Annotated in this window: 46 protein-coding genes (1 of these 46 running past the window's edge); 26 read left to right on the forward strand and 20 right to left on the reverse strand. The window is 63.9% G+C overall.

Features of this window, described 5'->3' with window-relative positions; genetic code table 11:
- The 5 genes from JV551A3_RS02940 to JV551A3_RS02965 all read left to right on the forward strand — a co-directional run.
- Positions 1–1500, forward strand: a 1500-nt coding sequence (locus JV551A3_RS02940; protein ID WP_328592081.1) for a glycine cleavage T C-terminal barrel domain-containing protein, incomplete at its 5' end; no start/stop codon positions are given.
- Positions 1501–1682: 182 nt separating this feature from the next.
- Positions 1683–2315 (forward strand): sarcosine oxidase subunit gamma, encoded by a 633-nt coding sequence (locus JV551A3_RS02945; protein WP_099813778.1) that lies wholly within the window; start codon positions 1683–1685, stop codon positions 2313–2315.
- A gap of 12 nt (positions 2316–2327) precedes the next feature.
- Complete coding sequence (purU, locus tag JV551A3_RS02950; RefSeq protein WP_133969991.1) at positions 2328–3185, forward strand: formyltetrahydrofolate deformylase; 858 nt, start codon at positions 2328–2330, stop codon at positions 3183–3185.
- A gap of 424 nt (positions 3186–3609) precedes the next feature.
- Complete coding sequence (gene fdhA / locus JV551A3_RS02960; RefSeq protein WP_003255673.1) at positions 3610–4809, forward strand: formaldehyde dehydrogenase, glutathione-independent; 1200 nt, start codon at positions 3610–3612, stop codon at positions 4807–4809.
- Positions 4810–4962: 153 nt separating this feature from the next.
- Positions 4963–5538 carry a DUF2780 domain-containing protein gene (locus tag JV551A3_RS02965; RefSeq protein ID WP_133969992.1) on the forward strand — a complete coding sequence of 192 codons (576 nt, stop codon included), beginning with the start codon at positions 4963–4965 and terminating at the stop codon, positions 5536–5538.
- Positions 5539–5737: 199 nt separating this feature from the next.
- Here the strand turns inward: JV551A3_RS02965 and JV551A3_RS02970 are convergent, their stop codons facing one another.
- Positions 5738–7087: an APC family permease gene (locus JV551A3_RS02970; protein WP_133969993.1), complete on the reverse strand. Its 1350-nt coding sequence runs from the start codon at positions 7085–7087 to the stop codon at positions 5738–5740.
- Positions 7088–7332: 245 nt separating this feature from the next.
- Positions 7333–8220, reverse strand: a complete 888-nt coding sequence (locus JV551A3_RS02975; protein ID WP_133969994.1) for an acyltransferase — start codon at positions 8218–8220, stop codon at positions 7333–7335.
- A gap of 182 nt (positions 8221–8402) precedes the next feature.
- Here JV551A3_RS02975 and rloA2 point away from each other — a divergent pair, with 182 nt between their 5' ends.
- The 4 genes from rloA2 to creD all read left to right on the forward strand — a co-directional run bounded on the left by rloA2 (position 8403) and on the right by creD (position 12694).
- Positions 8403–8903: a retropepsin-like aspartic peptidase RloA2 gene (rloA2, locus tag JV551A3_RS02980; protein ID WP_133969995.1), complete on the forward strand. Its 501-nt coding sequence runs from the start codon at positions 8403–8405 to the stop codon at positions 8901–8903.
- A 156-nt stretch (positions 8904–9059) separates the two neighbouring features.
- Positions 9060–9740, forward strand: a complete 681-nt coding sequence (creB, locus tag JV551A3_RS02990) for a two-component system response regulator CreB (RefSeq protein ID WP_133969997.1) — start codon at positions 9060–9062, stop codon at positions 9738–9740.
- The gene (gene creC / locus JV551A3_RS02995) at positions 9740–11176 is read left to right on the forward strand and encodes a two-component system sensor histidine kinase CreC (protein WP_133969998.1); all 1437 of its coding nucleotides are present in this window, start codon (positions 9740–9742) and stop codon (positions 11174–11176) included. Before creB ends, creC begins: the two co-directional genes overlap by 1 nt.
- A gap of 189 nt (positions 11177–11365) precedes the next feature.
- Positions 11366–12694 carry a cell envelope integrity protein CreD gene (gene creD / locus JV551A3_RS03000; RefSeq protein WP_133969999.1) on the forward strand — a complete coding sequence of 443 codons (1329 nt, stop codon included), beginning with the start codon at positions 11366–11368 and terminating at the stop codon, positions 12692–12694.
- Between the two features lie 164 nt (positions 12695–12858).
- Here creD and JV551A3_RS03010 read toward each other — a convergent pair whose 3' ends face one another.
- From JV551A3_RS03010 to aceE, 5 genes are all read right to left on the reverse strand, one after another.
- The gene (locus tag JV551A3_RS03010) at positions 12859–13482 is read right to left on the reverse strand and encodes a glutathione S-transferase (RefSeq protein WP_133970001.1); all 624 of its coding nucleotides are present in this window, start codon (positions 13480–13482) and stop codon (positions 12859–12861) included.
- A 3-nt stretch (positions 13483–13485) separates the two neighbouring features.
- On the reverse strand, positions 13486–14154 hold the full coding sequence (gene msrA, locus JV551A3_RS03015; protein ID WP_056805689.1) for a peptide-methionine (S)-S-oxide reductase MsrA: 669 nt from the start codon (positions 14152–14154) through the stop codon (positions 13486–13488).
- 165 nt (positions 14155–14319) lie between these two features.
- Complete coding sequence (locus JV551A3_RS03020) at positions 14320–17010, reverse strand: putative bifunctional diguanylate cyclase/phosphodiesterase (protein WP_133970002.1); 2691 nt, start codon at positions 17008–17010, stop codon at positions 14320–14322.
- 375 nt (positions 17011–17385) lie between these two features.
- On the reverse strand, positions 17386–19029 hold the full coding sequence (gene aceF / locus JV551A3_RS03025; protein ID WP_133970003.1) for a dihydrolipoyllysine-residue acetyltransferase: 1644 nt from the start codon (positions 19027–19029) through the stop codon (positions 17386–17388).
- A gap of 13 nt (positions 19030–19042) precedes the next feature.
- Complete coding sequence (gene aceE, locus JV551A3_RS03030; protein ID WP_112251448.1) at positions 19043–21688, reverse strand: pyruvate dehydrogenase (acetyl-transferring), homodimeric type; 2646 nt, start codon at positions 21686–21688, stop codon at positions 19043–19045.
- Positions 21689–22071: 383 nt separating this feature from the next.
- Between aceE and glnE the strand changes: the two genes are divergently transcribed.
- The 8 genes from glnE to JV551A3_RS03070 all read left to right on the forward strand — a co-directional run bounded on the left by glnE (position 22072) and on the right by JV551A3_RS03070 (position 32190).
- Complete coding sequence (gene glnE / locus JV551A3_RS03035; RefSeq protein ID WP_133970004.1) at positions 22072–25005, forward strand: bifunctional [glutamate--ammonia ligase]-adenylyl-L-tyrosine phosphorylase/[glutamate--ammonia-ligase] adenylyltransferase; 2934 nt, start codon at positions 22072–22074, stop codon at positions 25003–25005.
- A 224-nt stretch (positions 25006–25229) separates the two neighbouring features.
- Positions 25230–26279, forward strand: coding sequence for a lipopolysaccharide heptosyltransferase II (waaF, locus tag JV551A3_RS03040; RefSeq protein ID WP_133970005.1), 1050 nt, complete (start codon positions 25230–25232; stop codon positions 26277–26279).
- On the forward strand, positions 26280–27338 hold the full coding sequence (gene waaC, locus JV551A3_RS03045) for a lipopolysaccharide heptosyltransferase I (protein ID WP_133970006.1): 1059 nt from the start codon (positions 26280–26282) through the stop codon (positions 27336–27338).
- Positions 27338–28462: a glycosyltransferase family 4 protein gene (locus tag JV551A3_RS03050; protein WP_133970007.1), complete on the forward strand. Its 1125-nt coding sequence runs from the start codon at positions 27338–27340 to the stop codon at positions 28460–28462. The genes waaC and JV551A3_RS03050 overlap by 1 nt, the downstream gene beginning before the upstream one ends.
- Positions 28459–29265: a lipopolysaccharide core heptose(I) kinase RfaP gene (gene rfaP / locus JV551A3_RS03055; protein ID WP_133970008.1), complete on the forward strand. Its 807-nt coding sequence runs from the start codon at positions 28459–28461 to the stop codon at positions 29263–29265. Before JV551A3_RS03050 ends, rfaP begins: the two co-directional genes overlap by 4 nt.
- Positions 29265–29999, forward strand: coding sequence for a lipopolysaccharide kinase InaA family protein (locus JV551A3_RS03060; RefSeq protein WP_112251455.1), 735 nt, complete (start codon positions 29265–29267; stop codon positions 29997–29999). Before rfaP ends, JV551A3_RS03060 begins: the two co-directional genes overlap by 1 nt.
- Positions 29996–30748 (forward strand): lipopolysaccharide kinase InaA family protein, encoded by a 753-nt coding sequence (locus JV551A3_RS03065; protein WP_133970009.1) that lies wholly within the window; start codon positions 29996–29998, stop codon positions 30746–30748. The genes JV551A3_RS03060 and JV551A3_RS03065 overlap by 4 nt, the downstream gene beginning before the upstream one ends.
- Positions 30748–32190 carry a lipopolysaccharide kinase InaA family protein gene (locus tag JV551A3_RS03070; RefSeq protein WP_133970010.1) on the forward strand — a complete coding sequence of 481 codons (1443 nt, stop codon included), beginning with the start codon at positions 30748–30750 and terminating at the stop codon, positions 32188–32190. Before JV551A3_RS03065 ends, JV551A3_RS03070 begins: the two co-directional genes overlap by 1 nt.
- Here the strand turns inward: JV551A3_RS03070 and JV551A3_RS03075 are convergent.
- The 8 genes from JV551A3_RS03075 to JV551A3_RS03115 form a co-directional block, all read right to left on the reverse strand.
- On the reverse strand, positions 32151–34970 hold the full coding sequence (locus JV551A3_RS03075; protein WP_133970011.1) for a dermonecrotic toxin domain-containing protein: 2820 nt from the start codon (positions 34968–34970) through the stop codon (positions 32151–32153). The genes JV551A3_RS03070 and JV551A3_RS03075 overlap by 40 nt on opposite strands.
- Before the next feature lie 67 nt (positions 34971–35037).
- Positions 35038–35223 (reverse strand): hypothetical protein, encoded by a 186-nt coding sequence (locus tag JV551A3_RS03080; RefSeq protein ID WP_133978320.1) that lies wholly within the window; start codon positions 35221–35223, stop codon positions 35038–35040.
- The gene (locus JV551A3_RS03085; RefSeq protein ID WP_133970013.1) at positions 35220–36332 is read right to left on the reverse strand and encodes a PepSY-associated TM helix domain-containing protein; all 1113 of its coding nucleotides are present in this window, start codon (positions 36330–36332) and stop codon (positions 35220–35222) included. Before JV551A3_RS03085 ends, JV551A3_RS03080 begins: the two co-directional genes overlap by 4 nt.
- 129 nt (positions 36333–36461) lie before the next feature.
- Positions 36462–38867, reverse strand: coding sequence for a TonB-dependent siderophore receptor (locus JV551A3_RS03090; protein WP_133970014.1), 2406 nt, complete (start codon positions 38865–38867; stop codon positions 36462–36464).
- A 219-nt stretch (positions 38868–39086) separates the two neighbouring features.
- The gene (locus JV551A3_RS03095; protein WP_133970015.1) at positions 39087–40043 is read right to left on the reverse strand and encodes a FecR domain-containing protein; all 957 of its coding nucleotides are present in this window, start codon (positions 40041–40043) and stop codon (positions 39087–39089) included.
- Entirely contained in the window at positions 40040–40558 is a 519-nt protein-coding gene (locus tag JV551A3_RS03100; RefSeq protein ID WP_133970016.1) for an RNA polymerase sigma factor, read from the reverse strand. The genes JV551A3_RS03095 and JV551A3_RS03100 overlap by 4 nt, the downstream gene beginning before the upstream one ends.
- Positions 40559–40794: 236 nt before the next feature.
- Positions 40795–41505 (reverse strand): 3'-5' exonuclease, encoded by a 711-nt coding sequence (locus tag JV551A3_RS03110; protein ID WP_133970017.1) that lies wholly within the window; start codon positions 41503–41505, stop codon positions 40795–40797.
- Complete coding sequence (locus JV551A3_RS03115) at positions 41502–43439, reverse strand: DUF294 nucleotidyltransferase-like domain-containing protein (protein ID WP_133970018.1); 1938 nt, start codon at positions 43437–43439, stop codon at positions 41502–41504. The genes JV551A3_RS03110 and JV551A3_RS03115 overlap by 4 nt, the downstream gene beginning before the upstream one ends.
- Before the next feature lie 116 nt (positions 43440–43555).
- Here JV551A3_RS03115 and JV551A3_RS03120 point away from each other — a divergent pair, with 116 nt between their 5' ends.
- Complete coding sequence (locus JV551A3_RS03120; RefSeq protein WP_133970019.1) at positions 43556–44095, forward strand: response regulator; 540 nt, start codon at positions 43556–43558, stop codon at positions 44093–44095.
- Between the two features lie 147 nt (positions 44096–44242).
- Here the strand turns inward: JV551A3_RS03120 and JV551A3_RS03125 are convergent, their stop codons facing one another.
- On the reverse strand, positions 44243–46420 hold the full coding sequence (locus JV551A3_RS03125) for a malate synthase G (protein WP_133970020.1): 2178 nt from the start codon (positions 46418–46420) through the stop codon (positions 44243–44245).
- Positions 46421–46870: 450 nt separating this feature from the next.
- Here JV551A3_RS03125 and JV551A3_RS03130 point away from each other — a divergent pair, with 450 nt between their 5' ends.
- On the forward strand, positions 46871–47389 hold the full coding sequence (locus JV551A3_RS03130; protein WP_133970021.1) for a glycine cleavage system transcriptional repressor: 519 nt from the start codon (positions 46871–46873) through the stop codon (positions 47387–47389).
- Positions 47390–47719: 330 nt separating this feature from the next.
- Here the strand turns inward: JV551A3_RS03130 and rarD are convergent, their stop codons facing one another.
- The 4 genes from rarD to JV551A3_RS03150 form a co-directional block, all read right to left on the reverse strand.
- Positions 47720–48607 (reverse strand): EamA family transporter RarD, encoded by an 888-nt coding sequence (gene rarD, locus JV551A3_RS03135; protein WP_133970022.1) that lies wholly within the window; start codon positions 48605–48607, stop codon positions 47720–47722.
- Between the two features lie 64 nt (positions 48608–48671).
- On the reverse strand, positions 48672–49646 hold the full coding sequence (locus JV551A3_RS03140; protein ID WP_133978322.1) for a serine/threonine protein kinase: 975 nt from the start codon (positions 49644–49646) through the stop codon (positions 48672–48674).
- 161 nt (positions 49647–49807) lie between these two features.
- Entirely contained in the window at positions 49808–50572 is a 765-nt protein-coding gene (locus JV551A3_RS03145; RefSeq protein WP_133970027.1) for a TOBE domain-containing protein, read from the reverse strand.
- Between the two features lie 157 nt (positions 50573–50729).
- On the reverse strand, positions 50730–51461 hold the full coding sequence (locus JV551A3_RS03150; RefSeq protein ID WP_133970028.1) for a ComF family protein: 732 nt from the start codon (positions 51459–51461) through the stop codon (positions 50730–50732).
- Between the two features lie 89 nt (positions 51462–51550).
- Here JV551A3_RS03150 and bioB point away from each other — a divergent pair, with 89 nt between their 5' ends.
- From bioB to JV551A3_RS03185, 7 genes are all read left to right on the forward strand, one after another.
- The gene (bioB, locus tag JV551A3_RS03155; protein ID WP_133970029.1) at positions 51551–52609 is read left to right on the forward strand and encodes a biotin synthase BioB; all 1059 of its coding nucleotides are present in this window, start codon (positions 51551–51553) and stop codon (positions 52607–52609) included.
- Between the two features lies 1 nt (position 52610).
- Positions 52611–53783: an 8-amino-7-oxononanoate synthase gene (gene bioF, locus JV551A3_RS03160; protein ID WP_133970030.1), complete on the forward strand. Its 1173-nt coding sequence runs from the start codon at positions 52611–52613 to the stop codon at positions 53781–53783.
- Positions 53776–54507, forward strand: coding sequence for an alpha/beta fold hydrolase (locus tag JV551A3_RS03165; protein WP_133970031.1), 732 nt, complete (start codon positions 53776–53778; stop codon positions 54505–54507). Before bioF ends, JV551A3_RS03165 begins: the two co-directional genes overlap by 8 nt.
- The gene (gene bioC, locus JV551A3_RS03170; RefSeq protein ID WP_133970032.1) at positions 54500–55318 is read left to right on the forward strand and encodes a malonyl-ACP O-methyltransferase BioC; all 819 of its coding nucleotides are present in this window, start codon (positions 54500–54502) and stop codon (positions 55316–55318) included. Before JV551A3_RS03165 ends, bioC begins: the two co-directional genes overlap by 8 nt.
- A gap of 10 nt (positions 55319–55328) precedes the next feature.
- A complete protein-coding gene (bioD, locus tag JV551A3_RS03175) occupies positions 55329–56009 on the forward strand; it encodes a dethiobiotin synthase (protein ID WP_133970033.1) in 681 nt (226 codons plus the stop codon).
- Between the two features lie 230 nt (positions 56010–56239).
- Positions 56240–56536, forward strand: a complete 297-nt coding sequence (locus JV551A3_RS03180) for a pyrroloquinoline quinone biosynthesis protein PqqE (protein ID WP_133970034.1) — start codon at positions 56240–56242, stop codon at positions 56534–56536.
- Positions 56537–56824: 288 nt separating this feature from the next.
- Positions 56825–57671, forward strand: partial view of a phenylacyl-CoA dehydrogenase gene (locus JV551A3_RS03185; RefSeq protein WP_133970035.1) — the beginning only. It continues 959 nt past the right edge of the window; only the first 847 of its 1806 coding nucleotides appear in the window; it begins with the start codon at positions 56825–56827; its stop codon lies beyond the right edge, outside the window.

Raw genomic sequence — 57671 nt, forward strand, 5'->3', positions numbered from 1 at the left:
GTGGCACTGTTCCAGGTGCCGCACGACAAGGGCACTGCCCGCGCACCCAAGCAGTTCGTCGACCAGCAGAACGACGTCACCGCGGCCGCCATCGAACTGGCCACCCGCGAAGGCTTCGAGTCGGTCGAGCACGTAAAACGCTACACCGCGCTGGGCTTCGGTACCGACCAGGGCAAACTGGGTAACATCAACGGCCTGGCCATCGCCGCCCGTTCGATCGGCATCACCATCCCGGAAATGGGCACCACCATGTTCCGCCCCAACTACACGCCGGTAACCTTCGGCGCGGTAGCGGGCCGTCACTGTGGCCACCTGTTCGAGCCCGTACGCTTCACCGCCCTGCATGCCTGGCACGTGAAGAACGGCGCCGAGTTCGAAGACGTCGGCCAGTGGAAGCGCCCCTGGTACTTCCCGAAAGCCGGTGAAGACATCCACGCCGCCGTGACCCGTGAATGCAAGGCCGTGCGCGACAGCGTGGGCCTGCTGGACGCCTCTACCTTGGGCAAGATCGACATCCAGGGCCCGGATGCGCGTGAGTTCCTCAACCGCATCTACACCAACGCCTGGACCAAGCTCGACGTGGGCAAGGCCCGCTATGGCCTGATGTGCAAGGAAGATGGCATGGTCTTCGACGACGGCGTAACCGCCTGCGTCGGCGATAACCACTTCATCATGACCACCACCACCGGCGGCGCCGCCCGCGTACTGCAGTGGATGGAGCTGTACCACCAGACCGAATGGCCAGAGCTGAAGGTGTACTTCACTTCGGTCACCGACCACTGGGCCACCATGACCCTGTCCGGCCCCAACAGCCGCAAGCTGCTGAGCGAGCTGACCGACATCGACATGGACAAGGAAGCCTTCCCGTTCATGACCTGGAAGGAAGGCAACGTCGGCGGCGTACCGGCCCGTGTGTTCCGTATCTCGTTCACCGGCGAGCTGTCGTACGAAGTCAACGTGCAAGCCAACTACGCCATGGGCGTGCTGGAACAGATCATCGAGGCAGGCAAGAAGTACAACCTGACCCCGTACGGCACCGAGACCATGCACGTACTGCGTGCCGAGAAGGGCTTCATCATCGTTGGCCAGGACACCGACGGCTCGATGAACCCGGACGACCTGAACATGAGCTGGTGCGTGGGCCGCAACAAGCCATTCTCGTGGATCGGCCTGCGTGGCATGAACCGCGAAGACTGCCTGCGCGACAACCGCAAGCAGCTGGTAGGCCTGAAGCCGATCGACCCGACCAAATGGCTGCCGGAAGGCGCCCAGCTGGTGTTCGATCCGAAGCAGCCGATCCCGATGGACATGGTTGGCCACGTCACCTCCAGCTACGCCTCCAACTCCCTGGGCTATTCGTTCGCCATGGGTGTGGTCAAGGGCGGCCTCAAGCGCATGGGCGAGCGCGTCTACTCGCCGCAGGCGGATGGCAGCGTGATCGAGGCGGAGATTGTGTCTTCGGTGTTCTTCGATCCGAAGGGCGAGCGGCAGAACGTTTGAGGCTTCACCAGTAGCTCTGATTGGAATGCGGTCCTTGTGGGAGCGGGTTCACCCGCGAATGCGATGGTGGGTCCACCGCCCTCTTCGCGGGTAAACCCGCTCCCACACTGGATCTCCAAAGTCTTTGACTACAGGTTCTACCTCAGGTCTTCGCGATCAACAGAATTCAAGGCAGGTAAGAAATGAGCGCTATCAACGTCTTCCAGCAAAACCCCGGCGCCGAGGCCAAGGCCCAGTCGCCACTGCACCACGCCGACCTGGCCAGCCTGGTTGGCAAAGGCCGCAAGAACGCAGGCGTGACCCTGCGTGAACGCAAGTTCCTCGGCCACCTGACCATTCGTGGCGACGGCCACGACCCGGAATTCGCCGCCGGCGTGCACAAGGCCCTGGGCCTGGAGCTGCCAGTGGCCCTGACCGTGGTCGCCAACAACGAAATGTCGCTGCAATGGGTCGGCCCGGACGAGTGGCTGCTGATCGTGCCCGGCGGCCAGGAACTGGCGGTCGAGCAGAAACTGCGCGCAGCCCTCGAAGGCCAGCACATCCAGGTGGTCAACGTCAGCGGCGGGCAGAGCCTGCTGGAACTGCGCGGCCCGAACGTGCGCGAAGTGCTGATGAAATCCACCAGCTATGATGTTCACCCGAACAACTTCCCGGTGGGCAAGGCAGTCGGCACCGTGTTCGCCAAGTCGCAACTGGTGATCCGCCGCACCGCCGAAGACACCTGGGAGCTGGTGATTCGCCGCAGCTTCGCCGACTACTGGTGGCTGTGGCTGCAGGACGCTTCGGCCGAGTACGGCCTGAGCATCGAGGCTTAAGGAGAACAGAACATGAGTCGGGCACCGGATACCTGGATTCTCACCGCCGACTGCCCGAGCATGCTCGGCACCGTCGACGTGGTGACGCGTTACCTCTTCGAGCAGCGCTGCTACGTGACGGAGCACCACTCCTTCGATGACCGGCTGTCGGGGCGTTTCTTCATTCGTGTGGAGTTTCGCCAGCCGGACGATTTCGACGAGGCAGGTTTCCGGGCCGGCCTCGCCGAGCGCAGCGATGCGTTCGGCATGACCTTCGAGCTGACCGCACCTAACCACCGCCCCAAGGTGGTGATCATGGTGTCCAAGGCCGACCATTGCCTTAACGACCTGCTGTATCGCCAGCGTATCGGTCAGCTGGCCATGGACGTGGTCGCGGTGGTGTCCAACCACCCGGATCTCGAACCCCTGGCGCACTGGCACAAGATCCCTTACTACCACTTCGCTCTCGACCCCAAGGACAAGCCTGGGCAAGAGCGCAAGGTACTTCAGGTGATCGAGGAAACCGGCGCCGAGTTGGTGATTCTTGCGCGCTACATGCAGGTGCTGTCGCCAGAGCTGTGCCGGCGACTGGATGGTTGGGCGATCAACATTCACCACTCGTTGCTGCCAGGGTTCAAGGGCGCCAAGCCTTATCACCAGGCATACAACAAGGGCGTGAAGATGGTCGGCGCCACGGCGCACTACATCAATAACGACCTGGACGAAGGTCCGATCATCGCCCAGGGTGTGGAAGTGGTCGACCACAGCCATTACCCCGAAGACCTGATTGCCAAAGGGCGCGACATCGAATGCCTGACCTTGGCGCGGGCGGTGGGGTATCACATCGAGCGGCGAGTGTTCCTCAACGCCAACCGGACTGTAGTTCTCTAACAGCCTGTTCTGGCCTCTTCGCGGGCTCGCCCGCTCCCACAGGTGCTGCGTGAACGCGAAGCCAGCGCAGTAATTGTGGGAGCGGGCAAGCCCGCGAAGCAGGCGACGCGGTGCATGGCACCGGCTGCGCCGGTGATCGCCGGCAAGCCAGCTCCCACAAGTATTGCGCTAGCCTCGTACCCTGTATCAAACCCTGTGGGAGCGGCTTTAGCCGCGAAGAGGCCAGCACAGGCCGCCACCTTTGTTTGCCCCCATATCTTCCAACGACAACCCTGCCGCTAAATGGCATCTCCCTGTCGCTCCCAGTCAGTGCATCCCGCCCCATCAGGCCCACAATTCCCCTCATTCCAGAAACACATGCCGCCCACGGAAGGCGGCGCGTTCAACCACCGCTGCATAAATAAAAATCAAGCGAGGTAAGAGCATGTCTGGCAATCGTGGAGTGGTATATCTCGGCGCCGGCAAGGTCGAGGTGCAGAAGATCGACTACCCGAAAATGCAGGACCCACGCGGCAAGAAGATCGAGCACGGCGTGATCCTGAAGGTGGTCTCCACCAACATCTGCGGCTCCGACCAGCACATGGTCCGCGGCCGCACCACTGCCCAGGTCGGCCTGGTCCTGGGCCACGAAATCACCGGTGAGATCGTCGAGAAGGGTCGTGACGTCGAACGCATGCAGATTGGCGACCTGGTCTCGGTGCCATTCAACGTCGCCTGTGGCCGCTGCCGCTCCTGCAAGGAAATGCACACCGGTGTCTGCCTCACCGTCAACCCGGCCCGCGCCGGCGGTGCCTACGGTTACGTCGACATGGGCGACTGGACCGGCGGCCAGGCCGAATATGTGCTGGTGCCGTACGCCGACTTCAACCTGCTGAAACTGCCCGAGCGCGACAAGGCCATGGAGAAGATCCGTGACCTGACCTGCCTGTCCGACATCTTGCCGACCGGCTACCACGGTGCCGTGACTGCTGGGGTCGGCCCAGGCAGCACCGTCTACGTGGCTGGCGCTGGTCCGGTCGGCCTGGCCGCCGCTGCTTCGGCACGCCTGCTGGGCGCTGCCTGCGTCATCGTCGGCGACTTGAACCCGGCCCGCCTGGCTCACGCCAAGTCCCAGGGCTTCGAAGTAGTCGACCTGTCCAAGGACACCCCGCTGCACGAGCAGATCGTCGACATCCTCGGCGAGCCGGAAGTGGACTGCGCCGTCGACGCCGTAGGCTTCGAAGCCCGCGGCCATGGCCACGAAGGTGCCAAGCATGAAGCGCCAGCCACCGTGCTGAACTCGCTGATGCAGGTGACCCGCGTTGCCGGCAATATCGGTATCCCGGGCCTGTACGTGACCGAAGACCCGGGCGCGGTGGATGCCGCTGCCAAGATCGGCGCGCTGAGCATCCGCTTCGGCCTGGGCTGGGCCAAGTCGCACAGCTTCCACACTGGTCAGACCCCGACCATGAAGTACAACCGTCAGCTGATGCAGGCGATCATGTGGGACCGCATCAACATTGCCGAAGTGGTGGGCGTGCAGGTGATCAACCTGGACCAGGCGCCGGAAGGTTATGGCGAGTTCGATGCGGGTGTACCGAAGAAGTTCGTGATCGACCCGCACAAGATGTGGGGTGCGGCGTAATCAGCGTCGAATGAAACGAGCCCCTCGATTCGAGGGGCTTTTTCATGTTGGGCCAGCAGGAAGAAGGGATCGACAACCGGCCCGGAACATTCCCCTTGGCCACGAGTCAAACCCTCGTTTCCCTGGCCATCCCGGCCGACGAGGTCCCTCCCGATGAAAGCATTCACCCTGGCAACCCTGATGACCCTGGCCGCAAGCCCGGTGTTCGCCTTCAACCTAAGCGATGCCGCCAATGCCGTTTCGGCCATGCAAAACCAGCAACAGCAAGGCCAGGTGCAGGCTCCCGAGGCGCAGGCCAATCTGCTCAATACCTTGGGCAGTCAACTGAATATCACCCCGGAGCAAGCCGTGGGCGGGGCAGGGGCGATGCTGGGGCTGGCGCGCAACAACCTGAGCTCCGACGACTATGGCCAGCTGACCAAGGCAGTGCCAGGGCTCGACCTGCTTGCCGGTGCCAATGCGCTGGGAGGCCTGAGTGGCTTGGGTGAATTGCTAGGCAAGAACAGCGAGAGCCAGTCGGCTTTGAGCAATGCGCTGGGCAACAATGTGGAAAACCGCAGTGACCTCGACAATGCGTTCAAGGCACTGGGGATGGATACCGGGATGATCGGGCAGTTTGCACCGTTGCTGTTGCAGTACCTGGGGCAGCAGGGGATTGCCGGGTCGTTGTTGCAGAATCTGGGGAGTCTGTGGACTACGCCTGCTCCTTTGACCCGACCTTCGGTCTGAGCATATTCCAGGTCCAGCGTTGGCATCACAGCCTTGAAGGCTGATGCTGTACCTGTGGGAGCGGCCTTGTGTCGCGAAAGGGGCGCGAAGCGGCCCCAGAGTTTCGGCATAATTGCAGAGATTGCTGGGGCCGCTTTGCGGCCCTTTCGCGACGCAAGGCCGCTCCCATAAAAAAGCAGATTTGCGTTGGGTCAGCAGATCAGGTTGCTTCTGTGAAATCCACCAGGCGCACCGGGCGGCGGAAGCCGGCGGTCAGTACTGCCAGGTACGCAAGACCCAGCGCAAACCAGCACAGACCAATCACCAAGGTAAGCGCCGACAGGCTGGTCCACAGCCACAATGTCAGCCCCAATCCCACCAGCGGCACCAGGCCATAGCTCAACAGCCCTTTGAGGCTGCGCTGCGAGGCATCGTCCATCAGATGTGTCTTCACCACCGCCAGGTTCACCGCAGAAAACGCCACCAGCGCACCAAAGCTGATCAACGATGCGAGGGTAGCCAGGTCGATCACCAACGCCAGCAACGAGAACGCCGAAACCAGCAGAATGGCGAATACCGGTGTGCCAAAGCGCGGTGACAGGTAGCCGAAAGTGCGCTGCGGCAGCACATTGTCACGCCCCATGGTGAACAGGATGCGCGACACCGCGGCCTGCGAGGCCAGCGCCGAGCCCAGGCTGCCGGCCACATACGCGGCAGTGAAGAAGTTGGCCAGGAACTGCCCGCCCGCCTTGAACATCACCTCGTTGGCCGCCGCATCGGCATTGGCAAAGGTGGTGCCCGGCAGTACCAGCTGGCTGACATAGGCCAGCACTGTGAACAGCAAACCGGCGAACAGGGTGGTGAGGATGATTGCCCGTGGCACATCGCGGCGGGCATCGCGGCATTCTTCGGCCAAGGTCGAGACAGCATCGAAGCCGAGGAACGACAGGCAAAGCACCGCCGCACCAGCCATCAGCGCGCCGAAGCCCGGCTGTGAACCGTCGCCCAGCAGTGGCGAAAGCAGGTCCAGCGGCTGGCCTGCCAGGGACTGGCAGGACAAGGCGACGAACACAACGATGAAGACGATCTGTGCGCCGACGATCAAGTTGCTGGTCTTGGCAACAGAGTGAATGCCGGCCACGTTGAGCACTGTGACCAGGGCGATAGAAGCCAGTGCGAACGACCACGCGGGTACGGCCGGGAAGGCTATGTTGAGGAACAGGCCGATCAGCAGGTAGTTGATCATCGGCAGGAACAGGTAGTCGAGCAGCAGCGACCAGCCAGCCAGGAAGCCAACGTTCGGGCCGAAGGCCATGTTGGTGTAGGAGTACGCAGAGCCAGCGACCGGGAAGCGTTTGACCATGAAGCTGTAAGAGGTGGCGGTGAACAGCATGGCCACCAGGGTGACGATATAGGCGCCAGCCGTGCGGCCACCGGTAAGTTCGGTGACGATGCCGTAGGTGGTGAAGATGGTCAGCGGGACCATGTACACCAGGCCGAAGAACACCAGGGCGGGCAGGCCGAGGACACGGCGAAGCTGGACGGGGGTAGAGCTGGGTGGGTTGGCCATCGTTCGATCCAGAGCATTTTTGTAGTTGTGCTTTGGTCGATTTTTATCCACTTAGGTGGGGTGTGACAAAGAAGTAATCCTAATGCTGATTATTAGCCAGGTTTCTAATCGGATTGTTGTAATGCCTGTTCCGGCCTCTTCGCGGGTAAACCCGCTCCCACAAGGGGCTCACAGGTCTTGAGTACTGCGCAGTACCTGTGGGAGCGGGTTTACCCGCGAAGAGGCCTGGGCAGGCAATGAAAACTTCAGCCCATTTCGGCCCGCAGTTGCTCGATCCGCAAGTCCTTCTCCACCCACAACTGGTTCACCCAGGCCTGCACGGTCTGCCTGAACTCAGGATCATTCTCGTAATCCCCCGCCCACAGCATCGGGTCCAGCTCACGCACACGAATGTCGATAATCACCCGGCTGATGCTGCCATTGAGCAAATCCCAAAACCCCGGCGCCTTGTTGCCGGGGTAGACGATGGTCACGTCCAGCAAGGCATCCAGTTGTTCGCCCAATGCCGCCAGCACGAACGCCACGCCACCCGCCTTGGGCTTGAGCAGGTAGCGATACGGCGATTGCTGCTGCTGACGCTTGGCTTCGGTAAACCGTGTGCCTTCCAGGTAGTTCACCACGGTCACCGGCTGGCGCTTGAACAGTTCGCAAGCAGCCTTGGTGATTTCCAGGTCCTTGCCTTTCAGCTCGGGGTGCTTCTCCAGGAAGGCCTTGCTGTAGCGCTTCATGAACGGGTAGTCCAGCCCCCACCAGGCCAGGCCCAGCAGAGGTACCCAGATCAGCTCCTTCTTCAGGAAGAACTTGAAGAACGGTGTACGGCGGTTGAGGCTCTCGATCAGCGCCGGAATATCGACCCAGGTCTGGTGGTTGCTGACGGCCAGATACGAAGTATCCTTGCGCAGGTTCTCGACGCCGCGGATATCCCACTGGGTCGGAATGCACAGGGCAAAGATGGCCTTGTCGATCTCCGACCAGGTTTCGGCCACCCACATCACCGCCCACGAGGCATAGTCACGGCCACGCCCCGGCAGCACCAGTTTGAGCAGCGCGAAGACCAGCAGCGGGCAGATCAACACCAGGGTATTGAGCAGCAGCAGGGTGGTAGTGAGGATGCCGGTCAGCAGGCGACGCATAAAGAGACTCTTGTTGTAGGAGATAAACGGTTGGCAATGATAAGCAGGGCCGTGGCCTACGCCAAATTTCCAGTGCCCTGCGGCGAGGACAAATGTTTCACATTATGTTGGTTAGGCTTGTGACAGCGAACCTATCCTGCCAGTGCAGTCTAAGCACTGACACTCCTCAAGGAAGCCTGCCTGTGAAACCTCTGCTTGCCCTGTTGTCGTTGTTGGCGCTGCCGGTCATGGCCGCCGAGCCCACAATCTATGGCCGTTACGAGAACATAGCCCTGCCCGAACTGGGCGAAACCCTGAAAGCCAAGATGGATACCGGTGCCTTCACCGCGTCGCTGTCGGCCAAGGATATCGAGCTGTTCACTCGTGATGGCGACGAGTGGGTACGCTTCCGCCTGGCTACCAAGGACTCGGACGGCAAGGTGTACGAGCACAAGGTCTCGCGCATCAGCAAGATCAAGGGCCGGGCCGATGAAGAGGACGAAGGCGATGCGCCCGAGATCTCCAAGCGCCCGGTGGTCGACCTGGAGCTGTGCCTGGGGGATGTGAAGCGCACCGTCGAGGTCAACCTGGTCGACCGCAGCAGTTTCAACTACCCGCTGCTGGTAGGCTCCAAGGCGTTGCGCGAGTTCAAGGCGGCGGTCAACCCGGCCAAGAAGTTCACTGCTGGCAAGCCAGGCTGCTGATCGAAAGCCACCTGTACCGGCCTCTTCGCGGGCACGCCCGCTCCCACAGGAATGATGCTGCACTCAAAGGCTGAGCAGTACCTGTGGGAGCGGGCTTGCCCGCGAAGAGGCCTGTAAGTTAAAAGTCCAGTCTGCCCCCACGTCAGGCCGGACGCCATGCCCCACATCCTCATCGTCGAAGACGAAGCCGCCATCGCCGACACCCTGGTCTACGCCCTGCAGGCCGACGGCCATAGCACCGAATGGGTAACCCTGGGCAGTGCCGCCCTCGACCAGCAGCGCCAGCGCCCGGCCGACCTGGTCATCCTCGACATCGGCTTGCCCGATATCAGTGGCTTCGAGACCTGCCGCCAGCTGCGTCGCTTCAGCGAGGTACCGGTGATGTTCCTCAGCGCTCGCGACGGCGAAATCGACCGGGTGGTGGGCCTGGAAATCGGCGCAGACGATTATGTGGTCAAACCCTTCAGCCCGCGCGAAGTGGCGGCGCGGGTACGGGCGATCCTCAAGCGCATGGGCCCCAAGGGCGAGCCCGCTGTCGAGGCCACGCTGTTCCAGCTCGACACCTTGCGCATGCTGATCACCTACCGCGGACAGCCACTCCCCCTTACCCGTCACGAATTCCGCCTGCTGCAATGCCTGCTCGAGCAACCACACCGGGTATTCAGCCGCGAACAACTGCTCGACGCAGTGGGCGTGGCCTCTGACGTAGGGTACGAGCGCACCATCGACAGCCATATCAAGAGCCTGCGCGCCAAACTGCGCCAGGTGGCCAGCGACGCCGAACCGATTCAGACCCACCGTGGCCTCGGTTACAGCTACAGCCCGGACCACGCCTGATGCGCCTGGGCATCCGGATCTTCCTGGTGTACTTCCTGTTCGTCGGGCTGGCTGGCTATTTTTTGCTCAACACGGTGCGTGAACAGATCCGTCCGGTAGTGCGCCAGTCTTCGGAAGAAACGCTGGTAGACACCGCGAACCTGCTGGCCGAGATCCTGCACGAGGACGTCAAGGCCGGCACCCTGAACCAGAGCCGCTTGCCCGAAGTGCTCAAGGCCTACGGCTCGCGCAGCCCGGGTGCGCAGATCTGGGGCCTGGCCAAGAACCAGGTCAGCCACCGCATCTATGTCACCGACGCCAAGGGCACCGTGCTGCTGGATTCCAGCGGCGAAGACCTGGGCAAGGACTACTCGAAGTGGAATGACGTGTACCTGACCCTGCGTGGCCAGTACGGCGCCCGTTCCACCCGCAGCGACCCCGACGATGAAAGCACCTCGGTGATGCACGTGGGCGCGCCGATCATCGACGATGGCAAGATCATCGGTGTGGTCACCGTGGCCAAGCCCAACAGCTCGCTGCAACCGTACATCGACCGCTCCGAACGGCGCTTGCTCACCCTGGGCCTGGGGCTGATCGGCCTGGGCCTGCTGATCGGTGCCGCGTTGTCGTGGTGGCTGGCGCGCTCGCTGCGCCGGCTGGCCCGCTACGCCCAGGCGGTCAGCGAGGGCGAGCGCGCCGCCCTGCCGCACTACAAGGGTGGTGAACTGGCGCACCTGGCCCAGGCGGTCGAGCGCATGCGCACGCAACTGGAGGGCAAGGCCTATGTCGAGCGGTATGTGCATACCCTGACACACGAGCTGAAAAGCCCGTTGGCGGCCATTCGTGGCGCTTCCGAGCTGTTGCAGGGCGATGACATGCCGGCTGACCAGCGGGCGCGCTTTGCCGGCAACATCGAGCGCGAGAGCGAGCGTTTGCAGCAGATGATCGAGCGCCTGCTCAACCTGGCCCGGGTCGAGCAGATGCAGACGCTGGAGGATGAGCAACAGGTGGCGCTGGCGGCGTTGGTGGACGAGTTGCTGCTGGCCCATGCGGCGCGTATCGAAGGTGCCGGTTTGCAGGTGCGCCAGCGGGTGCCGGCTGGTTTGCGCTTGTTGTGTGACCCGTTCCTGATGCGCCAGGCGCTGGCCAACCTGCTCGACAACGCCTTGGACTTCACCCCGAACGGCGGTGCGCTGCTGTTCGACCTGGAGCGCGATGGCGAGCGGGTGGCGTTGAGCCTGTTCAACCAGGGGCAGGCCATACCGGCATATGCGATTGGTCGGGTGAGCGAGCGGTTCTACTCGCTGCCGCGGCCGGGGAGTGGACGCAAGAGCACCGGCTTGGGGCTGAATTTCGTGGCCGAGGTGATGCAGCTGCATGGCGGGGCATTGGCGGTGGATAACGTCGATGGTGGGGTGCGGGTAAGGTTGTGGCTGCCTGCCCGGCGTATCAGCTGACATTGCCGGGGCTGCTTTGCAGCCCATCGCGACACAAGGCCGCTCCTACAAGAGCACGCGTCCCCTGTAGGAGCGGCCTTGTGTCGCGATGGGCCGCAAAGCGGACCCAAAAACACGAAATCTCCACATTATCTCCCCGAAGCCTCCACGCAAGGCGCAGACACTGCGCCCACTGCCACAGGAGGCCCCATGAACAAGACCCTCGGTTTCAAACTCGGCATGATCGCCGTGCTGATGTTGCTGCTACTCATCCCGCTACTGCTGATCAGCGGCCTGATCGGTGAACGTCAGGCCCTGCGCGACAGTGTGCTGCGCGATATCGCCCAGAGCGCCAGCTTCGACCAGCAACTCAGCGGCCCGCTGCTGGTGGTGCCTTACCACAAGTACCAGCGCCGCTGGATCGAAAAGGACGGCGAGCGCACTCAGGAAACCAGCACCATTGCCGGCCACCTGTACTTCCTGCCGGAAACCTTCGACGCTGACCTGGGCGTGGACACCGAGCTGCGCGCCCGTGGCATCTACCAGGCCCGGCTGTTCCACGCCAAGGGCCGAATCAGTGGCCGCTTCAAGCTCCCTGAACGCTGGGGCATCGACAAGGACTTCGACGACTACCGCTTCGACAAGCCGTTCCTGGTGGTGGGCATCAGCGATATCCGCGGCATCGAGAACGGCCTTGAGTTGAGCATTGGCGAGCAGAAAGTGCCGTTCGAAGCCGGTACCCGGCTCGACTGGATGCGCGGTGGCGTACACGCCAGCCTGCCGGGGCTGGACGGCCTGCAGGCGCGTGAATTCAGCTACGGTTTCGATCTCGCACTGCAAGGCACCGGCCAGCTGCATGTAGTGCCGGTGGGCCGCACAAGCGCCGTGGACCTGCGTGCCAACTGGCCGCACCCAAGCTTCGTCGGCAACTACCTGCCCAGTCGTCGCAACATCGACGCCCAGGGCTTCAGTGCCCACTGGCAGACCTCGTTCTTTGCCACCAATCTCGAAGACGCCCTGCGCCAGTGCGCCACCGCCGGGCAGTGCGCAGACTTCAGCGAGCGCAGCTTCGGTGTCAGCTTCGTCGACCCGGTGGACCAGTACCTGAAGAGCGAGCGGGCGATCAAGTACGCCTTGCTGTTCATCGCCCTGACCTTCGCCGGCTTCTTTTTGTTCGAAGTACTGAAGAACCTCAGCGTGCACCCGGTGCAGTACATCCTGGTGGGCGTGGCGCTGGCGTTCTTCTACCTGCTGTTGTTGTCGTTGTCCGAGCACATCGGCTTTGGTTTGGCGTATGGGCTGTCAGCTTTGGCGTGTGTGCTGCTGATCGGCTTCTACCTGAGTCATGTGTTGCGCAGCCTGGGGCGTGGGATAGGGTTCGCGGCGGGGTTGGCGGCGTTGTATGCGCTGCTTTATGGGCTGCTGAGTGCCGAGGACTATGCGCTGCTGATGGGGTCGTTGCTGTGCTTTGGTTTGCTGGGGGTGTTCATGGTGCTGACCCGGCGGCTTGACTGGGCCCGGGTGGGGAGGGCGGCATGAGGGAGGACAGAGAGATCGGGCGGTGGTTGGCCCTCAGGATCGGGCAGCTGTTTCCTGTGATACCGAGGTGAGGCCTTCGCGGGCACGCCCGCTCCCACAGGTATTGCACAGCTCGAAATACTGTGAGGATCCTGTGGGAGCGGGCGTGCCCGCGAAGAGGCCCTTCAGGCCACCGGAGAGGTCGCGACCATCGACGGCCGCTTGGCCACCTCGGCATACCACGCCGCCAGGCCAGGCTGGTGTTCGCGCCAGCCAAACTCGGGCTGGCGCAAATCCAGATACCCCAGCGCACATGCCACGCCAATCGCTGCCAGGTCGAACCCGGACATCAACTCGGGCAAATGCTCCTGCTCCAGATTGGCCAGGCTGCGGCGGATCTTGTCGCCCTGTGCCTGCAGCCAACCATCCCAGCGCTTTTCCTCAGGGCGCAGGAAACTCTCATAGCGGCTCGACACCGCCGCATCCATGATGGCATCGGCCTGCGACACCAGTGTCATGCGCCGCCAGCGCGCCGTGCCTTCGCGCGGCAGCAGCGGCAGGCCGACATGCTGCAGGTCGAGGTACTCGCAGATCACCCGGCTGTCATGCAGCACGGTGCCGTCCTCCAGGCGCAGGGCCGGGATCTTGCCGATCGGGTTGTCCTGGTTCAGGTGCGGGTCGCCGCTGACCGGGCTGATGTTTACCGGCTGCACTTGCACGCGTTCAAGCTGGCCGGTCTCGTGCAACACCACCATGACCTTGCGCACGAAAGGCGACAACGGCGAGTGGAACAGGGTCATCGTGCTCATGCTTCAGTTACCCTGCAGGCTCGGTGGCAAGCACACGCCGGTACCGCCGATACCGCAGTAGCCGTCCGGGTTCTTGGCCAGGTACTGCTGGTGGTAGGCCTCGGCGAAGTACACGGTCGGTGCCTGGTCGATTTCGGTGGTGATCTCGCCGAAGCCGGCCTTGCTCAGTTCGGCCTGGAAGGCGTCGCGGCTGGCCTTGGCCTGTTCCAGCTGTTCTGGGCTGGTGCAGTAGATGGCCGAGCGGTACTGGGTGCCGATATCGTTGCCCTGGCGCATGCCCTGGGTCGGATTGTGCAGTTCCCAGAACATCGCCAGCAGCTCGCGGTAGCTGACCTTGTCCTTGTCGAACACCACCAGCACCACTTCGGTGTGGCCGGTCAGGCCCGAGCACACTTCCTCGTAGGTGGGGTGGGGGGTGAAGCCGCCGGCGTAGCCGACGACGGTGCTGACCACGCCTTCACGCTGCCAGAAGCGGCGTTCGGCGCCCCAGAAGCAACCCAGGCCGAAGATGGCGAAGTCGATGGCGCCTTCGAAGAACGGGCCGAGCAGCGGCGTGTCCTTGAACACGTAATGGAACTCGGGCAGCTTCATTGGCGTTTCGCGGCCAGGCAGGGCCTGCTCCGCCGTTGGCATGACGTTTTTGTTCACCAGGATTTCCGAACGCAGGACCATGGCCGTTCCTCTGAATGTCAGTTGAATAGGTGTTGGGGCATTCGCGGGTAAACCCGCTCCCACAGGTACACCACAATATTCGAAATTTGTGGGGTACCTGTGGGAGCGGGCGTGCCCGCGAAGGGGCCCGTATGGGTTCTATAGTGCCCGAGGTTTATCCGGCTGTCAGGCCAGTGGGCCACGCGGATAGCGCTTCAGCCGTTCAGCCAGCTCGCGCCCCGGAATCGGCCGGTCGAACAGGTAGCCCTGGCCCACGTCGCAGCGGTGCCGACGCAGGAACGCCAGTTGCTCCGGCGTCTCGATACCCTCGGCCACCACCTTCAGTTTCAGGTTATGCGCCATGGCCACCACCGCCGAGGTGATTTCCATGTCGTCCTGGTTGTCCGGGATCTCGTTGATGAAGCTGCGGTCGATCTTGAGGATGTCGATCGGAAACTTCTTCAGGTAGCTCAGCGACGAATAACCGGTGCCGAAGTCGTCCATGGCCAGTGTCAGGCCCAGGGCCTTCAGCTCATCCAGCTGGCGGTGGGTATCTTCGGTGGCTTCCAGCAGCAGGCCTTCGGTCAGCTCCAGCTCCAGCAGGTGCGGGGGCAGGGCTTCTTCCTCGAGGATGGTGCTGATCGACGCCACCAGGTCCGGGTCGGAGAACTGCTTGGGGGACAGGTTGATGGCCACATGCAGGTTGCCCATGCCGGCCTCGCGCAGTTGCTGGCTCATGCGGCACGACTGGCGCACCACCCATTTTCCGATGGGGATGATCAGGCCGGTTTCTTCCGCCACGCTGATGAACTGGTCCGGGCGGATCATGCCGCGCTCGGGGTGGTTCCAGCGTAGCAGTGCTTCCAGCCCCAGCAGGCGGCCGCTGCGCAGGCACAGCTTGGGCTGGTAGAACACCTCCAGCTCGTTCTGGGTCAGGGCGCGCCGCAGGTTGTTCTCGACGAACAGCTTGTAGCTGGCTTCGGCATTGAGCACTTCGGTAAACACCTGCACCTGGTGCTTGCCGTTGGCCTTGGCCTTGTGCAGCGCCAGGCCGGCGTTCTTCATCAGGCTGGCCGGATCGGCGCCGTGCAGTGGCGCGCAGGCCAGGCCCACCGAGGCGGTCACGTTGATCAGTTGGTTGTCGACGAACATCGGTTTGTCGAGGGTGCGCAGCAATTGCTGGGCGACGCCCTGGCCATCTTCCAGGCTGGTATCGTCGAGCAGTACGGCGAACTCGTTACTGGCAAAGCGCGCCAGGATACCGCCGGTGTGCAGGCTGTTGCGCAGGCGCCGTGCCAGGCTGATCAGCAGCTTGTCGCCGGTCTGGTGGCCGAGGCTGTCGTTGATGCGCTTGAAGTTGTCGATGTCCACCAGCAGCAGGCACATCGAGTGCTCGCCATCCCGAGCAAAGCGCTCGTCCAGGCTGCGGATGAACGCCGGGCGGTTGCCCAGGTTGGTCAGGTTGTCGGTGTAGGCCAGGCGCTCGATGCGTTGCTGGGCCAGCTTGGTCTGGGTGACGTCTTCGTAGATGCCGATGTAATGGGTCAGCTCACGGTTGTCGCCGTATACCTTGGAAATCGACAGCTGTCCCCAATAGGGCTCGAGGTTCTTGCGCCGGCTCTTGAACTCGCCCTGCCAGCTGTTGCCCATGGCCAGGCTCGATGGCGAGTCGAACAGCAGCTCGCTCAGGTTCTCCAGCGCCGGCAGCTCGCCCAGGTGGCGGCCTTGCACTTCCTCGGTGCTGTACTGGGTGATCGCGGTAAAGCTGGGGTTGACGTACTCCACCACGCCGTCGCGGTTCACCAGCAGGAAGGCGCTGGCGCTCTGCTCGACCGCACGCTGGAACAGGTGCAGGGCGCTGGCGGCGGTGCGCCGGTTGTGGTTGGTGATGACCTGGGCGAACTGGTCGGCCAGTTCGCCGGCAAAGGCTATTTCGTCCGATTGCCAGGCGCGTGTCTGGCCGGTCTGCTCCAGGCACAGCACGCCAACTACCTGGCCATCGACACGGATACTGGCATCGAGCATGGCCTTGTTTTCCGGACACATGCTTTGCGCCAAGGCGCGGGTACGCGGGTCATGGCCGGCATTGTGGGCGTCGATGGCACGGCTGGCGTGCAGCGCGTCGAGGTAGTCGGGGAAGCGGCTGGCATCGATGGCTTCGGGCTGGCGGTGCTCCTGCGCTTCCCTGTACCAGGCAATGATCGGCTCCAGGCGCTGGTCTTCCAGGTGCCAGATGCTGGCGCTGTCGACCTTGTAGATCTCGCAGGCGCTCTGGGTAATCAGCTGGGCGGCTTCGCGCAGCGAATTCCCGGCGCTGTAGCGCTGGCGGGCCAGGCGCAGGATCAGGTCTTGCTGGCCGCGAACCCGTTCCAGGTGCTCGAGTTGTTCCTGCTGTGTGCGCTGGTTCAGTTGCAGCGCCAATTGCAGGCGGTTGTTGCGCGATTCCAGGTCGCTGGCACCGGCCTCGCCGGTATCTTCGGCATGGTCGTCGAGCACACTCAGGTAGCCGCGCAACAGGTGGCGGTTGTGCTGCTTGTAGGCTTCCCCGGTTTCCAGCAGGCGTAGCGATGCAGTTGGCGTGTGCAAGGTGTAGCGCACGCGAAAGTAGCCGCGCTGGGCCAGTTGCAACTGGATCTCGTCGTGCAGCCGGTAGCGGGCCTCGGGTTCCATCAAGCTGGCGTAGGGTGCGTCCACCAAGGCGCAAAGGTCGCCGGCGTGCAGGCCGAACTGGCGCTCGCAGGCCGGGTCGAGGTAGAGCATGGTCCAGGTGGCTTCGTTGAGCCTTTCGAAACGCAGCATGCCGAGCCGCGAGGGCACGGGTAACTGCGTGACGACCTCGGCCGCCACACGGCTGGCGGCATCGGGTTGGCTTTTCATCGAAGACTCGCTTGAAGAGGAAACGCGGCCTTTGGGGCGGCAGGTCTGGCAAGGTTGCATCATGTCCCGGGGGCTGGCAAGCAGCCGTGCGTGATGCTGTGGACGGGTTATCGGCTGTTTGGTCGGAATCTGTAGTTTGGCTGGAGATCTTGGGGCCGCTTTGCGGCCTGTGGGAGCGGGTTTACCCGCGATGAATCCAACACAGTACATGGCACCGGCTGCGCCGGTGTTCGCGGGTGAACCCGCTCCCACAGAGGGTGCAGCCCACCGGGAAAATCAAGGCAAAAAAAAGCCCCGCCAATCGACGGGGTTGAGGTACGAGCGTGGCAGCTCGAAAAGGGTACTGCCCCTCGCAGGGAGGGGCAGTGCGCTGCCTTACAGCAGCATGGTGCGGATATCGCCCAGCACATCGCCCAAGCGCTTGGTGAAGCGCGCGGCGGCAGCGCCGTTGATCACACGGTGATCGTAGGACAGCGACAGCGGCAGCATCAGCTTCGGCTGGAAGGCCTTGCCATCCCAGACCGGCTGCATGGTCGCCTTGGAGACGCCCAGGATAGCCACTTCCGGCGCGTTGACGATCGGCGTGAAGCCGGTGCCGCCAATGTGGCCGAGGCTGGAGATGGTGAAGCAGGCGCCTTGCATCTCGTCGGCCGACAGCTTCTTGGTGCGGGCTTTTTCGGCCAGCGCAGCCGCTTCGGCAGCCAGTTGCAGCAGGCTCTTCTGGTCGACGTTCTTGATCACAGGGACCAGCAGGCCGTCCGGGGTGTCCACGGCAAAGCCGATGTGCACGTACTTCTTGCGGATGATGGCCTTGCCGCTTGGCGCCAGCGAGCTGTTGAAGTCCGGCAGTTCCTTGAGCAGGAAGGCGCAGGCCTTGAGCAGCAGTGGCAGCACGGTCAGCTTCACGCCAGCCTTCTCGGCCACGGCCTTCTGCGCAACGCGGAAGGCTTCCAGCTCGGTGATGTCGGCGGAGTCGAACTGGGTCACGTGCGGAACGTTCAGCCAGCTGCGGTGCAGGTTGGCAGCACCGACCTGCATCAGGCGGGTCAGGGCCACTTCTTCCACTTCACCGAACTTGCTGAAGTCCACGGCAGGGATCGGCGGGATGCCGGCGCCACCGGTCGCACCGGCGGCTGCCGGAGCTTCCTTGGCCTTCTGCATCATTGCCTTGACGTAGACCTGCACGTCTTCTTTCAGGATGCGGCCGTGCGGACCGGTCGCGGCAACCGCGCCCAGCTCGACGCCGAATTCACGGGCCAGCTGACGAACCGCCGGGCCGGCGTGAACCTTGGCGTTGCTGCCGGCAGCCGGTGCGGTAGCGACCGGTGCAGGAGCAGCAGCCGGAGCGGCAGCGGCAGGTGCGGCGGCCGGAGCAGCCTCAGCCTTGGCCGGGGCAGCAGCGGCGGCCGGAGCCGGAGCGGCAGCAGGCGCCGCGCCAGCAACCTTGAGCTTGAAGATCAGGTCGCCAGTGCCGACTTCGTCCTCCAGTTTGCACAAGACTTCTTCGACCACGCCGGCAGCCGGCGACGGGATTTCCATGGAGGCCTTGTCGGACTCCAGGGTAATCAGCGACTGGTCGGCTTCGACGGTGTCGCCGACCTTGACCAGCACTTCGATGATCTTGGCCTTGCCCGACGAACCGATGTCTGGCACGTGGATGTCCTGCACGCTGGCGGCAGCCGGGGCTGCGGCCGGAGCTGGGGCAGGGGCGGCTTCAGCGGCAGGAGCCGGCGCAGCAGCCTGGGCCGGAGCAGCGGCCGGAGCCTCAGGGGCCGCAGCAGCGGCGCCCTCGGCTTCCAGGACCAGCAGCTCGTCGCCTTCTTTCAGGCGGTCGCCCAGCTTGACCTTCAGTTCCTTGATGACGCCGGCCTTTGGAGCCGGGATCTCCATGGAGGCCTTGTCGGACTCCAGGGTCAGCAGGCTCTGGTCAGCCTCGATACGATCACCGACCTTGACGAACAGCTCGATGATTTCACCTTCACCGCTGCCGATGTCAGGTACGCGAATGAGTTCGCTCACTTAAAAATACTCCTCAGCAGTCCAGTGGGTTGCGCTTGTCCGGGTCGATACCGAACTTGACGATAGCGTCTGCAACAACCTTTGGTTCGATCTCGCCACGGTCAGCCAGGGCTTCCAGGGCAGCCAGCACCACGAAGTGGCGGTCGACTTCGAAGAAGTGGCGCAGCTTCTTGCGGCTGTCGCTGCGACCGTAACCGTCGGTACCCAGGACCTTGAACTCTTTGCTCGGTACCCACTGGCGAATCTGCTCGGCGAACAGCTTCATGTAGTCGGTGGAGGCGATGACCGGGCCCTTGCGACCGTTCAGGCACTGCTCGACGTAGGTCTGCTGTGGCTTCTGGCCAGGCTTCAGGCGGTTGGCGCGTTCCACGGCCAGGCCGTCGCGACGCAGTTCGTTGAAGCTGGTGACGCTCCACACGTCGGCACCGACGTTGAACTCTTCACGCAGGATCTTCGCGGCTTCGCGGACTTCGCGCAGGATGGTGCCGGAGCCCATCAGCTGTACGTGGTGCGCGGCATCGCGGGTGTCTTCTTCCAGCAGGTACATGCCCTTGATGATGCCTTCCTCGACACCGGCCGGCATGGCTGGCTGCTGGTAGGATTCGTTCATCACGGTGATGTAGTAGAAGATGTCCTGTTGCTCTTCGGTCATCTTCTTCATGCCGTCCTGGATGATCACCGCCAGCTCGTAGCCGTAGGTCGGATCGTAGGTGCGGCAGTTCGGGATGGTGCCCGCCATCATGTGGCTGTGACCGTCTTCGTGCTGCAGGCCTTCACCGTTCAGGGTGGTACGGCCGGCGGTACCGCCGATCAGGAAGCCACGGGTGCGGCTGTCGCCAGCGGCCCAGGCCAGGTCGCCAATACGCTGGAAGCCGAACATCGAGTAGAAGATGTAGAACGGCAGCATCGGCTGGTTGTGGCAGCTGTACGAGGTACCGGCAGCGATGAACGACGACATGGCGCCGGCTTCGTTGATGCCTTCCTCGAGGATCTGGCCCTTCTTGTCTTCGCGGTAGAACATCACCTGGTCTTTATCGACTGGCTCGTAGAGCTGGCCGACAGACGAGTAGATGCCCAGCTGGCGGAACATGCCTTCCATACCGAAGGTACGGGCTTCGTCCGGGATGATCGGGACGATGCGCTGGCCGATTTCCTTGTCCTTGACCAGCTGCGCCAGAATACGCACGAAGGCCATGGTGGTGGAGATTTCGCGGTCGCCCGAGCCGTCCAGGATCGCTTTCAGCGTTTCCAGTGGCGGGGTCGGTACGCTGAAGCTCTTGGCGCGGCGCTGTGGCACGAAACCGCCCAGGGCAGCACGGCGCTCGGCCAGGTACTTGGCTTCGGCAGAACCTTCTTCCGGCTTGAAGAACGGCAGGTTCTCCAGGTCGGCATCCTTGACCGGGATGTCGAAGCGGTCACGGAAGTGACGCAGGCTGTCGACGTCGACCTTCTTGGTGTTGTGCGCGGTGTTCTTGGCTTCGCCGGCACCGGTACCGTAACCCTTGATGGTCTTGGCCAGGATGACGGTAGGCTGGTCCTTGTGGTTGACCGCCTGGTGGTACGCCGCGTAGACCTTGTACGGGTCGTGGCCGCCACGGTTGAGCTTCCAGATCTCTTCGTCGGACAGGTCTTCGACCATGGCCTTGAGCTCTGGGGTGTTGAAGAAGTTCTCACGAACGTACGCGCCGTCTTTGGCTTTGTAGTTCTGGTACTCGCCGTCGATGACTTCGTCCATGCGGCGCTGCAGGGCACCGTTGGTGTCCTTGGCGAACAGTGGGTCCCAGAAACGGCCCCAGACGACCTTGTTGACGTTCCAGCCACCGCCACGGAACACGCCTTCGAGTTCCTGGATGATCTTGCCGTTGCCGCGAACCGGGCCGTCGAGGCGCTGCAGGTTGCAGTTGATGACGAAGATCAGGTTGTCCAGCTTCTCGCGGCCAGCCAGGGCGATTGCGCCCAGGGATTCCGGCTCGTCGCACTCGCCGTCGCCCATGAAGCACCAGACCTTCTGCTTGCCGGCCGGTATGAAACCACGGGCTTCCAGGTACTTCATGAAACGTGCCTGGTAGATGGCCTGGATCGGACCCAGACCCATCGAAACGGTCGGGAACTGCCAGAAGTCAGGCATCAGCCATGGGTGTGGGTACGAAGACAGGCCGTTGCCGTCCACTTCCTGACGGAAGTTGTTCATCTGGTCTTCGCTGATGCGGCCTTCCATGAAGGCACGGGCGTAGACGCCTGGCGAAGCGTGGCCCTGGAAGAAGATCAGGTCGCCGCCGTGTTCTTCGGTCGGGGCCTGGAAGAAGTAGTTGAAGCCGATGTCGTACAGGGTGGCGCTGGAGGCGAAGCTGGAGATGTGTCCGCCCAGGTCCGAGTCTTTCAGGTTGGTACGCATGACCATGGCCAGGGCGTTCCAACGCACCATCGAGCGAATGCGGCGTTCCATGAACAGGTCGCCAGGCATGCGTGCTTCGTGGGTGACAGGGATGGTGTTGCGGTATGGCGTGGTGATCGCATACGGCAGCTGGGAGCCACTACGGGTGGCCAGCTCGCCCATACGGGTCATCAGGTAATGAGCGCGGTCTTCGCCTTCTTTGTCGAGGACCGACTCCAGGGCATCCAGCCATTCCTGGGTTTCGATTGGATCGAGGTCTTGCATGGCTTGCTCCAGGGCGGAAAGGCAACCAGAATCGATTGCCTGAAGTTGCGACTGGCCTTATGGGCAGACGTCGTGAATTCTTGGATTACCGGGGTGTCCTCCGGCGCCGTGTAGTTTTACTACATTTGCTTTCGCATTTCATGCTTTTACACGACACGAGTAGTAGTAAAACTACATTTGTGCGACGTTTCGTCGCATGTTGGCTTGTGAGGAAAAACGTTCATGTTGGTTGGCGTTGTGTCGCGAGCGGGTAATTCTTGATGTTTGCTACCAATTTTCCGTTTTTTTCAGCTATTTCCAACTTTTGTACGACAGTCCAACCGTGGTCCGGCTTCCCCTTGGCCGCTTGTTCCCCTCTCTTTCACGCCGATCAAGGATAGACCATGCGCCTACCTTTGCCGTCCGATCTGCCCGCCACCTTGCAGCCGCTGATCATTCGCAACCAGCAATTCCTCAGCGATGCCGTGGCTGCCCACCCGGAACTCGACCTGCACATCTGGAGCCCGCTGCATCGGCAACAGTTCGACCAGGTTGCCGCTGCCAGCGACTTCGTCCTCGGCCTGGCCCGGCGCGAGCCGGCCATGCTGTTCGGCCTGCTGGCCAGTGGCGAGCTGGACCGGCGCTACGCTGCCGGTGAACTGCGCGGGCACATCGCCGCCACGGCCCAGGCGGCGCAGAGCGAAGACGAGCTGGCGCGCAACCTGCGCCGCGAGCGCAACCGCCAACAGTTGCGCATCATCTGGCGCGATATCACTCGCCAGGCCGAGCTGGGCGAAACCTGCCGCGACCTGTCCGACCTGGCCGATGCCGCCATCGACGAAGCCTACCAGTGGCTGTACCCGCGCCACTGCCAGCAGTTCGGTACGCCTGTCGGCAACCGCAGCGGCCAGCCGCAGCACATGGTGGTGCTGGGCATGGGCAAGCTGGGCGCGGTGGAGCTGAACCTGTCGTCGGACATCGACCTGATCTTCGCCTTCCCCGAAGGTGGCGAAACCGAAGGAGTGAAGCGCTCGCTGGACAACCAGGAGTTCTTCACCCGCCTGGGCCAGCGCCTGATCAAGGCCCTGGACCCGGTCACCGTCGACGGTTTCGTGTTCCGCGTCGACATGCGCCTGCGCCCGTATGGCTCGGCCGGCGCACTGGTGCTCAGTTTCAATGCCCTGGAGCAGTACTACCAGGACCAGGGCCGCGACTGGGAACGCTACGCGATGATCAAGGCGCGGGTGGTGGCCGGCGACCAGGCGGCCGGCGCGCAGTTGCAGGAGATGCTGCGGCCGTTCGTGTACCGCCGGTACCTGGATTTTTCCGCGATCGAGGCGCTGCGTACCATGAAGCAGCTGATCCAGCAGGAAGTGCGGCGCAAGGGCATGGCCGACAATATCAAGCTGGGTGCCGGGGGCATTCGCGAGGTGGAATTCATCGCCCAGGCCTTCCAGCTTATCCACGGCGGGCGCGACCTCAGCCTGCAACAGCGGCCGCTGCTGAAAGTGCTGGCCACCCTTGAGGGCCAGGGCTACCTGCCGCCAGCCGTGGTCGCAGAGCTGCGCGAGGGTTATGAATTCCTGCGCTATACCGAACACGCCATACAGGCCATCGCCGATCGCCAGACGCAGATGCTACCGGACAGCGAGACCGATCAGGCGCGGGTCGCCTACATGCTCGGTTATGCCGACTGGCAAAGCTTCCATGACCAACTGACGCACTGGCGTAGCCGCATCGACTGGCATTTCCGCCAGGTGATCGCCGACCCGGATGATGAAGACGGCGAGGGCGAGCTGGTGGTGGGTGGCGAATGGTCGCCGCTGTGGGAGCAGGCGCAGGATGAAGAGGCCGCTGGCCGTCAGCTGCAGGAGGCCGGTTTCCAGCAGCCTGCTGAAGCCCTGCGGCGCCTGGCCGCGCTGCGCTCCAGCCCGCAGCTGCGTTCGATGCAGCGGATTGGCCGTGAGCGCCTGGACGCCTTTATCCCGCGCTTGCTGGCCCAGGCTGTGGAGCATGACAACCCCGACCTGGTGCTCGAGCGCGTGCTGCCGCTGGTCGAGGCCGTGGCACGGCGTTCTGCCTACCTGGTGTTGCTCACCGAAAACCCCGGCGCCTTGCGCCGCCTGCTGACCCTGTGCGCCGCCAGCCCATGGATTGCCGAGCAGATTGCCCGCTACCCGCTGCTGCTCGACGAACTGCTCAATGAAGGCCGCCTGTTCAGCCCGCCACTGGCGCCGGAGCTGGCCAGCGAGCTGCGCGAACGCCTGACGCGCATCCCCGAGGACGACCTGGAACAGCAAATGGAGGCGCTGCGGCACTTCAAGCTGGCCCACAGCCTGCGCGTGGCCGCCTCGGAGATCAGCGGCAACCTGCCGCTCATGAAAGTCAGCGACTACCTGACCTGGCTGGCCGAGGCCATCCTCGACCAGGTACTGGCCCTGGCCTGGCGCCAGACCGTGGCCCGCCACGGCCAGCCCAAGCGCAGCGACGGCAGCCTGTGCGACCCGGGCTTCATCATCATTGGCTACGGCAAGGTAGGTGGCCTGGAGTTGGGACATGGCTCGGACCTGGACCTGGTATTCATCCATGACGGCGACCCGCAGGCGGAAACCGACGGCGCCAAGCCGATCGACAGTGCGCAGTTCTTCACCCGCCTGGGCCAACGCATCATTCACCTGCTGACTACCCAGACCAACTCGGGCCAGCTGTATGACGTGGACATGCGCCTGCGCCCGTCGGGTGCCTCGGGCCTGCTGGTGAGCTCGCTGGGTGCGTTCGAGCGCTACCAGCAGAACGAAGCCTGGACCTGGGAGCACCAGGCCCTGGTGCGGGCTCGGGTGCTGGTGGGGTGCAAGCAGGTGGGCACCGCGTTCGAAGGCGTGCGCGCCAAGGTTCTGGGCCAGGCCCGCGACCTGGAAAAACTGCGCAGCGAAGTGAGCGAAATGCGCGCCAAGATGCGCGATAACCTCGGCACCAAGGCCACCGCTGCCGGTACCGCGGCCAACGCTTTCGAGGCCGGTGTGCCGTTCGATATCAAGCAGGATGCCGGCGGTATCGTCGATATCGAATTTATGGTGCAATACGCGGCTTTGGCCTGGTCCCACGACCACCCGGCCATACTCCGATGGACCGATAACATCCGCATTCTGGAAGAGCTGGAGCAGGCGGGTTTGATGCCGGCCAGTGACGCGGTGCTGTTGCGTGAGGTGTACAAGGCATTCCGCTCGGCCTCGCACCGCCAGGCTCTGCAAAAGGAGGCTGGGGTGATCGATGCTGCGCAGTTTGCCGATGAACGCCGTGAGGTGCGGCGGATCTGGGGTGAATTGGGTTTGACTTGAGAATTTGGGGGCCGCTTTGCGGCCCATCGCGACACAAGGCCGCTCCTACAGGAGATCGCATTCCCTTGTAGGAGCGGCCTTGTGTCGCGATGGGCTGCAAAGCAGCCCCAAAGGTCCATGGCCTCCCACCAGTGGTACACTGTCCGCCACATAGCCTGAATATAAAGAGGGGAGGCCAGGCTGTACCGCAGCCTGTAGCCTCCCCGAGCGTTTCTGGACTAAGCATGAGAATACTGATCATTGGCCCCAGCTGGGTCGGCGACATGGTGATGGCGCAGACCCTGTTCCAGTGCCTGAAACAGCAGCACCCCGACTGCGTGATCGATGTGCTGGCCCCCGAGTGGAGCCGGCCGATCCTTGAACGCATGCCCGAGGTCCGCCAGGCCCTGAGCTTCCCGCTCGGCCACGGCGCACTGGAACTGGCCACGCGGCGGCGCATCGGCAAGTCCCTGGCCGGCCAGTACGACCAGGCCATCCTGCTGCCCAACTCGCTCAAGTCGGCGCTGGTGCCGTTCTTTGCCGGTATCCCCAAGCGCACCGGCTGGCGCGGCGAAATGCGCTTCGGCCTGCTCAACGACGTGCGCAAGCTGGACAAGGCCCGCTACCCGCTGATGATCGAGCGCTTCATGGCACTGGCCTACGCACCCGGCGCCGAGCTGCCGCAGCCGTACCCGCGGCCCAGCCTGCAGATCGAAGCGCAAAGCCGTGACGCCGCCCTGGCCAAGTTCGGCCTGGAGCTGGACCGCCCTGTGCTGGCGCTGTGCCCCGGTGCCGAGTTCGGCGAGGCCAAGCGCTGGCCGGCCGAGCACTACGCCAGCGTGGCCGATGCGATGATCCGCCAGGGCTGGCAGGTGTGGCTGTTCGGCTCGAAGAACGATCACCCGGTCGGTGAGCAGATCCGCGACCGGCTGATCCCGGGGCTGCGTGAAGAATCGTCCAACCTGGCCGGGGAAACCTCGCTGGCCGAGGCCATCGACCTGATGTCCTGTGCCGACGCTGTGGTGTCCAACGACTCCGGCCTGATGCACGTGGCCGCCGCGCTGAACCGCCCGCTGGTGGCCGTTTACGGCTCGACCTCGCCGGGCTTCACCCCGCCGCTGGCCGAGCACGTGGAAGTGGTGCGCACCGGCATCGAGTGCAGCCCGTGCTTCGACCGCACCTGCCGCTTCGGTCACTACAACTGCCTGCGCCTGCTGGAACCTGGCAAAGTCATTGCCGCCTTGCACAGCCTGAGCGGGCCGGACCTGATCGATACCGTGGCCGAGGTCGACTAAGTGCGGGTACTGATCATCAAGACTTCGTCGCTGGGGGATGTGATCCACACCTTGCCGGCGCTTACCGATGCCGCCCACGCCATCCCGGGCATCCGCTTCGACTGGGTGGTGGAAGAAGGCTTCGCCGAAATCCCCAGCTGGCACCCGGCGGTCGACCAGGTGATCCCGGTGGCCATCCGCCGCTGGCGCAAGAACCTCTGGCAAACCATCAAGAGCGGCGAGTGGAAGGCGTTCAAGCAACGTGTACGCGAGCGCAAGTACGACCTGGTGATCGACGCCCAGGGCCTGGTCAAGTCGGCCTGGCTGACCCGCTATGTGAAGGCACCGGTGGCTGGCCTGGACCGTTACTCGGCCCGCGAAGGCTGGGCCAGCCGCTTCTATGACCGACGCCTGTCGGTTGCTACCGGCCAGCACGCAGTAGAGCGGGTGCGCCAGCTGTTCGCCATGGCCCTGGCCTATGACCTGCCGGAAGGCATCGGCAATTACGGCCTCGACCTCGAGCGCCTGCAACTGCCGCCTGCCGCCCCCTATGTGGTGTTCCTGCACGGCACCACCTGGGCGACCAAGCACTGGCCCGAAGCCTACTGGCGCGAACTGGCCGAGCGCATGGGCCGGCGCAGGCTGGAGGTGCGCCTGCCGTGGGGCAACCCTGCCGAGAAGGCGCGGGCCGAGCGCATCGCCCAGGGGTTGAACAATTGCCAGGTACTCCCCAAATTGAACCTTGCCGGCGTCGCCCGCGTGTTGGCGGCGGCAAAAGCCTGTGTGGCGGTCGATACCGGCCTTGGCCACCTGGCGGCGGCACTCGATGTGCCCACCATTTCGCTGTTCGGCCCGACCAACCCGGGCCTGACCGGCGCCTACGGACGGACCCAGATTCACCAGGCCAGTGACTGGCCCTGCGCGCCCTGCCTGCAGAAAAAGTGCACCTATAAACCGAGCGCCGACGACCTGCGCCGGTTCGATCTGAAACGCGAGTGGCCGCTGTGCTTCACTCGCCTGAATCCCGAGCATGTGGCGAGCCGCTTGAGCGCGTTGCTGCTGGCTGAGGATGTCCGTTGATGCAACTGGCTTTCGTGCTTTACAAATATTTCCCCTTCGGCGGGCTGCAGCGCGACTTCATGCGCATTGCCCTGGAATGCCAGAAGCGGGGCCACCAGATTCGCGTGTACACGCTGATCTGGGAGGGTGACATTCCGCCGGGCTTCGAAGTGCTGGTGGCGCCGGTGAAGGCGATTTTCAACCACCGCCGCAACGAGAAACTCAGCGCCTGGATGGCCGCCGACCTGGCCAAGCGTCCGGTCGACCGCCTGATCGGCTTCAACAAGATGCCTGGGCTGGATGTGTACTACGCCGCCGACGGCTGCTTCGAGGACAAGGCGCAGACCCTGCGTGGCGGCCTGTACCGCCGCTGGGGCCGCTACCGGCACTTTGCCGAGTACGAGCGTGCGGTGTTCGCCAAGGACGCCCACACCGAAGTACTGATGATTTCCGAAGTACAGCAGCCGCTGTTCATCAAGCACTACGGCACCCCGGTGGAGCGTTTCCACCTGCTGCCGCCGGGCATTTCCCAGGACCGCCGCGCGCCGGCCAATGCCAGCGAGATCCGCGCGGAGTTCCGCAAGGAATTCAACCTGGGCGACAACGACCTGCTGCTGGTGCAGATTGGCTCGGGCTTCAAGACCAAGGGCGTCGACCGCAGCCTCAAGGCCCTGGCCGCACTGCCTTCGGCCCTGCGCAAGCGCACCAGGCTGATGGTAATCGGCCAGGATGACCCCAAGGTGTTCCAGCTGCAAAGCGCTACCTTGGGCCTGGGCGATCAGGTGCAGTTCCTCAAGGGCCGCAGCGACATCCCGCGCTTCCTGCTGGGCGCCGACCTGCTGATCCACCCGGCGTACAACGAGAACACCGGCACGGTGCTGCTCGAGGCGCTGGTGGCCGGCCTGCCGGTGCTGGTCTCCAAGGTGTGCGGCTACGCCCACTACATTGCCGAGGCCGACAGCGGCCTGGTGTTGGACGAGCCGTTCGAGCAGGAACAGCTCAATGGCTACCTGCAGCGCATGCTCGAAGACCAGCAGGCCCGCGCCAGCTGGTCGCGCAATGGCCTGGCGTTTGCTGAAACCGCCGACCTGTACAGCATGCCGCAGCATGCCGCCGATGTGATCCTGGGGCAGGAGTCCGCATGAAGCTGATACTGGCCGAACCGTTCAAGCGCCTGTGGGCCGGGCGTGATGCCTTCGATGCCGTGGAGGCGCTGCAAGGCGAGGTCTATCGCGAACTGGAAGGGCGCCGCACGCTACGCACCGAGGTCGCTGGCGAGGGCTTCTTCGTCAAGATCCACCGCGGCATCGGCTGGGGCGAGATATTCAAGAACCTGCTTACCGCCAAGCTGCCGGTGCTCGGCGCCGGCCAGGAATGGCAGGCCATCCAGCGCCTGCACCAGGTTGGCGTGCCGACCATGACTGCCGTCGCCTATGGCGAGCGTGGCAGCAACCCGGCCGCGCAGCACTCGTTCATCATTACCGAAGAACTGGCGCCGACCATCAGCCTGGAAGACCTCAGCATCGACTGGGTCAGGCAGCCGCCCGAGCCGCGCCTCAAGCGTGCGCTGATCGCAGAAGTGGCGAAGATGACTGGCGGCATGCACCGCGCCGGGGTCAACCACCGCGACTGCTACATCTGCCACTTCCTGCTGCACACCGACCGCCCGGTGACGGCGGACGACTTCAAACTGTCGGTGATCGACCTGCACCGCGCGCAGACCCGGGCGAAAATCAGCCGCCGCTGGCGCGACAAGGACCTGGCCGCGCTGTACTTCTCGGCGCTGGACATCGGCCTGACCCAGCGCGACAAGCTGCGCTTCCTGCGCGGTTACTTCCAGCGCCCGCTACGGCAGATCCTGAAGGACGAAGCCGCGCTGCTCGCCTGGCTGGAGCGCAAGGCGCAGAAACTCTACGATCGCAAGCAACGCTATGGGGATGCACTCTGATGGCGGGGTGGACACTGGCGCCGGGCTATGAACACCTGGCGGCGGACTTCGGCAGCCTGGAAGCGGTATTCGCCTTGCAAGGCGAGCGCCTGACCCGCGACCCCATCAGCGAGGTGGTGCGCGTCGAACGTGGCGGGGTCAACTACTACGTCAAGCGTTACACCGGGGCCGGCAAGCACATGCGCCGTTACCTGGGCCGGCCGCGGATCAAGGCCGAATGGCAGAACCTCAAACAGTTCGACAAATGGGGCATCCCCACTGCCGAAGTGGTGGCCTGGGGCCTGGAGCGCAATGGCCTGGCTTTCGGTCGGGGGGCGATGATCACTCGCGAACTGCCACGCACCGAAGACCTGTCGGCGCTGGCCGAGCGCAACGATGCACGCCTGGCCGATCGCGCCTGGGTCGGGCATGTCAGCAGCCAGCTGGCGCGCCATACTCGGGTCATGCACCAGCACCACTTCGCCCATAACGACCTGAAATGGCGCAACCTGCTGGTCGACGACCATGGCACGCTATTCTTCATCGACTGCCCCACCGGTGATTTCTGGCGCGGCTTCATGTGGCGGCACCGGATGATCAAGGACCTGGCGTGCCTGGACAAAGTGGCCAAATACCACCTATCGGCAACCCAGCGCCTGCGTTTCTACCTGCAATACCGTGGCCGCGACCGGCTGAATGTGCGTGACAAGAAACGCATTCGCCAGGTGGTGAGCTTTTTCGAGGGAAGGGAATGACCGATTATCTGGCCAGCGCGGACATCGCGCTGCTCAAACGCCATGGCCTGGACGACTTCGAGGCGCTGTGGGCGCTGCAACTGGATGCCGTGGACGAACCGAACACCGGCCGCGGTGGCTGGAGCAGCGTGTTCCGTCTGGAGCTCGAAGGCAAGGGCTACTACCTCAAGCGCCAGAGCGACTACCTGACCCGTACCCTGCACCGGCCATTTGGCGAACCGACCTTCGCCCGCGAATTCCGCAACATCAGCCGTTACCAGAAGCTGCAGATTCCGGCCTTGCAGGCGGTGTTCTATGGCGAGCGCAAGCAAGGCGGCACGCACCGGGCGATCCTGATGACTCGCGCCCTGGACGAATGGGCCGACCTCGACAGCCTGCTGGCCCAATGGTCACAACTGAGCGATGCTGAACGCAACGGCGTGCTGCAGGCTTGCGGCCAGCTGGCGCGTACCCTGCACAGCGCCGGCCAGGTGCATGGCTGCTTCTACCCCAAGCACATCTTCTTGCGCCAGCGCCGCGAAGGCTGGGACGCGCAACTGATCGACCTGGAGAAGACCCGCCCCCTGCTGTTCGGCATGCGTGACCGTCTCAAGGACCTTGAGCCGCTGCTGCGTCGCGCCCCTGTCTGGAGCGAGCGCGATGTACGTAGCTTGCTGGCCAGCTACCTGGCGCAGCCTGCCGACGGCACGCTGGTCGATACCTGGCTGCAACGCCTGACGCAACGCCGTCGTGAAAAAGAGGCCCGCTGATGCGTTTGTCTGAATTGAAAGAGGCCGGGCGCAGCCCTTCGTTGCCCCTGAGCATCACCCTGGCCGATGCCGCCGGCACGGCCGACCTGCAATTGCTCAGCCTGCTGCGCGTGTTGCCAGGCCAGCGCTATGTGGGTGCCGGCGTGTGGCGCGGTACACCGGTGTTGGCCAAACTGCTGGTCGGTGGTAACGCTGCACGGCATTTCCAGCGCGAACTGCAGGGCGTGAAGCTGCTGGCCGAGCAAGGCCTGACCACGCCGAAGCTGCTGGCCGACGGCCTCAAGGAAGGCGAGGGCGGCTGGCTGCTGTTCGAATTCCTCGACGGGGCCGAAAGCCTGGCCGATGCCTGGGTGGCAGTGGAGAGCTTGCCGGTGCTGGCCGATGAGCAGCACCTGGTGCTGGGCGAGGCGCTCACCGCAGTGGCGCACATGCACACCCAAGGCCTGTGGCAGGAAGACCTGCACCTGGACAACCTGCTGCGCCACGGGGGCAAGCTTTACCTGATCGACGGCGCTGGCATCAAGGCGGAAACACCTGGCCAGCAGCTGTCGCGCCCGCGTGTGCTGGAAAACCTTGGGGTATTCTTCGCCCAGCTACCCAAGCGCCTGGAACCGTTCATCGAAGAGCTGCTGGTGCACTATCTGCTGGCCAACGCCGAGCATGCGTTGCCGCTGGAAGCCTTGCAGAAGCAGGTGGACAAGGTGCGCAGCTGGCGCCAGAAGGACTACCTGGAAAAGGCTGGCCGTGAATGCAGCCTGTTCAGTGTCGAGCGCAGCCTTTCGGGCCTGCGGGCGGTCCGCCGCAACGAGGTTGAAGCCATGCTGCCGGTGTTGGAGCAGGCCGACGCGTTGATCGACCAAGGCCACCTGTACAAGACCGGTGGCGCTGCCAGTGTGGCGCGCATCGAGGTTGGCGGCCGCACACTGGTGCTCAAGCGCTACAACATCAAGAACACCGCGCACTGGTTCAAGCGCTTCTGGCGGCCGAGCCGGGCCTGGCATTCGTGGATCGAAGGGCATCGCCTGGAGTTCCTCGACATCGCCACGCCGCGCCCGTTGGCGGTGCTGGAGCAGCGGGTGATGGGCCTGCGCAGCCGTGCCTACCTGGTCACCGAGTATGTCGATGGCCCGGACTTGGCCGAATGCTTCGCGCCGTACGTGGATAGCGGCGATGCGCCCGAGGAGCAGGTCGATGCCCTGGTGCATGTGATGCAGCAGCTGATTCGCGAACGTATCAGCCACGGCGATTTCAAGGGCCATAACCTGTTCTGGAACAACGGCCAATGGTCGCTGATCGACCTCGATGCCATGTGCCAGCACGCCACCCAGCTCAGCTTCGCCCCGGCCTATGCCCGTGATCGGGCGCGGTTGCTGCGCAACTGGCCGAGTGGCAGTGCCTTGCATCAGCGGCTGGACCGGCTGCTGCCCAGGTTGGCCGAGTAATCCGCCGGCAGTGTCAGCCAGTCGCTGCTGCGGCCTGGCTGGCGCACGCGAATGCGCCATTGGCCGTCCTGGCGGCGCAGCACCGCCCAGGCGTGCACCGCGCCGAGCGCGTGTTGCGGGATGCTTAGATGGTAATGGCTTGGGAGCAGGTGTCGACGCACCGGTAGCTGCTTGCCCGCCAGCAGCAGGTAAAGTTGCCCATCGGCCTCGTGCAGGTCGTCCTCGGTCGCTAGCGCCAGGCCTTCGCGTTCGGGTTGCAGACGGCAGGTTTCGAACAGGTGGCTGAGGTCGGGCAAACCGTCGTGCCAGAGCACGGGCGAGTCGACCACCCAGGTACCATCGCGAAGGCGCTTTAGCGGCAGTTGCACATAGGCGTCCGGCTGCCTGGGGTCCAGTGCCCGCCAGCGCTGGCCGTCGAAGTTGACGCTGTACATGCGCCCATGGCTGTCCTTGACGAAGTAGCGGTCCGGCCCTGCTGTAGCACTGATCTGTTCGTAGACCTTCTCCCCATGAACCCCGTCGATCCGGTAGCGCAGCTTGCTGATGTCTACCGCGGCTTCGTGGCTTTTCGGTAGCGGCCGCGGTGGCTGCGGTGGCAAGCCACGCAGTGCCCGGCGCATCAAGGTTGAGCCGGCAAAACTGTTTAGCCCGTCGGCGGTGTGGCTGAGCGCGGCAATGGCGTGGTGCAGGGTGGCTTCGTAGTCGTCCCGATGCATCGCTTCCACGCCATCCCAGATGGAAATGGCCATGCGCCCGAAGGCCAGTGCCGACATGGCGGGTGCAGGCAGCACCAAGCTGATCAGGTCGAGGATAAGGCGCAGGGTGGCCAGGCTGAACTCGCCCAGCACTTCGTTGTTGCTGCGGCTGTTGCTGTCGGCCTCGGCCATCAGCATTTGCACCTCTGCCCGGTAGCAGGCTTGGTACAGGTTGCCGGTAATGATCGGTCGTTGCACGTAGGGCCCCAGGCGCCCCATGCGCAGCAGTTTGTCCAGCCGTTTGCGGTTGGCTTGGGGCGCCCGTTGAATCACGTATTCGCGCAGCGCCGGGGTATTGCGCAAGGTCCGTAACAGGTCGCGGGTGTTGCGGAATTCGCGCCAGGCACGGCGGTCGGGCGCATCCGGGGTGTAGACCACCAACGACTGGACACTGGCGACCTCGGCATTGAGCAGCAGTACACCCTGCAGGGTATGGCCGTCGATGAGCAACTGGCGGACCACGATGCGGTGTTCCTCGATGGTTGGCCGCCAGCCGCTGTCTGGGTAATGAATGATCGCCCTGACCCAGCGATAGCCCTGCTCCAGCGGGTCGTTCAGGAAGTGCCCGGCGTAGCGGGCCTTGGCCGCTTCGGCGTGCATGCGCGCACGGTTTATGGCGCCATGGGTCTGCATGCGCCAGCGACCGGCGGCGGAGTCGAGCAGGTGGTGGCGCAGGTAGCGAAGGTAGCCACTGCCAGCGTCCAGGTTGCGCACCAGTCGTTTGACATGCGCAGGCGTGAGCCTGGGCAAGGCGCTTCCGTCAGCGTGCTGGACCCGTGCGGTCAGCCAGTATTCGACATCGAACCAGGCGATGTTGAGCAGAGCCAACTCGTCCAGGCGGTAGCTGAGCGGTACCATTTCGATGGTATCGCCCACCTGTGGGCGGCTTGCTGCTGCGATGTAGCTGGAGGGTGCCAGCGGATTGAGCAGCGGGCCTTTGCGCCGAGCCATGGTGACCTTGACGAGGATCTGCTCGGCAGGCGTGTGGATGCCGTGTTCCCGGCGCAGCCGTTCGCCCAGGCGGTCACGGACCCATGCCAGCAAGTGATTATGCTGGCTGAACTGCTCCAGGGTCAGCAGCCCGGGCGCGGCGGCCTGGGTGATGGCTCCGGCGAGCTCCTGCATGGTTTGCATGATGTGCGCCAAACCTTGTGCGGAAGCATTGCGCAGCCAGCTGGGCAAATGTTTTTCCAGCAGCAGTGCATAACGCGTGGCCAGGGCATGCTTGCAACCCATGAGGCTCAGCAAGCCTTGCTGGTTGGCCAGCATGGCGCTGAAGTCTGCCAGGTCGGGCGCATGCTCATGCTGCCAGGCGGTTTGCCAGGTAATTGCCAGGCGTTCGCGCTGCACATCGATCAGGTCTTGAACCTGCTGCTCGACCATGTCCTCGGCAAACCACTCGTAACGCAGCTGGTCCGCTTGCTGGATCAACTGCTGGTCTTCAATGCGGGGCAGCAGCTGCAGCATGGGTTGGCTTTGCAGCGGGTCGTCGAGACGTTCGCACAGCTCGGTGTGCAGTTCGGCGAGGTTGGCGAATGCCTCGATGCCATGTGAAAGGCTGCACAGCAAGGCCAGGCCGCTGGTTGTGCCGGGCACTGCAGCGCTGCCCTCCGGGCTACCGGCCACGAGCACCAGCGCGCCCCGCAGGTGCAGCCGGCGGTTGGGGCTCAGGCTGCTGAAAACCGGGCGGTACAGCTGTGCGCGCTGCATGGTGGGCAGATGTCGGCGCTGCCAGGCCCGTGGCGAAGCCAGGCAGGTGCGTAGCAACACGATAGCGTCGTAACCGAGGGTCTGGTCGGCCAGTCGCAGTTCCAGCTCCGCAAGCAGCTGCTCGTGACGCAGTTGCATCAAGCGCTGGAAGCGGCTTTGGCCCCCCGCAGGGGCTTCCTTCCAGAACAGTGCCAGGTCACCGAAAAAGCGCTGGCGCAGCTGCAAGTGCGCCAGGCCGTCGACCGGGGCGGGCTGCCCTCGTTGCAGGGCAGTGATCTGGGTGTCCAGGGCTTCGAGGCGTTGTAGCGGGGTCATGGTGTAGTTCCGTGGGTTAAGGGAGCCACACCATGTCGAGGCAATGTGCGAGGTGGGTGGTAGCCGGTTATTGCCGGCGCCGGGGCCACAAGCCACGCAGGCCCAGCACGGCCGAAACGCCCAGGCCTAGCCAGGCGAGGCTGTCCCAGATGCCGTCGCCCAGCAGGGCTGCGAACAACCCGCCGGCACTGAGCAGGGCGACAAGCGCCGGCCAGGTGTAGATGCGCCGGGTTGACCGCGACTTGTGGCTCATGCGGTTGCCCCCTTGGGCTTGCGCTGCTTGCCCCACCACAGGTACAGGCCACTGCCGAGCACGATGATAGTCAGCACGTCGAGCACGGCCCAGAGGACCTGCATCGGCCGCCCGCCGTAATCGCCGAAGTGCAGCGGTTGCGACAGGCCCATGGCGTCCATGTACCAGGGACGTTCACCGACCGCAGTAACCTCCAGCGTGCGTGCATCGATCAGCACCGGGGTGAGCAGGTGCGAGGTCAGGTGCGTGGCGCCTTTCATGAACACCGCGTAGTGGTGTTCGCTGGAGAAGCGGGTGCCGGGGAAGGCGATGAAGTCCGGGCGCATGCCGGGCGCGGCCTGTTCGGCGATGCCCAGCAGGCGGGTGGCCGGGGCGCGCTCGATGAGCGGTGGGGCATCACGGTAGGGCGCGACCATGGCGGCCAGGCTGTCATTGCGCCAGGCGGCGATGACCAGGTCGGACAGGGCGCTGATCACACCGGTCACGCCTACCGTCAGTGCCCAGGCCAGGGTGACCACGCCGATCAGGTTGTGCAGGTCGAGCCAGCGCAGGCGGCGGGATTTGCCGTGGCGTACCGTGGCGAAGTCCAGGCGGCGCATGAATGGTGCATAGAGCACGGTGCCGGAGATGATCGCCACGACGAACAGCACGCCCATGAAGGCCAGCAGCAGCTTGCCGGGCAGGCCGGCGAACATGTCCACGTGCAGGCGCAGCATGGTCATCATGAAGCCGCCGTTGGCGGCCGGCATGGCCACGGCTTCGCCGGTGCGGGCGTCAAGCATGAAGGTGTGCGACGAATTGGGTTCGGTGCCGGCGGTGGCGGCGGTGATGGCCACCACACCGTTGGCTTCGTCCTCGTCGTAGCCAAAGTACTGCATGACCTCGCCGGGGCGGTGCTGCTCGGCCTTGATCACCAACTGCTGCAGGTCGAGGTGTGGGGTGCCTGCCGGCATTTCTCGCAGTTCGGGCGCGTCGCCGAGCAGGTGTTCGAGTTCGTGGTGGAAGATCAGCGGCAGGCCGGTGAGCGCCAGCAACAGCAGGAACAGGGTGCATACAAGGCTGCTCCAGGTGTGGATCACCGACCAGTGGCGGATGGTTGGGCTTTTCATCACGGTACCGATTTTTGCCTGTTGGAAGCTGGGGCTGCTGCGCAGCCCTTTCGCGACACAAGGCCGCTCCTACAGGGACCGCGCTGGCCGTTGTAGGAGCAGCCTTGTGCTGCGAATGGTCCGGCTTACTCAGAACTTGTAATTGACACTGGCCACCACGTTGCGCTCGTCGCCGTAGTAGCACCAGTAACCGTCACAGTTGGCCAGGTAGTCCTTGTTGAACAGGTTCTTCGCCTCCACTGCTACCGTCAGGCCTTTCATGCTGTTGTCCAAGCGGCCGAGGTCGTAGTGCACCGAAGCGTCGTACACCGTGTACGAACCCACATGGGCCAGTTCGGTGTTGGCGGTGTTGCCGTAGGTGTCACCCACATAGCGCACACCACCACCGATGCCGAAGCCGTCCAGTGGCCCGCTGTGCCAGGTGTAGTCGGCCCACAGGGTTGCCTGGTTGCGCGGGATCAGCGCCATGCGGTTGCCTTTGTCGTCACCCTTCAGGATCTCGGTGTCGGTATAGGTGTATGACGCGATGGCCTTGAGGTTCTCGGTAACCTGAGTGGAGGCTTCCAGTTCGACGCCGCGAACCTGCAGTTCACCCACCTGGCGGGTGATGCTGCCTTCCGTGACGCTGACGTTCTGCTGCTTCAGGTCGTACACCGCTGCAGTGAGCAGGGTGTCAGTCCCGACGGGCTGGTATTTCACACCCACTTCATACTGACGGCCTTCGGTTGGCTCGAACGATTCCGTGGAGTTGACGTTGGCACCACTGGCCGGCTGGAACGACTCGGTGTACGAGAAGTACGGCGTGATGCCGTTGTCGAAAACGTAACTCAGGCCGACGTTGCCGCTGAAGGCTTTGTCGCGCTGGGTATTGGTTGCGTCGGCGCTGTTGTGGAACACAGTGCCGGTGTGAATCCAGTCTTCACGACCACCCAAGGTCAGGCGCCAGTTGTCGAGTGACATCTGGTCCTGGACGTAGGCACCTGTCTGGTGGGTTTTCTGCTGGAAGTCCTGCATGGCAAAGTAGGTGACGTTCGACAGGTCGGCGCCATATACCGGGCGGTTGACATTGATCGGAGGCACGCCCATGCCATACAGCCATTGATAATTGGTATTCGAACGCTGATGGTCCAGGCCCAGCAGCACGGTGTGGCTGATGTCGCCGGTCTGGAAGTCGGCCTGGAAGTTGTTGTCGACGGCGAACTGGCTGATGTCTTCGTTGACGATACCCGACTCGCGATTGACGTTGCCATCGGCATCGATGCTGTTGATGGTGGCTACCTGCACGGCCTGGAACGACAAATCGCTCTTGGTGTAGCGCAGGTTCTGGCGGAACTGCCAGGTGTCGTTGAGTCGGTGCTCGAAGGCATATCCCAACGCGTAGTAGCTGCGGTCGTAGAAGTCCCAGTCCGGTTCGCCAAGGTTCTTGTGGTGGGAAATCTTGCCGGTCGGGCCGTCCAGTTTGGTTCCTTGCAGTGGCAGGAACTGACCAGTGATACCGGTATCGTCCCGGGTGTACTGGGAGATGAAGGTCAGCTTGGTATCTTCATCGATATTCCAGGTCAGGCTGGGTGCGATGTTGTAGCGCTTGTCCGGGATATGGTCGACGGGTGAGTTGCTGTCACGCACCACACCACTCACACGGTATAGAAACCTGCCTTCGTCGTCGATCTTGCCGGTGCTGTCGAAGTTGATCTGCTTGTGTTCGTTGCTACCCACCTGGGCTTCGATCTGATGCGCACTCTCAAGTTGCGGACGGCGGCTGACCATGTCGAGCATGCCGCCCGGTGGTGTCTGGCCATACACCGACGACGCCGGCCCGCGCAGTACGGTAATGCGTTCGAGGTTCCACGGCTCGACCTTGGGATTGGCGAACGAGCCCTTGGGCAGCGGCAGCCCGTCAAGGAACTGGGTCGGGTCGAAACCACGCACACGCAGCCAGTCGGCGCGCGAGTCCGAACCGTAACCGCTACTTTGCACGCCAGCGGTGTAGCGCAGGGCGTCATTGAGGTTGAGTACCTGGCGATCGTCCAGTTGCTGGCGGGTGATGACAGTCATCGAGCGTGGGGTCTCGACGATTGGTGTGTCGGTCTTGGTACCCGCGGCAGTGCGCGTGGCCACGTAGCCGCTGGAGGCACCCCAGGCGCTTTCATAGTTTGAAGTCGCATTGATCGCAGTCTCCGGTAACGCCAGTGTCCCTTCCGGCGTAGCCACCAGGCTGTAGCTGCCCACGCTGCTTTGCTGCAGCTGCAGGCCGGTGCCGCGTAGGGCAGCCTGCAGGGCACCAAGGCCATCGTACTGCCCACTCACCGGGGCCGAGGTACGACCGCTGACCAGTGCCGGGTCGATGGCCAGGGTAATGCCGGCCTGGCTGGCGATCTGGTTGAGGGTTGTGGCCAGCGGGGCGCTGGGCAGGTCGTAGGCACGCTGAGCGGATTGCTCGGCGGCGAACAGGGCAGGGCTGGCCAATGGTGCGGCCACGGCGATGGCCAGGGCCATCAGGCTGGGGCGCAGGATACGATCAACAGCACGGGACATGCAGCGGCTCCTCGACGGATAAGTGCTTTCTGCTTCCTTGCCGAGCGAGATTTGAAAAGTGACAGGGCGAATCTGAAAAAAATTGAGAATTATTTGAGGTTGGTTTCTGCTTGTGCCGGCCCTTTCGCGGGTAAACCCGCTCCCACAGGGGGCGCGGGGCCTTTGAGGCTGGTGCAATCCTGTGGGAGCGGGTTTACCCGCGAAGAGGCCGGTGCAGGCCTACTTGGGACCGACGGTCACCCACCACTGGGTATGCCGCTCGATCTTCACCGGCAGTGCCGGCACCAGCGACGACAGCGCCAGGTCGGTGTCGGTCAGCGGGAAGCTGCCGGTCACCCGTAGGTCGGCGACCTTGTCGTCTACCCCGAGGTAACCGCTGCGGTACTGGCCAAGCGCGGCCAGCAGGTCGGCCAGGCGCACGTTGTCCACCACCAGCATGCCGCGGGTCCAGGCGTCGGCTCCGGCTGGCACCGTGCCGACCCGGCCAAGGCCGTTGGCGTTCATCAGCACCTGCTGGCCTTCGCGCAGCACCTGTTCGTCGCCGCTGTTCAGCGGCATGGCGGCGACCGAGGCTTGCAGCACTTCCAGGCGCGTGCCGTCATCCTCGCGGCGCACCAGGAAGCGCGTGCCCAGTGGGCGCAGGCGGCCATCGTCGGTGCGCACCAGCAGCGGACGCGGGTCCTGATGGCCGGTTTCGACCGAGATCTCGCCCTGGTGCAGCACGATCACCCGTTGCTCGCCGGCGTAGTCGATGTCCACGGCAGTGTGGCTGTTCAGGCTCAGCAAGGTGCCGTCTTCCAGGCGCAGGGTGCGCAGTTCGCCGGTGGCGGTGCGCTGGTCGGCCAGCCAGTAGCTCGGTGCCAGCGATGGCGCGCCGACCCAGGCCAGCAGCGAGCCCAGAAGAAACATGCCGGCCAGCCCGCCGCCTACCTTGCCGATACGTCGGCGCAGGCCGGCGCGCGATTGCAGCAGGGCCTGGCGTGCCGGGCCGGCAGCGGCGTTCACGCGCTGGTCCATGGCGCCGAGTTGGCGCCAGGCGCGGGCGTGCTCCTCGCTGGCGGCATGCCAGCGCATGAACTCGCTGCGCTCGTCAGGTGTGCCGCTGCCATTGTCGAGGCTGAGTTTCCAGGCAATGGCGGCTTCCAGCACCCGGGACGAAACCGGTGCACTGCTCACGTCGGCTCCCCGTAAAGGGCCACGTAGCACTGGCGCATGCCCTGGGCGATGTACTGGCGCACCCGCGACACCGAAACCCCCATGCGCTCGGCGATCTCGGCATGGCTCATGCCGTCCAGGCGATTATGCAGGAATGCCGCGCGGGCCTTGCTCGACAGCTTGCCAAGCAGGCGGTCGATGGCCTTGAGGTCCTCGAGAATCAGGTGCTGCACTTCCGGGGAAGGTTGTTCGGCTTCCGGCATCAGGGCCAGTTCGGCCAGGTAGGCCTGTTCCAGCGCGGCGCGGCGGAAGTGGTCGAACATCAGGCCCTTGGCCACGGCGGCCAGGAATGCGCGGGGTTCGCGGGGCGCGTCCAGTTGCGCACGGCCGAGCAGGCGCACGAAGGTGTCCTGGCTCAGGTCTTCGGCACGTTGGCGGCAGGCCATGCTGCGTTGCAGCCAGGCGAGCAGCCAGCCGCGGTGGTCGCGGTACAGCGCACCGACCAGATCGGCGTGTGGGCTCTGTGCAGAAGACAAGCAGCGTCCCCCCGGAACGAATGCATTAACTAACGATAATTATTCGCGATTGTTGCAGAGGGGAGGGGGTGGGTGCAATGGACGCTTATCGGATGGCCATCATGGAAGGTGCATCACTTGTACAAGCCTCTTCGCGGGTAAACCCGCTCCCACAGGTACGGCGCAGGCCTTGAGTATTGCACAGTACCTGTGGGAGCGGGTTCACCCGCGAAGAGGCCTGCAAGGTCAATGCAAGGCTACAGGCCGTGGCTCTGCACCTTGCGCCGCCGCCAGCCGCGCAACCGCTGCTCCAGCTGCAGCGGGCTGTCCAGCTGCTGGCGCCGGGCCTGGCTGAACAGGATCAGCGCCAGTTCGGCGGTCACCAGGGCATCGGCGCTGGCATGATGGCGCTCCTCCACCTGCAGGCCAAACCGCGCCACCCAGTCATCCAGCCCGGCTTCGCGCAGCACTGTGTCGGGGTTAAGCATCGGCGCCAGCTCGGCAACATCCAGGAAGTGCGACTGCAAGCGGTGGCCCAGGCTTTCCTTCAGCGCGCGGGCCAGCATGCGCTGGTCGAACGGCGCATGGAATGCCAGCACCGGGCTATTGCCAATGAAGTCGAGCAGATCGAGCAAGGCCTCGGCCGGGTCGCAACCGGCAGCCAGGGCACTCGGGCCCAGGCCGTGGATCAGCACGCTGGCGTTGGTCTTCTGCAAAGGCCGGTGCAGGGTGCGTTCGAACTGCTGGGCAAAATCGATGGCGCCATCTTCGATGGCCACGGCGCCAACCGACAGTACCTGGTCACGGTTGGGGTTCAGGCCACTGGTCTCCAGGTCCAGCACTACCCAGCGCTGCTCGCGCAGGGTACACACCCCCAATGGCGCGGCCTTGGGCAGCCGGGCCAGGCGCTGGCGCATGGCATGGTCCAGTTCGGGCGCACTGGGGCGCAGCCAGGCGAACAGGCTCATAGCTGGTACCGCAAGGCCAGGCTGCTTTGCAGGCGCTGGGCCTGGCGCAGGGACTCGCGCAGGATGCGCCGGTCCAGGTGGTTGAGGCTGTCCGGGTCCAGGCGGTTGGAATACGGCAGGTTGTCGCGGGTCTGGCGCTGGTGCTGCTGCATGCGGGTTTGCTGGATGAAGTGGTAGGCCTCTTCATATGCTGCGCCGTCCAGTGCCTCGATCACGCCCTTGGCCACCAGCTGACGTAGACGTTCCAGGGTATTGCAGGCGCCGATGCCGTTGGCCAGGGCCAGCAGCCGGGCACCATCGACGAAGGGCGTTAGGCCCTGGACCTTGAGGTCGAGGGTAGCGGCCTTGTCGTTGCCCTGGCGGGTCAGCACGAACTCGCGCAGGCGGCCCACCGGCGGGCGCTGGCGCAGGGCGTTGTCAGCCATCATGCGCTGGAAGATGCGGTTGTCGGCCACCTGGTCCAGCAGGCCCTGGCGCAGCTGCTCGCAGCCTTGCTCGTCGCCCCACACCACGCGCAGGTCGAAATAGATGCTTGAGCCCAGCAGGTTCTCCGGGCTGGCCTCGCGGACAAAACCGGCAAAACGCCGCGCCCACTCACTGCGCGACAGGCACAGCTCGGGGTTGCCGGCCATGACGTTGCCCTTGCACAGGGTGAAGCCGCACTGGGCCAGGCACTGGTTGATGTATTGCGCCAGCGGCAGCAGGCGCGCGCGGATGGCGTCGGCCTCGGCGCTGTCGGCGGCTTCGAAGAGGATGCCGTTGTCCTGGTCGGTATGCAGGGTTTGTTCACGTCGCCCTTCGCTGCCAAAGCACAGCCAGCTGAACGGCACGCCCGGGTCACCGCGCTCGGCCAGTGCCAGCTCGATCACCCGGCACACGGTGTGGTCGTTGAGCAGGGTGATGATCTGGGTGATTTGCGTGGAGGACGCGCCATGGGCCAGCATGCGCTCGACCAACTGGCTGATTTCGCCACGCAGCGAGACCAGGGTATCCAGGCGCGGCGCGTGGCGGATGGTGCGCGCCAGGTGCACCAGGTCGACCCGTTGCAGGGAGAACAGGTCGCGCTCCGAAACCACACCGCACAGGCGCCGGTTTTCTACCAGGCAGACATGGGCGATATGCCGTTCGGTCATGGCCATGGCTGCGTCGAAGGCGCTGGCCTGGGGGCTGAGGTAGAACGGCTGGGCGGTCATGTGACGCGCGATGGGCGCACCCAGGTCGGCATCGGCCGCAGCCACCACCTGGCGCAGGTCGCGCAGGGTGAAGATACCGGTGGGGTAGCGCTGCGGGTCGACCACCACGATGCTGCCGACCTGCTGCTCATGCATCAGCCGCACGGCGTCGCGCAGGGGCGTTTCGGGGTTGCATACCACCGGGTGGCGCATGGCCAGTTCACCCAGTGGCGTGTTCAGCGAATACTGGGTGCCGAGGGTTTCCACCGCGCGCTGGCGTACCTGCTGGTTGACTTGGTCGAGCAGGCTGCTGACCCCGCGCAGGGCAAAATCCCGAAATACTTCGGACATCGAGAACACGCGGATGAACGCGGCCTTGTTCAACTGCAGGCAGAAGGTGTCCTCACCCGCCAGGTGCTCGGTACGGGTCGCTCGCTCGCCGAGCAGGGCGGCCAGCGGGAAGCATTCGCCGCTGGTGATTTCGAAGGTGGTCTCCACACCGGGCTTGACCAGGTGCTGGCGCTCACCCACCACGCGGCCCTGCTTGACGACGTAGAAGTGCTCGACCGGCCCGTCGGCAGGTTTGACGATGCTTTCGCCGCTGGCATAGAAGCGCAGCTGGCACTGTTCGACCAGGTAGGCCAGGTGGCTGTGTTCCATCTGGTTGAATGGCGGAAAGCGCTGCAGGAACTGCAGGGTACCCTGGATGTTCTGCAGCACTGCCGTCCTGCCCGCCTGGCTGTAGGCGTCCTTTTTGCTCATGAAACTGACCGTATCGCTATGCCGAACTATATATCTATATATATAGGTGCCGACCATGTTGTTCTCTGCCTCCATGGTCGGCTTGCGGCGGGGTGGTGCCCATTGGACGTAAGTCTATGAGCGCCCCTGTCAAAGACCCGACGAAAGGCCAGCCGGGTTACGCAAGTTCTGCGGTCCTAATGCTGAAGCGGAATTTTTTTGACGAGATGAGCATGCCTGAGCAACACGACATCCTGAGCGACGCCGAGCGCGAGGCATTGGCCGTCGTGAGTGCGCCTGTGGCAGCCAAGCCGCTGGTGCTGGTGGTGGATGACAATGCAGAGAACCGTCAGGCGCTGGTCCTGTACCTGAAAAGCCGGGGGATCGACTGTGTCGGTGCGGATGGGGCGGAGGAAGCCAGGCTGTACCTGCATTACCAGCAGCGGATCGGCTTGATGATCACGGATTTGCGCATGCAGCCCGAGGATGGCCTGGACCTGATCCGGCAGATTCGCGAGTCGGAGCGGGCGGAGTTGTCGATCATCGTGGTGTCGGGCGACACCGATGTGAAAGAGGCGGTGGACGTGATGCACCTGGGGGTGGTGGATTTTCTGTTGAAGCCGGTCGATCTGGACAGGCTGCTGGAGCTGGTGAAGAAAGAACTGAAGATTGATTAGTGCAGGAGTGGGGCTGCTTTGCAGCCCTTTCGCGACACAAGGCCGCTCCTACATGTACCGCGCCAGACCTCAGCCTTGCGCGGTACATGTAGGAGCGGCCTTGTGTCGCGAAAGGGCCGCAAGGCGGCCCCCTGTCGCAGATGTCGCTTACAACCCGTTACGCGCCTTGAACTCGCGGCGACGGCGGTGCAGTACCGGCTCGGTATAGCCGTTCGGCTGCTTGCCACCTTCGACTACCAGCTCTACCGCCGCCTGGAACGCGACGTTGTCGTCGAAATTAGGAGCCATCGGGCGATACAGAGCATCACCGGCGTTCTGCTGGTCAACCACAACCGCCATGCGCTTGAGGCTTTCCAGTACCTGCTCCTGGCTGACCACGCCATGGCGCAGCCAGTTGGCCAGCAGCTGGGCCGAAATGCGCAGGGTGGCGCGGTCTTCCATCAGGCCGACGTTGTTGATGTCCGGCACCTTCGAGCAACCCACACCCTGGTCGATCCAGCGCACCACGTAGCCGAGGATGCCCTGGGCGTTGTTGTCCAGTTCGTTACGGATCTCTTCGGCCGACCAGTTGGTGTCGGCGGCCAGCGGGATGGTCAGGATGTCGTCTACCGACGCCGGGGTGCGCGAAGCCAGTTCACGCTGACGTGCCTGTACGTCCACCTTGTGGTAGTGCAGGGCATGCAGGGTGGCTGCGGTCGGCGACGGCACCCAGGCGGTGTTGGCACCGGCCAGCGGGTGGGCGATCTTCTGCTCGAGCATGGCCGCCATCAGGTCGGGCATGGCCCACATGCCCTTGCCGATCTGCGCACGGCCTTGCAGGCCGGTGGCCAGGCCAACGTCGACGTTGTTGTTCTCGTAGGCACCGATCCACTTCTCGTTCTTCATGGCGCCTTTGCGCACCACGGCGCCGGCTTCCATCGAGGTGTGGATTTCATCGCCGGTGCGGTCGAGGAAGCCGGTGTTGATGAACACCACGCGCTCGGCTGCGGCCTTGATGCACGACTTGAGGTTGACCGTGGTACGGCGCTCCTCGTCCATGATGCCGACCTTGACGGTGTTGCGCTTCATGCCCAGCAGGTCTTCGACCTGGCTGAAGATCTCGGCGGCGAAGGCAACTTCTTCCGGGCCGTGCATCTTTGGCTTGACGATGTACACGCTGCCGCTGCGGGTGTTCTTGCGGCTGGTGTTGCCATTGAGGTTGTGCAGGGCGATCAGGTTGGTGAACAGCCCGTCCTGGATGCCTTCGGGGATTTCGTTGCCCTGGGCGTCGAGGATCGCCGGGTTGGTCATCAGGTGGCCAACGTTGCGCACGAACAGCAACGAACGGCCGTGCAGGGTCACGCTGCCGCCGTTGGGCGCGGCGTACTCGCGGTCCGGGTTCATGGTGCGGGTGAAGGTCTTGCCAGCCTTGCTGACGCTTTCGGCCAGGTCGCCTTTCATCAGGCCCAGCCAGTTGCGGTAGACGACCACCTTGTCGTCGGCGTCGACGGCGGCGACCGAGTCTTCGCAGTCCATGATGGTGGTCAGCGCCGACTCCATCAGGATGTCTTTCACGCCGGCGGCATCGGTGCTGCCGACCGGGGTGCTGGCATCGACCTGGATTTCGAAGTGCAGGCCGTTGTGCTTGAGCAGCACGGCAGTCGGCGCGGCGGCGTCGCCATGGAAGCCGATCAGCTGGGCGTCGTCACGCAGGCCGCTGTTGCTGCCGCCTTTCAGGGCAACTACCAGCTTGCCGCCTTCGATGCGATAGCCGGTGGAATCGACGTGCGAGCCGGCTGCCAGTGGCGCGGCTTCGTCGAGGAAGGCGCGGGCGAAGGCGATGACCTTGTCGCCACGCACCTTGTTGTAGCCTTGGCCTTTCTCGGCGCCGCCTTCATCGCTGATGGCATCGGTGCCATACAGCGCGTCGTACAGCGAACCCCAACGGGCGTTGGCGGCGTTCAGGGCGAAGCGGGCGTTCATCACCGGTACGACCAGCTGCGGGCCGGCCATGTGGGCGATTTCTTCGTCCACGTTCTGGGTGGTGGCCTGGAAATCGTCGGCTTGTGGCAGCAGGTAGCCGATTTCCTGGAGGAATGCTTTGTAGGCTACGGCGTCGTGGGCCTGGCCTTTGCGTGCCTGGTGCCAGGCGTCGATCTTGGCTTGCAGCTCGTCGCGCTTGGCGAGCAGGGCTTTGTTCTTTGGAGCGAGGTCATTGATGATCTTCTCTGCACCCGCCCAGAACTGCTCGGCGACGATGCCGGTCCCTGGGATGGCTTCGTTGTTCACGAAGTCGTACAGGACCTTGGCGACCTGAAGGCCACCGACTTGAACGTATCCAGTCATTGCTTGCCTCACTCTGCTCAGCTATTTCGCTCTTCTGTATTAAGCCTGTAGCGCTTCTCTAAACACGGCACCAGTGCATGCCCCCGAGTAGAGCCCGAGCGCGGCTGGGTGCGGCCTGCCAGACCTGCTGGCAGACAGTGTGCGTATTTTCACAGGCGCCTTGGCAGACATCCAAACGACGTTTTGTAGTCCGCGCCACGGGATACTACATGAAGCAGTAGGCGGGGCAAAATCAGACTAAAAGCGCCGTTATGCGACCCGTTGGTCGCGTATGGTCACGCTGGGAGTGGGTATGTTCGCAAAAAACAGGTGGATTGTTCCAGATAAATCTTGAAACAGTACACGATTCGTTGTGCAGATTGCCCTGCGGCAGGTTGCCGCGCCTTGCCTATACTGAGTCGATCCCCCGATTTTCTGCCGCACGGCGCGGTCCGACACGAGGAAGGGCTTGTGGATCATCTTGTACTGACTGTAATTGCCCCTGACAAGGCCGGCCAAGTCGAGCGCATTGCCCAGTGCATCGCTGACCACAGTGGCAACTGGCTGGAAAGCCGCATGTCGCGTATGGCCGGGCAGTTTGCCGGCATCCTGCGGGTGGCGGTGCCAGCGGAAAACTACGACGAACTGGTGGCTTCGCTGCAGGGGTTGGCCCGATATGACATTCGCGTACTGATCGCCGAGAGCGGCATCGAGCCGTCGTGCACCTGGAAGCCGATTGCCATGGAGCTGGTAGGGAACGACCGGCCGGGGATCGTGCGTGATATCACCCGGATGCTGGCTGAACTTCAGGTCAACGTTGAGCGGCTTTCCACCGAAGTGCGCCCGGCGCCGATGAGCAGCGAGCCGTTGTTTCATGCCGATGCGTTGTTGGCTTTACCGTTGACCCTGTCGCTGGACGACCTGCAGCAGAAGCTGGAGAGCCTGGCGGACGATTTGATGGTCGAGTTGAAGCTGCGGCCGGAGGAGTGATCCGAGATTGCCGGGCCGCTTCGCGGCCATCGCGACACAAGGCCGCTCCTACAAGGGTTACGCGTTCCCCTGTAGGAGCGGCCTTGTGTCGCGATGGGCTGCAAAGCAGCCCCCTGCGGTTATCCCGATATCACGGGGAAGGCCTTGTGGATAACCTGGGGGCTCCCCTCTCCAGCCCAGGCCCCGCGCGCCTTACAGGGCTTTGCTCAAAAAACACCCAATAATCAGCAGCTTGTGCACAAACCACGGGGACGAGGGTGTGGATAACCTTTGGAGATGTCTCTGCAGACCACGAATCACAGGGTCTGCAGAGTTATGATCATTTTTTGATCAGCTACGCTTGCGCAAACTGAGCCACGCATCGACGCTGTAAATCGCCAAACCCGCCCAGATGAACATGAACGCTACCAAGGTGCTCGACGACAAGTGCTCATCGAAAAGCAGTACCGCCTGCAGCAGCACCAGGGTCGGCGCCAGATACTGCAGGAAGCCCAGCGTGGTGTAAGGCAGGTGCCGCGCGGCAGCGTTGAAGCACACCAGCGGCACCAGTGTCACCGGCCCCGCAGCCATCAGCCACAACGCTTCGCTGCTGGTGTAGAACGCGCCCTGGGCACTTGTTGCCGACGGGTGCAGCAACAGCCAGCCAAGGGCCAGCGGTACCAGCATCCAGGTTTCCACCACCAGGCCCGGCAGTGCTGCTACCGGTGCCTGTTTGCGAATCAGCCCATAGAAGCCGAAGCTCAGCGCCAGTACCAGCGACACCCACGGCAGGCTGCCCACCTGCCACACCTGCTGGGCAACACCCACGGTGGCCATGGCTACGGCAAGCCACTGCATACGGCGCAGGCGCTCGCCGAGAATCAGCATGCCCAGCAGCACATTGATCAGTGGGTTGATGTAGTAACCCAGGCTGGCCTCGAGCATGCGCCCGTTGTTCACCGACCATACGTAGGTCAGCCAGTTGCCGGCGATCAGCGCCCCGCTTAGGGCCAGGATACCCAGCCGGCGCGGGTTTTCCCGCAGTTCGCGCCACCAGCCGGGGTGTTTCCACACCAGTAGCAGCAACGAGCCGAACAAAGCCGACCACAGCACCCGGTGGACAATGATTTCCACCGCCGGGACGCTCTGGATTGCCTTGAAGTACAGGGGGAACAAGCCCCAGATGATGTAGGCGCTGAGGCCTAGTAGATACCCGCGACGCGGGTTTGCGGCATGCATGCAGAATCCTTGCTTAGGTAGCTAAATAAAGCGACGCCTATTGTAGACAGAGGCGGGCGCGCTTCTAGAACAATTTCAGCGGCGCTTCATCCAGTGCTGCCATTTGCTCGCGCAGGGCGAGTATCTGATCTCCCCAGTAGCGTGGCTGGCCGAACCAGGGGAAGCTCGGCGGGAATGCCGGGTCGTCCCAGCGCCGCGCCAGCCAGGCGCTGTAGTGCAGCTGACGCAGGGCGCGCAGGGGCTCGATCAGGGCCAGCTCGCGCGGGTCGAAGTCGTGGAACTCGTTGTAGCCGTCGATCAGTTCGGCCAGTTGCCCCAGGCGCTCCTCGCGGCTGCCGGCCAGCATCATCCACAGGTCCTGCACCGCTGGGCCCATGCGGCAGTCGTCGAGGTCGACCACGTGGTACACCTCGTCGCGGTGCATCAGGTTACCGGGGTGCAGGTCGCCATGCAGGCGGATAAGCTGGTGCGGCGAGCGGGCGTAGATGTCCTCCACTCGCTTTAGCAGGTCGCGGGCTACCGATTCGAAAGCCGGCAGCAGTTCGCGGGGGACGAAGTCACCTTCCAGCAGGGTATTGAGCGAGGCGTGGCCGAAGTTGTCCACAGCCAGCGCTTCGCGGTGCTCGAACGGTTTGCTGGCGCCCACGGCATGCAGGCGGCCGAGCAACTGGCCGAGGCGGTAGAGCTGGTCGAGGTTGCCCGGCTCTGGCGCGTGGCCGCCGCGGCGGGGGAACAGGGTGAAACGGAAGCCCTGGTGCTCGAACAAGGTGCGACCGTCGTGGTACAGCGGCGCGACCACTGGCACTTCGCAGTCGGCCAGTTCGGCGGTGAAGCTGTGCTCTTCGAGGATGGCCGCGTCGCTCCAGCGGCCTGGGCGGTAGAACTTGGCGATCAGCGGTTGTGCATCTTCGATGCCCACCTGGTAGACGCGGTTCTCGTAGCTGTTCAGTGCCAGCACCCGGGCATCGCTGAGAAAGCCAATGCTTTCCACTGCGTCCAGGACCAGGTCGGGGGTGAGGGTGTCGAAGGGGTGGGACATGGAGGCTCCGAGGGTAGGCGGCATGGGGCCATGGTAGCGCGTTATGCCGGTACCGGCCTCTTCGCGGGTGAACCCGCTCCCACAGGTACGGCGCAGCCGCCAGGGAAACGATGCACCTGTGGGAGCGGGTTTACCCGCGAACCGCGCAAAGCGCGGCCAGGCTATGCAGGAACCCCGAGCAATACATAAGAGGGATGAAACTGAACCCGCACCGAACTGCCTGCTGTCACACGCTGCCCAGCCAACCAATCCGCCTCGGCAAACGCACACAACGTCTGCCCATTACCCAGCGCCAACCTGACCTCTCCAGGCCCATCAACCTCTGCCAGCACCTCTTCCACCGTCGCCAGCAGGCAATTGCTACCCGCTTCGGCCTCGTCCTCGTCGGCCAACAACCGCACCCACCCCGCCTTGAGCAGCGCCACCACCATCGTCCCCAGCGTCAGCTCAAGCCGCGCAGTGCTGTCGTGGGTGATCAACGCCTCGATCTGCAGCCCACCGCCCAACGCCAGGCTGACACGATCATGCCGGCCCTCACGGCGCAGGCCGCTGACCTGGCCCTGCAACTGATTGCGTGCGCTGGTACGCAGCATCAGCCGGCCGAGCAAGTCGAGGTCGCTGGACTCCTCGGCCGCTTCGAGAATTTGCGCCTGAAGGGCCTGCAGCCTCTGATACAGGCGCAGCACCCGCTGGCCTTCCGGCGACAGGCGGGCACCACCGCCACCACGCCCCCCGGTACTGCGCTCCACCAGGGGTTGGCTGGCCAGGTTGTTGAGTTCGTCGATGGCGTCCCAGGCGGCCTTGTAGCTGATGCCCGCAGCCTTGGCGGCGCGGGTGATCGAACCTTGTTCGGCTATGTGCTGCAGCAGCGCGATGCGCTGGGGGCGGCGGGCGATGTGCTGGGTGAGGTGGGGGGGCAGGGGCATGGGTATTGGGTCATTGTAAGTGGCAGCGAAGTGTAGCTTGTGTGGGAGCGGCCTTGTGTCGCGAAAGGGCTGCCTAGCAGCTCCAGCGATTTTTGCTGTGGCAGAGATCCTGGGGCTGCTGCGCAGCCCTTTCGCGACACAAGGCCGCTCCCACAAGTCATACATACCCCGGCTTGGGCGTACGCGCCAGGCAATACACATCCACCCGTCGCGCACCGGCCTGGCGCAGTACTTCGGCAACCGCCTGTGCGGTAGCACCGGTGGTCAACACATCATCGACAATGGCGACGTGCTTGCCTGTCAGCTTGCCCGTGACCGCAAACGCCTGGCGCAAATTGCGTCGCCTGGCCTTGGCGTCCAGTTGTTGCTGCGCAGGTGTCTCCCGTGGGCGCAGCAGCAACCGCTCGTCGCAACTTACTCCCAGGTGCGACGACAGCCAGCGCCCGAGCATCGCCGCCTGGTTGAACCCACGCTCGCGTAGTCGACGTTTGGCCAAGGGTACAGGCAACAACAGATCGGGGCGGGGTAGCCCCTCTGCAAAGCGGTGCAGCAGCCCATGCCCGAGCAATTCGGCCATCAGGCGCCCCAAAGGCCATTGGCGGTTGTGCTTGAAACGGCTGATCAGCGTGTCCACCGGAAAGCCGAAATGCCACAGTGCAAGCACCAGCTCGAAGGCCGGTGCGCGGCGCTGGCACTGAGCGCAGATCAGGCCGGCCATGGGCAACGGCAGGGCGCAGCGCAGACACTGATCGCCCAGCCAGGGCAGTTCCTGCTCGCAGGCGACGCACAGCGGGTAGGCCTGCTCGGCAGGTTCATCGCACAGCAAACACGATTGATTAATAAGTGAGCACTTGTAAACCAGTCTTTTCCAGTGTGGTTGACAGTTCATAGGCCTTCCATGACTATGCGAGCTATCCGTGATGCGCTGGCGGGCTTTCCTGTCCCGGCGCCTGCTTCAGCCTAAACAAGGAAACGCCAATGAGCGCCAGCACAACTGCAACAACACGTCACGACTGGTCCCTGGCCGAGGTCAAGGCGCTGTTCCAGCAACCGTTCAATGACCTGTTGTTCCAGGCGCAGACCGTGCATCGCGCGCATTTCGACCCGAACCGCGTACAGGTTTCGACCCTGCTGTCGATCAAGACCGGCACCTGCCCGGAAGATTGCAAATATTGTCCACAGTCCGGCCACTACAACACCGGGCTGGAAAAACAGAAGCTGATGGAAGTGCAAAAGGTGCTGGAAGAAGCTGCCCGCGCCAAAGCCATTGGTTCTACCCGCTTCTGCATGGGTGCGGCGTGGAAGCACCCATCGGCAAAAGACATGCCCTACGTGCTGGAGATGGTCAAAGGCGTGAAGGCCATGGGCCTGGAAACCTGCATGACCCTCGGCAAGCTCGACCAGGAGCAGACCAAGGCCCTGGCCCAGGCCGGCCTGGACTACTACAACCACAACCTCGATACCTCGCCGGAGTTCTACGGCAGCATCATCACCACCCGCACCTACAGCGAGCGCCTGCAGACCTTGGCCTATGTGCGCGATGCCGGGATGAAGATCTGCTCCGGCGGCATTCTCGGCATGGGTGAGTCGCTGGACGACCGCGCCGGCCTGCTGATCCAGTTGGCCAACCTGCCCGAGCACCCGGAATCGGTACCGATCAACATGCTGGTCAAGGTGGCCGGCACGCCGCTGGCCGAGGAAGAGGACGTCGACCCGTTCGACTTCATCCGCATGCTGGCCGTGGCACGTATCCTCATGCCCAAGTCGCACGTGCGCCTGTCCGCCGGCCGCGAGCAGATGAACGAGCAGATGCAGGCCCTGGCCTTCATGGCTGGCGCCAACTCGATCTTCTACGGCGAAAAACTGCTGACTACCGCCAACCCGCAGGCCGACAAGGACATGCAACTGTTCGCACGCCTGGGCATCAAGCCCGAAGCGCGTGAAGAACACGCCGACGAAGTGCACCAGGCGGCCATCGAGCAGGCGCTGGTCGAACAGCGCAGCAGCGAGATGTTCTACAACGCCGCGACGGCCTGAGATGGCCTTCGACCTGGCGGCGCGCCTGGCCGAACGGCGTGCCGCAGACCTGTATCGGCAGCGGCCGCTGCTGCAGAGCCCGCAGGGGCCGGAAGTGGTTGTCGATGGCCAGCGCTTGCTGGCTTTCTGCAGCAATGACTATCTGGGCCTGGCCAACCACCCCGAGGTGATTGCCGCCTGGCAGGCCGGCGCCGAGCGCTGGGGTGTCGGCGGCGGTGCCTCGCACCTGGTGATCGGCCACAGTACGCCGCACCACCAGGTGGAAGAGGCCTTGGCCGAGCTCACCGGGCGCCCGCGTGCGCTGCTGTTCTCCACCGGCTACATGGCCAACCTGGGCGTCATCACCGCGCTGGTGGGGCAGGGAGACACGGTGCTGCAGGACCGCCTGAACCACGCTTCGCTGCTGGATGGCGGGCTGCTCAGCGGCGCCCGTTTCAACCGCTACCTGCATAACGACCCGGCCAGCCTGGCCAGCCGCCTGGACAAGGCTGTCGGCAATACCCTGGTAGTCACCGATGGCGTGTTCAGCATGGACGGCGACCTGGCCGACCTGCCGGCGTTGGCCGATGTTGCCCGCGCTCGCGGTGCCTGGCTGATGGTCGACGATGCCCATGGCCTGGGCACCCTCGGCACCCAGGGCGGCGGTATCGTCGAGCACTTCGGCCTGGGCGTTGAAGATGTGCCGGTGTTGATCGGTACGCTGGGCAAGGCCTGTGGTACCGCTGGTGCCTTTGTGGCCGGCAGCGAAGAGTTGATCGAGGCGCTGGTGCAGTTCGCCCGCCCGTACATCTACACCACCAGCCAGCCACCGGCGCTGGCCTGCGCCACCCTCAAGAGCCTGGAGTTGCTGCGCCGCGAGACCTGGCGCCGCGAGCATCTGGCCGCGCTGATCCGCCAGTTCCGTGAAGGCGCGCAGCAGATCGGCCTGGAATTGATGGACAGCCCGACCCCGATCCAGCCGATCGTCATCGGCGACAGCGCGCAGGCCCTGCGCCTGTCACGCATGCTGCGCGAGCGCGGCTTGCTGGTGACAGCCATCCGCCCGCCCACTGTGCCGGCGGGCAGCGCACGCCTGCGGGTGACATTGAGCGCCGCGCACAGCGAGGCGCAGGTGCAGCTATTGTTGAATGCATTGGCCGAGTGTTATCCACAATTGGAGAGCGCCGATGCGTAATCGACTTGTTCTGTTGCCTGGCTGGGGCCTGGGCACTGCTTCCCTGGAGCCGCTGGCCGCCAGCCTGCGCGCCCAGGACGCCCGCCTGCAGGTGGAGCTGATGCCCTTGCCGGAACTGGCCCACAGCGATGTGCAGGCCTGGGTCGACCACCTCGACCGCAAGCTGCCGAGCGATGTCTGGCTGGGTGGCTGGTCGTTAGGCGGCATGCTCGCCAGCGCGCTGGCGCACAAGCGCGGCGACCATTGCTGTGGCCTGCTGACCCTGGCCAGCAACCCCAGCTTTGTGGCTCGCCGCGACTGGCCCCACGGCATGGCCGAAGACACTTTCGGCACCTTTCTCGACGGCTGCCGCAGCCATACCCAGGTCACCCTGAAGCGCTTCCGTACCTTGTGCAGCGACGGTGCCCTGCAGCCGCGTACCCTGCTGCGCCAGCTGGGTGTCGGCGTGCCGGACACCGACCCGCTGTACCTGGCCACCGGCCTTGAGGTGCTGGCCAGGCTGGACACCCGCGAAGCACTGCAGGCCTACGCTGGCCCGCAGCTGCACCTGTTCGCCGGCAGCGATGCGCTGGTGCCGGCAGAGGCGGCAAAAGCGCTGAGCGAGCTGCTGCCCGATGTGGAAGTGGGCCTGGTCGAAGACAGTTCCCACGCGTTCCTGCTGGAGTACCCGCAGGAACTGGCGGCGGGCATCAAGAGTTTCCTGCATGAGAGTGGCGATGACTGACCTTTCCCGTCCGACCCCGCCCGGCGCATTACCCGACAAGCGCCAGGTAGCGGCCTCGTTCTCCCGCGCCGCCGCCAGCTACGACAGCGTGGCAGCCTTGCAGCGCGCGGTGGGTTCGAACTTGCTGGAGCAGTTGCCGGAAGGCCTGCAGCCGTCACGCTGGCTGGATCTGGGCAGCGGCACCGGTCATTTCAGCCGGGCGCTGGCCGAGAGTTTCCCCCAGGCCAGTGGCGTGGCGGTGGATATCGCCGAGGGTATGTTGTGCCATGCCCGCAACGAGCAGGGCGGGGCCCTCTATCACGTGGCCGGTGACGCCGAGCGTTTGCCGCTGCGTGATGCCAGCGTCGACCTGGTGTTCACCAGCCTGGCCGTGCAGTGGTGCGATCAGTTCACAAGCGTGCTGGCAGAAGCGCTGCGAGTGCTGCGCCCGGGCGGCGTTTTGGCCTTCAGCAGCCTGTGTGTGGGCACCCTCGATGAACTGCGTGCCAGTTGGCAAGCGGTGGATGGCCTGGTGCATGTGAACCGCTTCCGCCGTTTCGAAGACTATCAGCGCCTGTGCGCCGCCAGCGGCTTCGAACAGCTTGGGCTGCAGCGCTGCCCGCACGTGCTGCACTACCCGGATGTACGCAGCCTGACCCATGAGCTAAAGGCCCTCGGCGCCCACAACCTGAACCCCGGCCGACCTTCCGGGCTTACCGGCCGGGCGCGCATGCAGGGCCTGCTGCAGGCTTATGAGGCGTTTCGCCAGCCCGAGGGGCTGCCAGCCACCTACCAGGTGGTCTATGGTTTGTTGCGCAAGCCACAGGCGTAAGGGGAGCGAGATGAACCAGGCCTATTTCATTGCCGGTACCGATACCGATGTTGGCAAGACCACCATCGCTGCCGGGCTGTTGCATGCGGCACGGTTGCAGGGCATGAGCACGCTGGGGGCCAAGCCGGTGGCCTCCGGTTGCACGATGACATCGAAAGGCTTGCGCAACAGCGACGCCCAGGCGCTGATCGACGAAAGCACGATCAAGCTGCCCTACGAGCAGGTCAACCCGTTTGCCTTCGAACCGGCTATCGCACCCCATGTGGCAGCGCGGGAGGCGGGGGTAACGCTTGCCGTGTCGGAGCTGTTGGCGGCGATGCGCAATGTGCTGCAACAAAATGCCGACTTCACCCTGATCGAGGGGGCCGGTGGCTGGCGCGTGCCGTTGTCGGGGCAAGACAACTTGTCCGATCTGGCCATTGCCCTCAAGCTGCCGGTGATCCTGGTGGTGGGTGTGCGGCTGGGGTGCATCAGCCACGCCTTGCTCAGCGCCGAGGCGATTGCCCGTGACGGCCTGCAATTGGCGGGGTGGGTGGCGAACATCATCGAACCGCGTACTTCGCGCCTGGAAGAGAACCTGGCCAGCCTGGCCGAGCGCTTGCCGGCGCCATGCCTGGGGCGGGTGCCCAAACTGAAGCAGGCCAGTGCCGACATGGTGGCTGAGCATTTGCAGCTGGATCTGCTGGATTAGCTGTTTCCAGGCCCGGCCCTTTCGCGGGTAAACCCGCTCCCACAGGATCTCCACAGTTTTTGAGACTTGTGCAGTACCTGTGGGAGCGGGTTTACCCGCGAAGAGGCCAGTGCAGGAATACCCAAGGCCTATCAACTGGCACCAGGCCATTAGGGATTTAAACGGGCCTTTTTGCCCTTGGCCTGCTTTAATTGGGCCTGTTCGTCATCCAGCGTCAATGGAGTCCTGACATGGAAATCACCGGTAGCTCCGCCTATTACGCGGGCCTGAGCGCAATCCAGACCGGCCAGAACCGCGTCGATCAGGCCGCCAGCCAGATCGCCAGCACCACCGCCGAACGTAGCGCCACCAGCCAGTCCAGCGATTTTCAGGCCGAACGCCTGCGCGCGGTCGACCGCAGCCAGCAGATGGACCTGGCAACCAGCACCGTGCAGCTGGCCGTGGGCAAACTAGAGGTCGAGCTTGGCGCAAAGGTCGCCAAGGCATCCGACGAAATGCTCGGCCGGTTCATCGATACCTACGCCTGACAGGCGCCCCATCGAATCACACACAGCCCCCTGTGGGAGCGGGCGTGCCCGCGAATGCGTCAGCTCAGACACCTCCATTGTCTGCTCAGGCCCTTTCGCGGGCACGCCCGCTCTCACAAGGGCAGCGCATTTTCTGAGTTTGGCGTAAACGTCATTTTTCGTGGCGTAAATGGCACCATAGTCCATCCTTGACATAAGGCGGAGCTAAACGTAAGTTTCAAACAACTGTTTGATCGACGGCCGCCAAGCGCGTGTCACCCCACAGAACTCACCTAGAGGTTCATCGCAATGCCTGATTACAAAGCCCCCTTGCGTGATATCCGCTTCGTTCGCGACGAGCTGCTCGGTTATGAGGCGCACTATCAGAGCCTGCCGGGTTGCCAGGATGCCACGCCCGACATGGTCGACGCGATCCTCGAAGAAGGCGCGAAGTTCTGTGAGCAGGTGCTGTCGCCGCTGAACCGTGTGGGTGATCAGGAAGGCTGCACCTGGAGCGAATCCGGCGTGAAAACCCCGACCGGCTTCAAAGAGGCCTACCAGCAGTTCGTCGAAGGCGGCTGGCCGAGCCTGGCGCATGACGTCGAACACGGCGGCCAAGGCCTGCCAGAGTCGCTGGGCCTGGCCCTGAGCGAAATGGTCGGTGGTTCGAACTGGTCGTGGGGCATGTACCCGGGCCTGTCGCACGGCGCGATGAACACCATCTCTGCGCACGGCACTGCCGAGCAGCAGCACACCTACCTGACCAAGCTGGTTTCCGGCGAGTGGACCGGCACCATGTGCCTGACCGAGCCGCACTGCGGTACCGACCTGGGCATGCTGCGCACCAAGGCCGAGCCACAGGCTGATGGCAGCTACAAGGTGTCGGGCACCAAGATCTTCATTTCGGCCGGTGAGCACGACATGGCCGACAACATCGTGCATATCGTCCTGGCCCGCCTGCCGGACGCACCGGCCGGCACCAAGGGCATCTCGCTGTTCATCGTGCCGAAGTTCCTGCCCAACGCCGAAGGTGGTGTGGGCGAGCGCAACGGCGTGAGCTGCGGCTCGATCGAACACAAGATGGGTATCCACGGCAACGCCACCTGCGTGATGAACTTCGACGGCGCTACCGGCTACCTGATCGGCCCGGCCAACA

It is taken from the genome of Pseudomonas inefficax, assembly GCF_900277125.1.
Taxonomy (GTDB): domain Bacteria; phylum Pseudomonadota; class Gammaproteobacteria; order Pseudomonadales; family Pseudomonadaceae; genus Aquipseudomonas; species Aquipseudomonas inefficax.

Bases quoted from the DNA above. Each gene is read 5' to 3' on its own strand.
- JV551A3_RS03050 (WP_133970007.1), top strand. From the start codon at position 27,338: ATGCAACTGGCTTTCGTGCTTTACAAATATTTCCCCTTCGGCGGGCTG.
- JV551A3_RS03180 (WP_133970034.1), top strand. From the start codon at position 56,240: ATGGAAATCACCGGTAGCTCCGCCTATTACGCGGGCCTGAGCGCAATC.
- rarD (WP_133970022.1), bottom strand. From the start codon at position 48,607: ATGCATGCCGCAAACCCGCGTCGCGGGTATCTACTAGGCCTCAGCGCC.
- JV551A3_RS03165 (WP_133970031.1), top strand. From the start codon at position 53,776: ATGCGTAATCGACTTGTTCTGTTGCCTGGCTGGGGCCTGGGCACTGCT.
- JV551A3_RS03145 (WP_133970027.1), bottom strand. From the start codon at position 50,572: ATGCCCCTGCCCCCCCACCTCACCCAGCACATCGCCCGCCGCCCCCAG.
- JV551A3_RS03085 (WP_133970013.1), bottom strand. From the start codon at position 36,332: ATGAAAAGCCCAACCATCCGCCACTGGTCGGTGATCCACACCTGGAGC.
- JV551A3_RS03065 (WP_133970009.1), top strand. From the start codon at position 29,996: ATGACCGATTATCTGGCCAGCGCGGACATCGCGCTGCTCAAACGCCAT.
- JV551A3_RS03070 (WP_133970010.1), top strand. From the start codon at position 30,748: ATGCGTTTGTCTGAATTGAAAGAGGCCGGGCGCAGCCCTTCGTTGCCC.
- JV551A3_RS03120 (WP_133970019.1), top strand. From the start codon at position 43,556: ATGAGCGCCCCTGTCAAAGACCCGACGAAAGGCCAGCCGGGTTACGCA.
- bioB (WP_133970029.1), top strand. From the start codon at position 51,551: ATGAGCGCCAGCACAACTGCAACAACACGTCACGACTGGTCCCTGGCC.
- JV551A3_RS02965 (WP_133969992.1), top strand. From the start codon at position 4,963: ATGAAAGCATTCACCCTGGCAACCCTGATGACCCTGGCCGCAAGCCCG.
- msrA (WP_056805689.1), bottom strand. From the start codon at position 14,154: ATGGTCCTGCGTTCGGAAATCCTGGTGAACAAAAACGTCATGCCAACG.
- JV551A3_RS03075 (WP_133970011.1), bottom strand. From the start codon at position 34,970: ATGACCCCGCTACAACGCCTCGAAGCCCTGGACACCCAGATCACTGCC.
- JV551A3_RS03110 (WP_133970017.1), bottom strand. From the start codon at position 41,505: ATGAGCCTGTTCGCCTGGCTGCGCCCCAGTGCGCCCGAACTGGACCAT.
- JV551A3_RS02970 (WP_133969993.1), bottom strand. From the start codon at position 7,087: ATGGCCAACCCACCCAGCTCTACCCCCGTCCAGCTTCGCCGTGTCCTC.
- JV551A3_RS03080 (WP_133978320.1), bottom strand. From the start codon at position 35,223: ATGAGCCACAAGTCGCGGTCAACCCGGCGCATCTACACCTGGCCGGCG.
- waaF (WP_133970005.1), top strand. From the start codon at position 25,230: ATGAGAATACTGATCATTGGCCCCAGCTGGGTCGGCGACATGGTGATG.
- creB (WP_133969997.1), top strand. From the start codon at position 9,060: ATGCCCCACATCCTCATCGTCGAAGACGAAGCCGCCATCGCCGACACC.
- JV551A3_RS02945 (WP_099813778.1), top strand. From the start codon at position 1,683: ATGAGCGCTATCAACGTCTTCCAGCAAAACCCCGGCGCCGAGGCCAAG.
- bioC (WP_133970032.1), top strand. From the start codon at position 54,500: ATGACTGACCTTTCCCGTCCGACCCCGCCCGGCGCATTACCCGACAAG.
- fdhA (WP_003255673.1), top strand. From the start codon at position 3,610: ATGTCTGGCAATCGTGGAGTGGTATATCTCGGCGCCGGCAAGGTCGAG.
- JV551A3_RS03010 (WP_133970001.1), bottom strand. From the start codon at position 13,482: ATGAGCACGATGACCCTGTTCCACTCGCCGTTGTCGCCTTTCGTGCGC.
- aceE (WP_112251448.1), bottom strand. From the start codon at position 21,688: ATGCAAGACCTCGATCCAATCGAAACCCAGGAATGGCTGGATGCCCTG.
- JV551A3_RS03125 (WP_133970020.1), bottom strand. From the start codon at position 46,420: ATGACTGGATACGTTCAAGTCGGTGGCCTTCAGGTCGCCAAGGTCCTG.
- bioF (WP_133970030.1), top strand. From the start codon at position 52,611: ATGGCCTTCGACCTGGCGGCGCGCCTGGCCGAACGGCGTGCCGCAGAC.
- bioD (WP_133970033.1), top strand. From the start codon at position 55,329: ATGAACCAGGCCTATTTCATTGCCGGTACCGATACCGATGTTGGCAAG.
- JV551A3_RS03060 (WP_112251455.1), top strand. From the start codon at position 29,265: ATGGCGGGGTGGACACTGGCGCCGGGCTATGAACACCTGGCGGCGGAC.
- JV551A3_RS03020 (WP_133970002.1), bottom strand. From the start codon at position 17,010: ATGAAAAGCCAACCCGATGCCGCCAGCCGTGTGGCGGCCGAGGTCGTC.
- JV551A3_RS03115 (WP_133970018.1), bottom strand. From the start codon at position 43,439: ATGAGCAAAAAGGACGCCTACAGCCAGGCGGGCAGGACGGCAGTGCTG.
- creD (WP_133969999.1), top strand. From the start codon at position 11,366: ATGAACAAGACCCTCGGTTTCAAACTCGGCATGATCGCCGTGCTGATG.
- JV551A3_RS03150 (WP_133970028.1), bottom strand. From the start codon at position 51,461: ATGAACTGTCAACCACACTGGAAAAGACTGGTTTACAAGTGCTCACTT.
- rfaP (WP_133970008.1), top strand. From the start codon at position 28,459: ATGAAGCTGATACTGGCCGAACCGTTCAAGCGCCTGTGGGCCGGGCGT.
- creC (WP_133969998.1), top strand. From the start codon at position 9,740: ATGCGCCTGGGCATCCGGATCTTCCTGGTGTACTTCCTGTTCGTCGGG.
- JV551A3_RS03140 (WP_133978322.1), bottom strand. From the start codon at position 49,646: ATGTCCCACCCCTTCGACACCCTCACCCCCGACCTGGTCCTGGACGCA.
- purU (WP_133969991.1), top strand. From the start codon at position 2,328: ATGAGTCGGGCACCGGATACCTGGATTCTCACCGCCGACTGCCCGAGC.
- JV551A3_RS02975 (WP_133969994.1), bottom strand. From the start codon at position 8,220: ATGCGTCGCCTGCTGACCGGCATCCTCACTACCACCCTGCTGCTGCTC.
- glnE (WP_133970004.1), top strand. From the start codon at position 22,072: ATGCGCCTACCTTTGCCGTCCGATCTGCCCGCCACCTTGCAGCCGCTG.
- JV551A3_RS03090 (WP_133970014.1), bottom strand. From the start codon at position 38,867: ATGTCCCGTGCTGTTGATCGTATCCTGCGCCCCAGCCTGATGGCCCTG.